This window comes from Rhizobium sp. BR 362, assembly GCF_036528765.1.
Classification (GTDB): domain Bacteria; phylum Pseudomonadota; class Alphaproteobacteria; order Rhizobiales; family Rhizobiaceae; genus Rhizobium.
The window spans coordinates 57156-113511 of sequence record NZ_JARWGH010000001.1 but is presented as its reverse complement, the minus strand read 5'-3'; the positions used below and the strand labels follow the sequence as shown (position 1 = coordinate 113511).

General features: G+C 60.1%; 53 protein-coding genes and 2 pseudogenes (2 of these 55 only partly in view). 31 read left to right on the top strand and 24 right to left on the bottom strand.

The features are described from left to right. Positions 1 to 624, bottom strand: partial view of an NUDIX hydrolase gene (locus tag QDY28_RS00550; protein WP_331379742.1) — the 5' portion only. 12 nt of this gene lie to the left of the window's left edge; only the first 624 of its 636 coding nucleotides appear in the window; it begins with the start codon at positions 622 to 624; the stop codon falls past the left edge of the window. After that, positions 621 to 1244, bottom strand: coding sequence for a DUF1285 domain-containing protein (locus tag QDY28_RS00545; RefSeq protein ID WP_331379741.1), 624 nt, complete (start codon positions 1242 to 1244; stop codon positions 621 to 623). The genes QDY28_RS00550 and QDY28_RS00545 overlap by 4 nt, the downstream gene beginning before the upstream one ends. Before the next feature lie 166 nt (positions 1245 to 1410). Here QDY28_RS00545 and QDY28_RS00540 point away from each other — a divergent pair, with 166 nt between their 5' ends. From QDY28_RS00540 to QDY28_RS00520, 5 genes are read left to right on the top strand one after another with little or no spacing between them, the layout of a single operon-like run. Continuing rightward, the gene (locus QDY28_RS00540; RefSeq protein WP_331379740.1) at positions 1411 to 2424 is read left to right on the top strand and encodes an AAA family ATPase; all 1014 of its coding nucleotides are present in this window, start codon (positions 1411 to 1413) and stop codon (positions 2422 to 2424) included. 27 nt (positions 2425 to 2451) lie between these two features. After that, a complete protein-coding gene (locus QDY28_RS00535; protein WP_331379739.1) occupies positions 2452 to 3372 on the top strand; it encodes a DUF58 domain-containing protein in 921 nt (306 codons plus the stop codon). Further along, complete coding sequence (locus QDY28_RS00530; protein ID WP_331379738.1) at positions 3369 to 6194, top strand: DUF4159 domain-containing protein; 2826 nt, start codon at positions 3369 to 3371, stop codon at positions 6192 to 6194. Before QDY28_RS00535 ends, QDY28_RS00530 begins: the two co-directional genes overlap by 4 nt. A 1-nt stretch (position 6195) precedes the next feature. Further along, the gene (locus QDY28_RS00525) at positions 6196 to 8268 is read left to right on the top strand and encodes a hypothetical protein (protein WP_331379737.1); all 2073 of its coding nucleotides are present in this window, start codon (positions 6196 to 6198) and stop codon (positions 8266 to 8268) included. A 5-nt stretch (positions 8269 to 8273) separates the two neighbouring features. Beyond that, complete coding sequence (locus tag QDY28_RS00520; RefSeq protein ID WP_331380057.1) at positions 8274 to 8699, top strand: GNAT family N-acetyltransferase; 426 nt, start codon at positions 8274 to 8276, stop codon at positions 8697 to 8699. A 31-nt stretch (positions 8700 to 8730) separates the two neighbouring features. Here the strand turns inward: QDY28_RS00520 and QDY28_RS00515 are convergent, their stop codons facing one another. After that, positions 8731 to 10722 (bottom strand): PhoX family protein, encoded by a 1992-nt coding sequence (locus QDY28_RS00515; RefSeq protein ID WP_331379736.1) that lies wholly within the window; start codon positions 10720 to 10722, stop codon positions 8731 to 8733. Positions 10723 to 10863: 141 nt separating this feature from the next. Then, positions 10864 to 11436 carry a GNAT family N-acetyltransferase gene (locus QDY28_RS00510; protein ID WP_331379735.1) on the bottom strand — a complete coding sequence of 191 codons (573 nt, stop codon included), beginning with the start codon at positions 11434 to 11436 and terminating at the stop codon, positions 10864 to 10866. A gap of 328 nt (positions 11437 to 11764) precedes the next feature. Here QDY28_RS00510 and QDY28_RS00505 point away from each other — a divergent pair, with 328 nt between their 5' ends. Then, positions 11765 to 12754 (top strand): glutathione S-transferase family protein, encoded by a 990-nt coding sequence (locus QDY28_RS00505; protein WP_331379734.1) that lies wholly within the window; start codon positions 11765 to 11767, stop codon positions 12752 to 12754. 14 nt (positions 12755 to 12768) lie between these two features. Here QDY28_RS00505 and QDY28_RS00500 read toward each other — a convergent pair whose 3' ends face one another. Further along, complete coding sequence (locus QDY28_RS00500; protein WP_331379732.1) at positions 12769 to 13260, bottom strand: NUDIX domain-containing protein; 492 nt, start codon at positions 13258 to 13260, stop codon at positions 12769 to 12771. Positions 13261 to 13340: 80 nt separating this feature from the next. On the opposite strand from QDY28_RS00500, the gene QDY28_RS00495 reads away from it, so the two are divergent. The 5 genes from QDY28_RS00495 to QDY28_RS00475 all read left to right on the top strand — a co-directional run bounded on the left by QDY28_RS00495 (position 13341) and on the right by QDY28_RS00475 (position 16792). Next, on the top strand, positions 13341 to 14249 hold the full coding sequence (locus tag QDY28_RS00495) for a metallophosphoesterase family protein (RefSeq protein ID WP_331379730.1): 909 nt from the start codon (positions 13341 to 13343) through the stop codon (positions 14247 to 14249). A gap of 111 nt (positions 14250 to 14360) precedes the next feature. After that, positions 14361 to 14909, top strand: coding sequence for a tetratricopeptide repeat protein (locus QDY28_RS00490; protein ID WP_442967466.1), 549 nt, complete (start codon positions 14361 to 14363; stop codon positions 14907 to 14909). A gap of 211 nt (positions 14910 to 15120) precedes the next feature. After that, on the top strand, positions 15121 to 15636 hold the full coding sequence (locus QDY28_RS00485) for an RNA polymerase sigma factor (RefSeq protein WP_331379728.1): 516 nt from the start codon (positions 15121 to 15123) through the stop codon (positions 15634 to 15636). A gap of 20 nt (positions 15637 to 15656) precedes the next feature. Further along, positions 15657 to 16475 carry an anti-sigma factor family protein gene (locus tag QDY28_RS00480; RefSeq protein WP_331379727.1) on the top strand — a complete coding sequence of 273 codons (819 nt, stop codon included), beginning with the start codon at positions 15657 to 15659 and terminating at the stop codon, positions 16473 to 16475. 113 nt (positions 16476 to 16588) lie between these two features. After that, positions 16589 to 16792, top strand: coding sequence for a hypothetical protein (locus tag QDY28_RS00475; RefSeq protein WP_331379726.1), 204 nt, complete (start codon positions 16589 to 16591; stop codon positions 16790 to 16792). 48 nt (positions 16793 to 16840) lie between these two features. Here the strand turns inward: QDY28_RS00475 and QDY28_RS00470 are convergent, their stop codons facing one another. Continuing rightward, on the bottom strand, positions 16841 to 17245 hold the full coding sequence (locus QDY28_RS00470) for a hypothetical protein (protein WP_331379725.1): 405 nt from the start codon (positions 17243 to 17245) through the stop codon (positions 16841 to 16843). A gap of 326 nt (positions 17246 to 17571) precedes the next feature. Between QDY28_RS00470 and QDY28_RS00465 the strand changes: the two genes are divergently transcribed. After that, the gene (locus tag QDY28_RS00465; protein WP_331379724.1) at positions 17572 to 19404 is read left to right on the top strand and encodes an ABC transporter ATP-binding protein; all 1833 of its coding nucleotides are present in this window, start codon (positions 17572 to 17574) and stop codon (positions 19402 to 19404) included. A gap of 142 nt (positions 19405 to 19546) precedes the next feature. Here the strand turns inward: QDY28_RS00465 and QDY28_RS00460 are convergent, their stop codons facing one another. The 4 genes from QDY28_RS00460 to QDY28_RS00445 all read right to left on the bottom strand — a co-directional run bounded on the left by QDY28_RS00460 (position 19547) and on the right by QDY28_RS00445 (position 24303). Continuing rightward, a complete protein-coding gene (locus tag QDY28_RS00460; protein ID WP_331379723.1) occupies positions 19547 to 19951 on the bottom strand; it encodes a cupin domain-containing protein in 405 nt (134 codons plus the stop codon). 103 nt (positions 19952 to 20054) lie between these two features. Continuing rightward, positions 20055 to 20771, bottom strand: a complete 717-nt coding sequence (locus tag QDY28_RS00455) for a nitroreductase (protein WP_331379722.1) — start codon at positions 20769 to 20771, stop codon at positions 20055 to 20057. A 305-nt stretch (positions 20772 to 21076) separates the two neighbouring features. Further along, on the bottom strand, positions 21077 to 22789 hold the full coding sequence (gene leuA / locus QDY28_RS00450) for a 2-isopropylmalate synthase (protein WP_331379721.1): 1713 nt from the start codon (positions 22787 to 22789) through the stop codon (positions 21077 to 21079). A gap of 329 nt (positions 22790 to 23118) precedes the next feature. After that, the gene (locus tag QDY28_RS00445; RefSeq protein WP_331379720.1) at positions 23119 to 24303 is read right to left on the bottom strand and encodes a benzoate/H(+) symporter BenE family transporter; all 1185 of its coding nucleotides are present in this window, start codon (positions 24301 to 24303) and stop codon (positions 23119 to 23121) included. Between the two features lie 325 nt (positions 24304 to 24628). On the opposite strand from QDY28_RS00445, the gene QDY28_RS00440 reads away from it, so the two are divergent. Next, the gene (locus QDY28_RS00440; protein ID WP_331379719.1) at positions 24629 to 25012 is read left to right on the top strand and encodes a YciI family protein; all 384 of its coding nucleotides are present in this window, start codon (positions 24629 to 24631) and stop codon (positions 25010 to 25012) included. A 118-nt stretch (positions 25013 to 25130) separates the two neighbouring features. On the opposite strand, the gene QDY28_RS00435 is transcribed toward QDY28_RS00440, so the two are convergent. Beyond that, positions 25131 to 25718, bottom strand: coding sequence for an ATP-dependent Clp protease proteolytic subunit (locus QDY28_RS00435; protein WP_107108697.1), 588 nt, complete (start codon positions 25716 to 25718; stop codon positions 25131 to 25133). 228 nt (positions 25719 to 25946) lie between these two features. Between QDY28_RS00435 and QDY28_RS00430 the strand changes: the two genes are divergently transcribed. Further along, positions 25947 to 26735: a DUF2076 domain-containing protein gene (locus QDY28_RS00430; RefSeq protein ID WP_331379718.1), complete on the top strand. Its 789-nt coding sequence runs from the start codon at positions 25947 to 25949 to the stop codon at positions 26733 to 26735. Positions 26736 to 26792: 57 nt separating this feature from the next. Here the strand turns inward: QDY28_RS00430 and queF are convergent, their stop codons facing one another. Together queF and emfA are read right to left on the bottom strand one after the other, a co-directional pair. Further along, the gene (queF, locus tag QDY28_RS00425) at positions 26793 to 27257 is read right to left on the bottom strand and encodes a preQ(1) synthase (protein WP_331379717.1); all 465 of its coding nucleotides are present in this window, start codon (positions 27255 to 27257) and stop codon (positions 26793 to 26795) included. A gap of 1 nt (position 27258) precedes the next feature. Next, the gene (gene emfA / locus QDY28_RS00420; protein WP_331379716.1) at positions 27259 to 28173 is read right to left on the bottom strand and encodes a CDF family cation efflux transporter EmfA; all 915 of its coding nucleotides are present in this window, start codon (positions 28171 to 28173) and stop codon (positions 27259 to 27261) included. Positions 28174 to 28538: 365 nt separating this feature from the next. On the opposite strand from emfA, the gene bluB reads away from it, so the two are divergent. Next, on the top strand, positions 28539 to 29297 hold the full coding sequence (gene bluB / locus QDY28_RS00415) for a 5,6-dimethylbenzimidazole synthase (protein WP_331379714.1): 759 nt from the start codon (positions 28539 to 28541) through the stop codon (positions 29295 to 29297). 16 nt (positions 29298 to 29313) lie between these two features. Here the strand turns inward: bluB and QDY28_RS00410 are convergent, their stop codons facing one another. The 4 genes from QDY28_RS00410 to QDY28_RS00395 all read right to left on the bottom strand — a co-directional run bounded on the left by QDY28_RS00410 (position 29314) and on the right by QDY28_RS00395 (position 35385). Further along, positions 29314 to 30114, bottom strand: a complete 801-nt coding sequence (locus QDY28_RS00410; protein WP_331379712.1) for a TIGR02117 family protein — start codon at positions 30112 to 30114, stop codon at positions 29314 to 29316. Between the two features lie 36 nt (positions 30115 to 30150). Further along, entirely contained in the window at positions 30151 to 32340 is a 2190-nt protein-coding gene (locus QDY28_RS00405; RefSeq protein WP_331379711.1) for an anthranilate synthase, read from the bottom strand. Positions 32341 to 32592: 252 nt separating this feature from the next. Next, positions 32593 to 34116, bottom strand: coding sequence for an ABC-F family ATP-binding cassette domain-containing protein (locus tag QDY28_RS00400; protein WP_331379710.1), 1524 nt, complete (start codon positions 34114 to 34116; stop codon positions 32593 to 32595). Positions 34117 to 34488: 372 nt separating this feature from the next. Next, entirely contained in the window at positions 34489 to 35385 is an 897-nt protein-coding gene (locus QDY28_RS00395; RefSeq protein WP_331379708.1) for an SDR family oxidoreductase, read from the bottom strand. Between the two features lie 98 nt (positions 35386 to 35483). Here QDY28_RS00395 and QDY28_RS00390 point away from each other — a divergent pair, with 98 nt between their 5' ends. Then, on the top strand, positions 35484 to 36311 hold the full coding sequence (locus QDY28_RS00390; RefSeq protein WP_331379706.1) for a helix-turn-helix transcriptional regulator: 828 nt from the start codon (positions 35484 to 35486) through the stop codon (positions 36309 to 36311). Between the two features lie 93 nt (positions 36312 to 36404). On the opposite strand, the gene QDY28_RS00385 is transcribed toward QDY28_RS00390, so the two are convergent. Then, the gene (locus tag QDY28_RS00385) at positions 36405 to 38627 is read right to left on the bottom strand and encodes a TonB-dependent hemoglobin/transferrin/lactoferrin family receptor (protein ID WP_331379704.1); all 2223 of its coding nucleotides are present in this window, start codon (positions 38625 to 38627) and stop codon (positions 36405 to 36407) included. Between the two features lie 318 nt (positions 38628 to 38945). On the opposite strand from QDY28_RS00385, the gene QDY28_RS00380 reads away from it, so the two are divergent. The 4 genes from QDY28_RS00380 to QDY28_RS00370 all read left to right on the top strand — a co-directional run bounded on the left by QDY28_RS00380 (position 38946) and on the right by QDY28_RS00370 (position 40623). Next, entirely contained in the window at positions 38946 to 39782 is an 837-nt protein-coding gene (locus tag QDY28_RS00380; protein WP_331380056.1) for an extensin-like domain-containing protein, read from the top strand. Positions 39783 to 39823: 41 nt separating this feature from the next. Beyond that, entirely contained in the window at positions 39824 to 39958 is a 135-nt protein-coding gene (locus QDY28_RS30965) for a phosphopantetheine-binding protein (protein ID WP_442967465.1), read from the top strand. Positions 39959 to 40087: 129 nt separating this feature from the next. Continuing rightward, positions 40088 to 40336: a CopG family ribbon-helix-helix protein gene (locus tag QDY28_RS00375; RefSeq protein ID WP_331380055.1), complete on the top strand. Its 249-nt coding sequence runs from the start codon at positions 40088 to 40090 to the stop codon at positions 40334 to 40336. Then, a complete protein-coding gene (locus QDY28_RS00370) occupies positions 40333 to 40623 on the top strand; it encodes a type II toxin-antitoxin system RelE/ParE family toxin (RefSeq protein WP_331379703.1) in 291 nt (96 codons plus the stop codon). The genes QDY28_RS00375 and QDY28_RS00370 overlap by 4 nt, the downstream gene beginning before the upstream one ends. A gap of 34 nt (positions 40624 to 40657) precedes the next feature. On the opposite strand, the gene QDY28_RS00365 is transcribed toward QDY28_RS00370, so the two are convergent. Continuing rightward, the gene (locus tag QDY28_RS00365; protein WP_331379702.1) at positions 40658 to 42337 is read right to left on the bottom strand and encodes a formate--tetrahydrofolate ligase; all 1680 of its coding nucleotides are present in this window, start codon (positions 42335 to 42337) and stop codon (positions 40658 to 40660) included. 176 nt (positions 42338 to 42513) lie between these two features. On the opposite strand from QDY28_RS00365, the gene QDY28_RS00360 reads away from it, so the two are divergent. Continuing rightward, on the top strand, positions 42514 to 43023 hold the full coding sequence (locus QDY28_RS00360) for a TIGR00645 family protein (RefSeq protein ID WP_283055447.1): 510 nt from the start codon (positions 42514 to 42516) through the stop codon (positions 43021 to 43023). A 13-nt stretch (positions 43024 to 43036) separates the two neighbouring features. Here the strand turns inward: QDY28_RS00360 and QDY28_RS00355 are convergent, their stop codons facing one another. Next, a complete protein-coding gene (locus QDY28_RS00355) occupies positions 43037 to 43984 on the bottom strand; it encodes a hypothetical protein (protein WP_331379701.1) in 948 nt (315 codons plus the stop codon). A gap of 357 nt (positions 43985 to 44341) precedes the next feature. Between QDY28_RS00355 and QDY28_RS00350 the strand changes: the two genes are divergently transcribed. Continuing rightward, on the top strand, positions 44342 to 45073 hold the full coding sequence (locus QDY28_RS00350; RefSeq protein ID WP_331379700.1) for a helix-turn-helix transcriptional regulator: 732 nt from the start codon (positions 44342 to 44344) through the stop codon (positions 45071 to 45073). 34 nt (positions 45074 to 45107) lie between these two features. Here QDY28_RS00350 and QDY28_RS00345 read toward each other — a convergent pair whose 3' ends face one another. The 4 genes from QDY28_RS00345 to QDY28_RS00330 all read right to left on the bottom strand — a co-directional run bounded on the left by QDY28_RS00345 (position 45108) and on the right by QDY28_RS00330 (position 48601). Beyond that, the gene (locus QDY28_RS00345) at positions 45108 to 46247 is read right to left on the bottom strand and encodes a DUF2333 family protein (RefSeq protein WP_331379698.1); all 1140 of its coding nucleotides are present in this window, start codon (positions 46245 to 46247) and stop codon (positions 45108 to 45110) included. Positions 46248 to 46432: 185 nt separating this feature from the next. Beyond that, positions 46433 to 47455: a hypothetical protein gene (locus QDY28_RS00340; RefSeq protein ID WP_331379697.1), complete on the bottom strand. Its 1023-nt coding sequence runs from the start codon at positions 47453 to 47455 to the stop codon at positions 46433 to 46435. An 80-nt stretch (positions 47456 to 47535) separates the two neighbouring features. Beyond that, entirely contained in the window at positions 47536 to 47922 is a 387-nt protein-coding gene (locus QDY28_RS00335; protein WP_331379695.1) for a c-type cytochrome, read from the bottom strand. A 97-nt stretch (positions 47923 to 48019) separates the two neighbouring features. Then, positions 48020 to 48601 (bottom strand): thymidine kinase, encoded by a 582-nt coding sequence (locus QDY28_RS00330; protein WP_331379694.1) that lies wholly within the window; start codon positions 48599 to 48601, stop codon positions 48020 to 48022. A 234-nt stretch (positions 48602 to 48835) separates the two neighbouring features. Between QDY28_RS00330 and QDY28_RS00325 the strand changes: the two genes are divergently transcribed. From QDY28_RS00325 to QDY28_RS00285, 9 genes and pseudogenes are all read left to right on the top strand, one after another. After that, entirely contained in the window at positions 48836 to 49792 is a 957-nt protein-coding gene (locus tag QDY28_RS00325; RefSeq protein WP_331379693.1) for a choline ABC transporter substrate-binding protein, read from the top strand. 172 nt (positions 49793 to 49964) lie between these two features. Next, a complete protein-coding gene (gene choW / locus QDY28_RS00320; protein WP_331380054.1) occupies positions 49965 to 50822 on the top strand; it encodes a choline ABC transporter permease subunit in 858 nt (285 codons plus the stop codon). Further along, the gene (choV, locus tag QDY28_RS00315; protein WP_331379691.1) at positions 50819 to 51868 is read left to right on the top strand and encodes a choline ABC transporter ATP-binding protein; all 1050 of its coding nucleotides are present in this window, start codon (positions 50819 to 50821) and stop codon (positions 51866 to 51868) included. Before choW ends, choV begins: the two co-directional genes overlap by 4 nt. 38 nt (positions 51869 to 51906) lie before the next feature. Further along, positions 51907 to 52656 (top strand): HugZ family pyridoxamine 5'-phosphate oxidase, encoded by a 750-nt coding sequence (locus tag QDY28_RS00310; RefSeq protein ID WP_331379690.1) that lies wholly within the window; start codon positions 51907 to 51909, stop codon positions 52654 to 52656. 114 nt (positions 52657 to 52770) lie between these two features. Next, complete coding sequence (locus QDY28_RS00305) at positions 52771 to 53088, top strand: ArsR/SmtB family transcription factor (protein ID WP_028751732.1); 318 nt, start codon at positions 52771 to 52773, stop codon at positions 53086 to 53088. Between the two features lie 358 nt (positions 53089 to 53446). Next, positions 53447 to 54775, top strand: a complete 1329-nt coding sequence (locus tag QDY28_RS00300; RefSeq protein ID WP_331379689.1) for an aspartate aminotransferase family protein — start codon at positions 53447 to 53449, stop codon at positions 54773 to 54775. Positions 54776 to 54881: 106 nt separating this feature from the next. Continuing rightward, a pseudogene (locus QDY28_RS00295) lies at positions 54882 to 55007 on the top strand (DUF559 domain-containing protein); the annotation flags it as partial. 172 nt (positions 55008 to 55179) lie between these two features. Next, entirely contained in the window at positions 55180 to 55974 is a 795-nt protein-coding gene (locus QDY28_RS00290; RefSeq protein ID WP_331379687.1) for a hypothetical protein, read from the top strand. Positions 55975 to 56102: 128 nt separating this feature from the next. Next, positions 56103 to 56356 (top strand): annotated as a pseudogene (locus QDY28_RS00285) (endonuclease domain-containing protein); its annotated part runs 37 nt beyond the window's last position; the annotation flags it as partial.

Below are 56356 nucleotides of genomic sequence, written 5' to 3'. Positions count from 1 at the left end.
CCTTTCGTAAAGCGTGCGGACGATGCCGGCTGTAATGCCCCAGATCATACGCGGGCCATAGGGCATTCGGTAGAAATGCCGCTCCATCCCCTGCCAGACCATGCTGTCGGTCACATGATGGCTGGGATCCATAAGAAAGGAGAGCGGCACTTCGAAAGCGTCCTCCACCTCGGTGGGATTGAGAGCCAGTTCGAAGCCGGGCTTGACCACGGCGAGGATCGGCGTGATGCGGAAACCGGTCGCAGCCAGATAATACGGCAAGCGGGCAACGGGCTCGATGAAAACATCCGCCAACCCGATTTCTTCACCGGCCTCGCGCACCGCTGCCATTTCCGGCGAAACGTCCTCCGGATCGATCGCGCCGCCCGGAAAGGCGATCTGGCCGGAATGCTTGCGCAAGGTCGAGGTGCGCAGCGTGAAGATGACATTGGCGTCGTCGCCGTCGTCCACTACGGGCACAAGCACCGCGGCGTCGCGCAGCTTAAGGCCTTCGACCTGCAAAATGGTGTCCGGATTGAGCGCATGGTCGCCGTGGTCGCGCCAGGCAAGGTCGATCGGGCTGCCGCTCTGATTGAGCGCACGACGCCGGAATTCGGCGGCCGAGTAAAGCGGAAACTCGCTCATCGCGTCAGAGCATCCAATTCGGCGACCGGCATGACTGGAAAGATCGTGCCGCCGGAGCACACGCAGAACATCTCGCGCCCGGCAATCACCACCGTCTCGCCGAGTTCGACGAGATCATACATCACGGCGCGCGTCACCAGCGCCTCCAGCCGGCCGCGGACATGCAGATAGGGTTTCAACTCGTCGTTCTCGCCGCGGATCACGAAACGGATCGGATGTTCCCTGCCCGCCTCGACGACATCGCCGACATTGGTGCGGAACATCAGTACCCGCTTGCCTTCGCGCTCGGTGACGCTCATTTCGACGGCGATGAAGGGCGCGTCGATGACACGGATGCCGATCTTTTCCACAGGCGTGACGAGATAGGTCTTCTCATCCGTATCCTTGCGCAGCACCGTTGAAAACAGCCGGACCAGCGGCGCACGGCCGATCGGCGTTCCCATATAGAACCAGGTGCCATCAGCGCGGATTTCCATATCGATATCGCCGCAAAACGGGGGATTCCAGCGATCGACGGGCGGCAGGCTCTTCTTGCGTCCACCGGCATCGCCAGCCGCGCGCGAAATCAGCGCAGCCAGACTTGCCGCATCGCTCGCCTCTCTGATTTCCTCGGTTGCCATTCTTCCGTCCCGGTTTGTGCTTAGTTACGAATACGGCCCTCTCTCACGAGATAGTCATTCGAAACGTGCTTGTCAGCTATCTTCATGGCGATAGGTTCTATTGATTATGGGGCAAATGTGTAAGGTCTGCGAATCGCGTACCGTTTTTCTGCCGTTGGAGACGCAAATGGGCATGATCAAATCGACCGAAACGAGCCTCGACGACCAGGCGATCATCGCATCCGCCGAACAGGCGTTGAAAGATATCGCCTCCATCCGCGCCGAAGTCTCAAAGGTCATCTTCGGCCAGGAAAGCGTCGTGGAGAATACGCTTCTTGCCGTGCTGGCCGGCGGCCACGCGTTGCTCGTTGGCGTGCCCGGCCTCGCCAAGACCAAGCTGGTGACCACGCTCGGCGCCGTTCTCGGCCTTGCCGCCAACCGCGTCCAATTTACGCCGGACCTGATGCCCTCTGATATTCTCGGCTCGGAAGTCATGGACCAGGACGAAACCGGCCGCCGCTCCTTCCGCTTCGTTAAGGGGCCGGTCTTCGCGCAATTGCTGATGGCCGACGAGATCAACCGCGCTTCGCCGCGCACGCAGTCGGCGCTGCTGCAGTCCATGCAGGAGTATCATGTCACCATCGCCGGCCAGCGCTACGATCTGCCCGCGCCGTTCCATGTTCTCGCGACCCAGAACCCGCTGGAACAGGAAGGCACTTATCCGCTGCCGGAGGCGCAGCTCGACCGTTTCCTGCTGCAGGTCGATGTCGATTATCCGGAACTTGCCGATGAGCGCAAGATCCTGCTTGAAACCACGGGCCTCGGAGAAGCAACGCCGCATGCCGTGATCGATGCGGCGCGATTGATGGAAATTCAGAAGCTGATCCGCCAGATGCCAGTCAGCGACGGCGTCGTCGACGCCATCTTGTCGCTGGTGCGTTCCGCGCGCCCCGGCCAAGGCAATGATGCGACCGACAAGCACGTCGCCTGGGGCCCCGGTCCGCGCGCCGGCCAGGCGATGATGCTCTGCGCCCGCGCCAGGGCGCTTTATGAAGGCCGCCTTGCGCCGTCGCTCGACGACGTGCATGCCCTGGCCGAGCCGGTGCTGGAACATCGCATGGCGCTGACCTTTGCGGCCCGTGCGGAAGGCATGTCGGTGCGGGACGTGATTGCAGGGCTGATCAAGCGGTCGAGATCGTAACCCAGGGTGTCGAGGAGAGTATAACGCGTGGCATCCATCGGACAGATCGTCAGCCCGACCCCAGGCAATGATGCCCTCTCCCGAGCCCGCAGCCGTGCTGCCCTCGTGCCGGATTGCCTTGTCGAAGCCAAGCGCATCGCCAATACTGTGATTGCCGGCTGGCACGGCCGGCGCAAGCGCGGCATCGGCGAAAACTTCTGGCAGTTCCGCCCCTATGCCGAGGGTGAGAGCCTGTCTCGCATCGACTGGCGCCGCTCGGCCCGCGACGATCATACCTATATCCGCGATCATGAATGGGAAGCGGCTCACACCATATGGCTCTGGGCCGACATGTCGCCCTCGATGATGTACAAATCGACCTACGGCCATGTCTCGAAGGAAGGCCGTGCGCTGGTGCTGATGCTGGCGCTCGCCGAAATCCTTGCCCGTTCCGGCGAACGGATCGGCTGCCCCGGCGTCATGGAACCGGTCTCCGCCCGCAACGCCGCCGAGCGGCTGGCAGCCGCCCTGATGCACACGCCGCTCGAAGGCGGCCTACCGCAGACCAACATGATCCGTGGCTGGAGCGATATCGTATTGATCGGCGATTTTCTGGACGACGCCGAAAGCATAATGGGCCGGATTGGACCACTGGCCCGCCGCGGATTGCGCGGTCACGTTGTCGAGGTCGCAGACCCCGCCGAAGAGATCTTCCCCTATGCCGGCCGCACCGAATTCACCGATCCGGAAAACGGCTCAAAGCTGTTGGCTGGCCGCGCGGAAAACCTGCGTGAAGATTACCAGCGCGCCTATCTTGCCCGCCGTGAAAGCCTCGGCCAATCGCTGCGGCATCTCGGCTGGACCTTTGTGAGCCACCGCACCGACCGGCTGACGTCGGAAGCGCTGGTCGCCGTGCATATGTATCTCTCCGGCATGCCCGCCAAAGCAACGCTCGGGGGGCAGCCATGAGCGCGCTCTCCTTCGCTTTCGCCTCTCCGGCCATCCTCGGCGCATTGATTCTGCTTCCGGCGATCTGGTGGCTGCTGCGCCTGACGCCGCCGCATCCGAGAGCGGAAGTGTTTCCGCCGCTTCGCATCCTGGCAATGATCCTGAAGCGAGAGGAAACGCCGGCGCGCAGCCCCTGGTGGTTGACGCTGCTGCGTATGGTGCTTGCCACTCTGGTCATCCTCGCCATCGCCAATCCTATGTTCAATCCGCGCACCAATACGCTGTCGAGCAGCGGACCGTTGGTGCTCGTCATCGACAATAGCTGGGCGAGCGCCGCCGATTGGGATCGTCGTGTGCAAACGGCCGATGCGTTGATCGACGACGCCGATGCTAAAGGCATCCCTGTCTCCATCGCCTTCACCGCGGATCGGAGCAACGACAGCACGCCCGGCGCCGCTGCCGCCGCGCGCGACAAGCTCCACGCGTCGACTGCAAGGCCGCTGGTGCCGGATCGCCAGCGCGCCTCCCAAGCCATCAAAGCCGCTTTGAATGGCACCAAGCCGGGCACGATCGCCTTCCTCTCCGACGGCGCCGAAAGCAGGGACAAGGACGATATTGTCAACCAGCTTGCCGCCCTTGGCCCCAGCGAATTGCGGCTGATCGAAAGCGATGGCAGCGAGGTGCTGGCAATCACCGGCGCCACCAACGCCGCCGACAACATGACCGTCACCGCGACGCGGCTGAACGGCAGCGATCCGCTCCGACTGGGGCTCAGCGCACTGGACAATCAGGGACGGCCGATCGCGGCTGGCTCGTTGAATTTCGCTGGCGGCCAGACGATCGCGACCGGCACCATCACCGCCCCCTTCGAAATGCGCAATGATTTCGCCCGTATCAGCATCGACCGCCATGCGAGCGCCGGCGCCGTGCATCTGCTCGACGACGGTTTCAAGCGTCGTCGCGTGGCGCTGCTATCCGGACAGGCGGCCGACGAATTCCAGCCGATCCTGTCGCCGCTTTATTACATTCAGCGCGCCCTGCAGCCCTATGCCGATCTGATCCAGCCGAATAGTGCCGATCTGGCGAAGTCGATCCCCGAGCTGCTCGCTGGCAACCCTTCCGTCATCATCATGGCCGATGTCGGCCGCCTGCCGCAGGAAAGCTACGCACCGCTGCAGCGATGGATCCAGAACGGCGGCACACTGGTGCGTTTCGCCGGACCGCGCCTCGCAGCAGCTCCGGCCGACGATCCGCTGGTGCCGGTGACGTTGCGCCAGGGCGAGCGCACCTTCGGCGGCGCACTTTCCTGGGCCGAGCCACAGCCGCTTGCCGACTTCCCCTCCTTCGGTCCCTTTGCCGGCATGCCGAGGCCGACCAACGTCCTCATCAAGCGGCAGGTGCTGGCCGAGCCGACGCCCGATCTTGCCGAACGCACCTGGGCAAGTCTTGCGGACGGAACACCGCTCGTGACCGAAAAGCAGATGCAGGCCGGTCGCATCGTCCTCTTCCATGTCAGTGCCGAACCCGAATGGTCCGACCTGCCGATCTCGGGCGACTTTGTGGAGATGCTGCGCCGTATCGTACAGCTTTCGCGCTCCGGCGGCGTCACCTCGACCGAAAGCGCCCCGAAGACCAGCGAGGCGCTGCCGCCATTCCGGCTGCTGACCGCCAAGGGTGTGCTGACCAGCGAGACCGGCAATGCCCGCCCCCTCGACCCGAACAGCAAAGGTGCAATCGCGGCCAATTTCGACAACCCGCCCGGCCTCTACGGCTCGGAAGAAGGCTTTACTGCGCTCAACGTGCTACCCGACGGCGCGGAACTCAGGCCGCTGGATATCTCCGGCTCCAGCGTATCCATCGGGCATGAGGGTCTGATCGGCGGTGAGGCCTGGTCGGCCAAGCCGATCCTCTTTACCATCGCCTTCCTCGTGCTTTTGGCAGACAGCCTCATCGTGCTCTTCATGAATGGCGCCTTCCCGCGTCTTCGCAGATCGACGAAGACGATCGCTGGCGGAGCTGCGGTGCTGCTGCTCGCCATATCGGTTGCCGCCTTCCTGCATCCGACGAACACCTGGGCCGACGATTCCAAACCCGGCAACGACACCGTCTATTCGCGGCTCGACAAAACGCATCTTGCCTATGTCGTCACCGGTGAATCCGACGTCGATCATACTTCCGAGCGTGGACTTGTTGGCCTCTCCGATTTTCTGACCTACCGCACGACTTTGGAGCCGGGACCGCCTGTGGGCGTGGACCCCGCCAAGGACGAGCTCGCCTTCTATCCGATCATTTATTGGCCGATTTCCGCTGCCGCGCCGATGCCGTCCAACGATGCCATCAACCGCATCGACGCCTATATGCGCAATGGCGGTACCGTGCTTTTCGACACGCGCGACGCGATCGACACGATGGGCGACAATACCACGCCCAGCCCGAACGGCCAGCGGCTGCAAACGATCCTCGCCAATCTCGAGATTCCGGCACTGGAGCCGGTGCCCGCCGGTCACGTGCTCACCAAATCCTTCTACCTGCTATCGAGCTTTCCCGGCCGCTACGCCGACAGCCCGCTCTGGATCGAGGCGCGACAGGATACGCGCGCAGATGGCCATGCCGTCTCCTCCTCGGATGGGGTGACGCCGATCATGATCACCGGTAACGACTTTGCCGGCGCCTGGGCAACGGACGACAATGGCTCTCCGCTGCTGCCGACCGTGCCGCCGGACGAGACACAGCGCGAATACGCCTACCGCACCGGCGTCAACATCATGATGTACATGCTGACCGGCAACTATAAGTCCGATCAGGTGCACATCCCGGACATTCTGGAACGGTTGGGGCAGTAAGATGAATATTGGTTTCGCCCCCTTCCTGCCCTGGCCCGTTCTGGCCGCGCTTGCGGTGCTGACGCTTGGTATTGTCACGCTCGGGATCTACCGGCGCATGCGCGGCAGTTGGATCCGCACACTGGCGGCATTCGCCCTGCTGGCGGCCCTTGCCAATCCCGTGCTAATGCAGGAGGACCGCGACCAGCTCTCTACGATCGTCCCCGTCATCGTGGACCGCAGTCCGAGCCAGGAGACGCCGGAGCGCGTCAAGATGACCGACGATGCTTTGGCGGCACTCAAGGACCGGTTGGCGCAATTCCCGCGGATCGAACCGCGGATCGTCGAAGTACGCGAACCCGCCGAATCCGAGTCGCCGTCGACACGGCTCTTCGCTGCGCTGTCCTCGGCGACCGCCGACGTGCCGCCCGCTCGTGTCGGCGGCGCGATCTTCCTGACCGACGGTCAGATCCACGATATTCCCAGCGTCAATCAGGCACTCGGCTTCGATGCGCCCATCCACGGGCTGATCACCGGCAAGCCGGACGAATTCGATCGTCGCATAGAGGTGGTGCGCGCGCCTCGCTTCGGCATCGTCAATGACGAGCAACAGCTCGTGCTGCGCGTCGTCGATGACGGCAAAAGCCCTGGCGGCACTGCGGCCGTTACCGTCAGGATGAATGGCGACGAGATCGCCACGCTGCAGGCGACGCCGGGCCAGGATACCCCCTTCAGCTTCAAGGTGCCGCGCGCCGGCAACAACGTGCTTGAATTCGCCGTCGCCGAAGTCCCCGGCGAAGTGACGCCCATCAACAACCGCACCGTCCAACTGATCGAAGGCATCCGCCAGAACATGCGTGTGCTGCTCGTCTCCGGCGAACCGCATGCCGGCGAGCGCGCCTGGCGCAATCTCCTGAAATCAGACGCTGCCGTCGACCTCGTGCATTTCACCATCTTGCGTCCGCCGGACAAGCAGGATGGCACGCCGATCAATGAGTTATCGCTGATTGCTTTCCCAACGCGTGAACTCTTCGTCGACAAGATCAGTTCTTTCGACCTGATCATTTTCGACCGTTATCAGGACCGCCCGAACGTCCTGCCGACGATCTATTATGATTACATGGCCCAATATGTCGAAAACGGCGGCGCTTTGCTGGTGGCTGCCGGCCCCGAACATGCGGCCGGCAATTCGATTGCACTGACGCCGCTGTCCTCCGTGCTTCCGGCCGAGCCGACCGGCCAGATGATTGAGAAGCCCTTCTATCCGCGCCTGTCGGAACAGGGCCGCAAGCATCCGGTCACGCGCGGTCTCGACGGATCGGACACCGAACCGCCGCATTGGGGACGCTGGTTCCGCAGCGTCGATGTCGAGAAACCGCAAGGCCAGACCGTGATGGTCGGCGCCGATAACCATCCCCTGCTGGTTCTGAACCGCGTCGGCCAGGGCCGCGTCGCCATGCTGCTCTCCGATGAAGGCTGGCTCTGGGCGCGCGGCTACGAAGGCGGCGGGCCGCATGTGTCGCTCTATCGCCGCATCGCGCATTGGCTCCTGAAAGAACCGGCTCTGGAGGAAGAGGCACTGACAGCACGCGCCGCCGGGCGTTCGCTGGAAGTCACTCGCCAGACCATCGGCGACGATCCCGGCCCTGCGACCGTCAAAGCACCTTCCGGCAGCACTGAGACGATACAGTTGAAGCAGACGCAGCCCGGCCTCTATCAGGCCCAGAAGCACATGAGCGAAATCGGCCTCTACCAGATCACCAGCGGCAATCTCTCGACTCTGGTGCATGTCGGCGCCGTCGACGCGCCGGAATTCAAGGCTATGATCTCGACCACGGAAACGCTGAAGCCTCTGGCGGAAAAGACCAAGGGACTTGTCACCCGGGTTGCCAGCTCCGGCGGCGGCGTCACCGTCCCGCCGATCTTGCCGGTGCGCGGCGCGGTTCGCATCGCCGACAACCAGCGCCTGACCATCCGCATGACTGACGAAACCGTCTTGAAGGGCGTCAACACCCTGCCCCTTTTTGCGGGCTTCGCCGGCCTTGCAGCCCTCCTCTTCGCCTTCTCCGCCATGTGGTGGCGTGAAGGACGGTGAATATGATGCCGCAACTTGAAGTGACCGATGCCCCGTCAGAAAGCGAACTCGCGGCGATCGGCGAAGGATTGACGGCCTTTAACGCCGCCGATGTCGGCCCGTCCAGGCGCCGCTCACTCGCCGTTCTGATCCGCGACGAAAGCGGCAAGACCATAGGCGGTATCTCGGGCTACACGGCCTGGGGCTGGCTATTCACGGCATGGCTGTTCGTACCGGAAACGCTGCGCGGTCAAGGCATGGCGGGAAAGCTTTTGGAAGCGGCGGAGAAGGAAGCGGTCGCGCGCGGTTGCCAAGGCGCCTGGATCGATACCTTCAATCCCCAGGCGCTCCGCGCCTATCAACGGCAGGGCTATGTCATCTTCGGCGAGCTGCCGGATTTTCCCATCGGCCGCAGCCGCTACTTTCTGCAGAAAAAACTATCGCCCCGCTGATGGAAACGGGGCGATAGCCTGCTGCTAAGCCCTACACCGCGATCTTGCCGCCACCGCTCTTCGTGATGACCACCACTGCCGGCCGGACCGGCATATCCGGCTCGAAGTCCGGCCAGCGGGTCGACAGGTCCTCATAATAGGACGGACGGCCGTGACCGGACCAGTCATCGCCGCCGTCGCCGGGATGCTGTACGGCGACGAAGGCCGTCTGGTCATCGGGAAGGAACAGCGGGCCGCAAAGCTCGGCGCCGACCGGCACGCGATAGAACAATTTCGATGTCGCCCGCGCCGCGCCTTCCGTATCGACGGCCCAGAGGCCATCGGTGCGGCCGGTCGCCTTGTTATTGTTGCCATCGGTTGCCACCCAGAGGCGGCCGGCAGCATCGATGGAACAGTTGTCCGGCATGCCGAACCAACCGTTCTTCGTGGTGTCCGTCGAAAAGGACGCGCCGACATCGGCGACGGAAGGATCGCCGCATTTCAGCAGCACTTCCCACTTGCCCGCCGTCGCTGAAAACACGCCGTCGTCCTCGCTGATCTCGATGATATGACCGAAGGCATTATCGGCGCGCGGATTGGCGCTGTCGATCTGCTCCGGCTTGCGCTTGGTGTTGTTGGTCAGCATGACATAGACCTTGCCGTTCACTGCATTGGGCTCGATGTCTTCCGGCCGATCCATCTTGGTTGCGCCGAGCAGGTCTGCGGCGCGACGTGTTTCGATCAGGACATCGGCCTGGCTGGCAAACCCGTTTTCCGCCGTCAGCGGACCTTGGCCGAAGGTCAGCGGCAGCCATTTCAGCGTACCATCCTCCGAAAACTTGGCGACATAAAGCGTGCCATTGTCGAGCAGATCGAGATTGGCGGCGCGGTCGGCCGCATTATAGGTACCCGCGGTCACGAACTTGTAGACATAGTCGAAGCGTTCGTCGTCGCCGAGATAGAGAACAACACGGCCATCCTTGGAGACGATATTGGCTGCACCCTCATGCTTGACGCGGCCGAGCGCGGTGCGTTTCTTCGGCACCGACTGCGGATTGAGGGCATCGACTTCCACGATCCAGCCATAACGGTTCGGCTCGTTCGGCTCCTTGGAAAGATCGAAGCGATCGTAGAAATTCGCCCACTCATAGGCGCCTTCCGGCACACCGTAACGCTTGTAGTTGGCCGCTTCCTTATGGCCTTCCGGCAGCTTGCCGGAGAAATAGCCATGGAAGTTTTCCTCAGCCATGATGTAGGTGCCCCATGGCGTGACGCCGCCGGCGCAATTGTTCATCGTGCCGATCACCTTCGTGCCCGTCGCGTCGGCCGACGTCTTCAGCCGGTCATGCCCGGCCGCCGGGCCGGTCAACTGCATCTCCGTCGCTGCCGTGATGCGGCGGTTATATTGGCCATCCGGCACGATCTGCCATTTGCCGTCGACCTTTCGGATCTCGACGATCGTACCGCCATGCGCCGCCATTTCGACGTCGACCTGCGCCTGGCTGAGCGGCGCCTGCTTGATCTTGCCATCAGCGATGGTCACCAAACCCGGAAACATCAGATGCGGGTTGGTATATTCGTGATTGACGACCAGCAGGCCGTGCTCGGACGAACCGTTCAGCGGGATATAGCCGACATAATCATTGTTGTAGCCGAACTGTCGGCGCTGGGCCTCGGCCGTCTGGTTCTTGGGATCGAAGGCAGGCGAATCGGCAAAGAGCGCGTCGCCCCAGCGCAGCAGCACGTTGGCGTCATAACCTTCGGCGACATGGTGATCGGCATCAACGCCGGCTTCGACCTCCTTGAACGCGAAAGCCGTACCGCCGGCGGCCCGTGCCTTTTCCGCACTCAGCAAAGCGAGCGGCCCCACCGTCGCAGTGATTGCGGAAACGGCGAGCGTCCCCTGCAGGAAGCCACGGCGGGAAAAGCGACGTCCGATTATTTCCCCCATCGTCGGATTGCCGGTGCCATTGTGCCCCTCGCCATCAGCCTCTTCCAGTTGGCTGGTCGGGAATATGTCTTTTTGCGTGAGATTTCCGGTCATTGCACTACCCCCAAGTTTAGCAACAGTCCTAATTTAGAACCGAGGAAACTCTAGGTTTGCCATATGACAGATAGATGAAAAAATGCCGCGCGTGGGTAGCGCGCGGGCACGGCGCTACCCTGCCTGTGGAAATCGTTGTGACTAGACCGCGATTGCCCTCAGCGGCAGATCTTCATCGTCATTCTCCTCATCGGAGACAACAACCGGAATATCTGCGTCACGCCAGACGATCGTGCCCTTCAGCCGCGCATGCGTATCAGCGGCGATCGGGACAACGAGCACCCTGTTGGGGTCGACCGGCCCGGGAAAGGCGAGCGCGTTGTAGGCGACCTTCTCGAAGCCGAGTGGGCCGTAATAGGGAGGATCGCCCACCAGGATCACTGCTTCCGAACCCCTGCGTTTGGCGGCTTCGACGGCGATCCGCACGAGCTCGCGGCCGATACCCTGGTTCTTGTGCGACGGCCGGACGGCGAGCGGTCCAAGCAGATGCCCTTTGACGGACCCGGCCAGCACTGGCGTCATCCGCACGGAAGCGATCGTCTCGCCGTCGTCGGTGCAGATGAAAGAGAGCGAGCGGTCATGCGGCCCCTGCTCGCGAATCCGCGCTGCGGCGCGGGTGAACCGGCCGGGACCAAATGCTTCTTCGTTGATGAGTTCAATGACGGCGTCATGCGACGCGTCCTCAGTGAGGTAGACCAGTTCGTGCTTGTGCATTAGACCAAAGAAACCAGATAGACATACAGGATTGTTCTCGAAAACGCTTCGCGAGCGTTCGGGATCATCGGCGTCGTCGCAGGCTTCTGATTGCTTCCATGGCAAGTGGTCCTCAAAGTGTGACAAGCCCGATAGCAGGAAATACCCTGCCCGTCCAATGCAAAATGCGAGCGGCCGATCATTGAGACATGATCTTCTTCGAAAACCGGTCGCTCTTCGCACAATCGTGCTGTGACGCACTGTTCATTGTTTGCCGTCTCGAAATTCTGCGGGCATGCCGTATTTTCCCGATCAAGTTCTTCGACAGAATCTCCGAAAGGAAAGAGCAATGGGCATGTTGGTTGACGGCGCCTGGCATGACATCTGGTACGACACCAAGGAAACCAAGGGTCACTTCAAGCGCGCAGCCTCACAGTTTCGCAACTGGGTCACCGCCGACGGCGCGCCGGGGCCGAGCGGTGTGGGTGGCTTCAAGGCCGAAGCGGGCCGCTATCATCTCTATGTCTCGCTGGCCTGCCCATGGGCGCACCGCACCTTGATTTTTCGCAAGCTGAAGAAGCTCGATAACCTGATCTCCGTATCCATCGTTGATCCGCTGATGCTGGAAAACGGCTGGGAGTTCAAAGGCAGGGATGGCGGTACCGTCGATCACCTTTTCGGCGCAAAGGCGCTCTGGGAAATCTACGTCAAAGCCGATCCGCATTATTCCGGCCGCGTCACCGTTCCCGTCCTTTGGGACAAACAGACCGGCACGATCGTCAACAACGAATCCGCCGAGATCATCCGTATGCTCAACAGCGCCTTCGACGGTCTGACGGGCTCGAAGGACGATTTTTACCCGATGGATCTGCGCGGCGATATCGATGCGCTGAACGAGATCGTCTATGACACGGTCAACAACGGCGTTTATAAATCCGGCTTCGCCACCACACAGGAAGCCTACGAGCAAAATGTCCGCCGCCTGTTCGAAACTCTCGACATGCTGGACAAGCGCCTGGAACAAAGCCGCTATCTCTTCGGCGACCGGCTGACCGAGGCTGACTGGCGGCTGTTCACCACGCTCGCCCGCTTCGACGCCGTCTATGTCGGCCACTTCAAATGCAATACCCGCCGCATCGAAGATTACCGCAATCTGCCCGGATATTTCCGAGACCTCTATCAGGTCCCAGGCGTTGCCGAGACGACCAACCTCGTGCACATCAAAAATCACTACTACCGCAGCCACAAGACGATCAATCCCACCGGCATCGTTCCGGTGGGTCCCGATCTTGATTTCGGCCGCCCGCATGGCCGAGAGCGGCTGGCAAAGGCTGCTTAAGGCGGCAGCCTAGCCTACCAGTAATTCGAGGGCGGCATGTCGCCCTCCAGCTCCTTCAGCCGCCGGTAGGTTGCCTTGGTCGTTCCAGGCGGCAGGGCATCGAGCGGAAAAAAGCCGCTTTCCACAATTTCGAGATCCGGTTTGCGCAGTGCGGTCTGCTCGACCTCGACACGGTAGAAGACGACGTGATCGCGCTTGCTGGTGCGGTTGTTGAAGTAGACATGGAAGAGTTGCGGCCGGCCCGAGATCGCCAGATTGCCCTCTTCCCGCAATTCCTTGGCCAACGCCTGCTCCACAGTCTCGTGCCGCTCGACACCGCCGCCCGGCATGTGCCAGCCGGCGACGTAGGAATGCCGTACCAGGAAAATCCGACCCTCCTTATCGAAACAGGCCGCCCGGACGCCCATGGTCATGCTGCGGGTGAGCACGAAATAGCTGTGCAGCATCCTGCCGAACAGCTTCGCCCGCCAACCGCGGGCTTCGTCGGGAGCGGTGCTGTCGTTCATGCCGCGGCTCCGGCGTTGCAATCCACCACTAGAAAACCGATGTATTTGTTTTGACAATAGACTGAGCTATCTCTCATCTCATGTTCAAGCTCGCGCATATTTCCGACGTTCACCTGGGCCCCTTGCCACGGCTTTCGATTAGAGAACTCGCCTCCAAACGCATTACCGGATTTGTGAACTGGCACCGAAACCGGCGCAAGCATCTTTTTGGCGGCACGCTCGATCTTCTGCTCAACGACATAAAATCGAAACAGGCCGATCATCTTGCCGTGACCGGCGATCTGGTCAATCTCGCCAGCGGCATCGAAATCCGCACCGCCGCGGAATGGCTGAAGACGCTCGGCGATCCCGCCTTCACCTCCGTCGTGCCCGGCAATCACGATGCCTATGTGCCCGGCTCGTACGAGAAGGCGATGCGCGCCTGGTATCCTTATGTCCAGGGCGACCATGCTCCGGCTGAATGGCAGGAAGATCGGCGCATTTTCCCCTACTTGCGCATTCGCGAGCGAGTCGCTTTGATCGGCTGCTCGACGGCGGTGGCAACGCCCCCTTTTGCCGCCAGCGGCTTCTATTCGGCCCGGCAGGCGCGTGAGACGGTGAACATGCTGCGCGCCGCCGGCGAGGCCGGTCTTTTTCGCGTGGTGATGATCCACCATCCGCCGATCCGCGGCGCCACCAGCTTCTATAAGCGCATGATCGGCATCCGTCGCTTCGCCGCCGTCGTCTCGACAGGCGGGGCCGAACTGGTTCTGCACGGCCATACGCATCTTAACACGCTGCATTGGCTGAGGGGGCAGACAGGCCCCGTGCCCGTCATCGGTATTGCATCCGCTTCCCAAGGTCCTGGCGGGCTGAAGCCCGCCGCCGCCTACAATCTCTTCACGATTGCTGGCCAACCCGGCGCCTGGGAGCTCAAGGCCGAGCGCTTCAGCGTCAACGCACGGGGCGACGATGTAGAGGATCAAGGCGTGGACATTCTGGCGTCATAATCTGTGGCATTTTGTGAAGGTGGTTCCGTCGTTTCGGTAGCGTTTTCGAATATCCCGAGCTACAATTCTTTCATCGAATTTCGGGAGGAAATGATGGGCTTTGGTGTAGCGATGAAGAATTCCGCAGTGACCGCGCTTGCCGTGGGATTTCTCGTTTGCGCCAGCCTGCAGGCGCTCGCCGCCGGCTCCGAGAGCGATGAGACGGCACCGCCGCCGAAGACCAAAACCACGACCAGATGCACGGATGGCAAGGTCTGGGACAAGGATAAAAAAGAATGCGTGAAACCGCAGAAAAGTGGTTTTAACGACGATCAGCTTTTCCAGGCGGCGCGCGAGTTCGCCTATGCCGGCCAATACGATAACGCCATCACCGTCCTGAAGCTTGCCAAGAACCAGGACGATCCCCGCATCCTCAATTATCTCGGCTATTCCAACCGCAAGGCCGGACGCATGCAGCTTGGCATGACTTATTATCGCAAGGCCCTCCAGCGCGACGAGAACTATATTCTCGCGCGCTCCTACATGGGCCAGGCGCTGCTCGAACAAGGCGATGTCCAGGGCGCGCGCGTGCAGCTCGTTGAAATCCGCGATCGCGGCGGCGAAAACACCTGGGCTTATCGCTCGCTGCTGCAATCGCTGAATGGTCAAATCAGGTATTGAAAGAGGCGCGTAGATCCCATTCCTCAAGATCGTGTGAGAAGTGGAGATGAAGCGCACAACCGCTTTTTGATGACTTGCGAAACGGCACAAAAATGGTTCATACCAGGACAGAAAGATCCTTCGGTTCAGTGAGCTTTTTCCGAAAGGAAAGCCGCCTTTTGCCGGAGGGCGACCGTAGCTCGACAACCCTCAACACCTCTCTGGAAAGACAATGCCTACGCCGGTAGCAGCCATCGACATCAGACGAGATCTGGTCGGCCTTCTTCCGAAGCTCCGGCGTTTTGCCTTGACCCTCGCGGGCGATGTGACTGACGCGGACGAGCTCGTGCAGAGCGTTTGCCAGCGCGGCATTGCGAAATTCCATCTGTGGAACAATGACGGCCGGCTCGAAAGCTGGCTCTACACCATGGCCCGTCATCACTGGGTGGATGATGCCAGGCGTCATCGACTGCGGCCTGCTGCCAAAGGCAGCGCCCTGGAACAGGGCGAACTGACAACGCCCGGCATGCGCGGCAATCCGGTCGAAGCAAGCGAAGCACATCAAATGGTCACATCTTTGCCCGAAGGACTTGCCAGTGTCTTCCTGCTCGTCGATGTCGAAGGGCACAGCTACAAGCAGACGGCCGATATTCTTGGCATTTCCTTGGCGACGGTGGCGTCCCGGCTTTCGGGCGCCCGCCTTCGCCTCGCCACCCAAGGTCACAGCCGCTCGCCGCGAAGGTTTTAGCATTGCAGGACATGAAGAAAATGCCGCTCGAAACTCGTCTGTCCGCCTTTATGGACGGCGAGACGAGCCGCGAGGAGAAAGAGGAGCTGGAGCGGCTCATCGCCTCCGATCCCGAAGCGCGGCGAATTTTCAATGAGCTGAAGCATGGCTCCGACGTCGGTCGCAAAGCCTTCGACGAAGTGCTGAAGGAGCCGGTACCGCTGGCGCTGGTGCGTTCCATCAAGAGCGCGCAGGCGCCGAAGGCGCGCGAGCCCGCCCCTCGCCTTTCCCGGCCATCCCTGAAGCTTGCTCCGACCGGCCGCCAGGCACTCGCGGCCGCTCTCATTCTCTTCGTGGTCGGCGGCGGCATCGGTTATCTCTTCGGCATGCAGCCCTCCGCCACACCGGCTGCTGCCCCGGTCTCACCGGCGCCGAACCGCACATGGCTGGACGATATTGTCGCCTATCACCGCATCTATGCGCATCAGCCTCGCCATATCGTCGAAATACAGGCGACGGAGACGGACGAGATCGTCAAATGGCTGACTGGCACCGTCGGTGTGAAATTCAACATACCGGATCTCGCCGCCGACGGGTTGGTCTTCCAAGGCGCACGCATGTTCATCGCCAACGGCAAACCGGCCGGCCAGTTGATCTACAAGGACATCGACGGCGATGTTGTCGCCATCTGTTTCATGAAGGACGAAGGCATCGCCGACGACGGCAATTTCAACGAGACGATCAGGGATGACGTAAGCATCGTATCCTGGCATCGCAGCGGCACCGCCTATGCCGTCGTTGGTCCCTCCTCCGACGCTATGCTCGACGAAATCGCCGACAGGGTATCGTCGGAAATTTGAGTTGGCCTGCTGGCCTGCTTGCGACTTCCATTCAGCCGAGGATATTATTCATCTGCCAATCCAATCGCACCCGGTGGCCTCAATCCGACGGGCGCATTTTCTGGAGATTGACCATGTCCGACATTCTGCTGACCATCCCGGAAATTGACGAGCGCATTGCGGCAATAAGAGAAAATCTTCGCGAGTTGATCGAACAGGCCGCCGCATACTCCGGCGCGGCAGACGAGGAACTTGCATCGGAGCGCATCGCCGAACAGGAAGAAGAGCTCGAACGCCTGTTGAAACGGCGCGAGGAACTTTCCGCGCAAAAATCCTGACGGCGGCAGATGGCGGTGTTGATGCCCCTGCCGTCTCTTGTTGCAAGATCAGCGAGACGGCGCCGGCGAAATTGTCGCGGTGGCCTGCTCACTTGAAAAGATGATGAAGGCGAACAGCAGAACGCCGATGAAGGTCACGATCGATGCTGCCGCAACGATCGGTTCCATCGCCATATTGCCGAGAAGCATCAGATATAATGCCGGCACCAGGACTGCGACGCCGGCGGTGTAGATGTAATACTGAATCATCGCCAGTCGCCTCTCCGCCTTTTGCGGGTTCAACGCATGGTAACCGCCGAAGAGCGCCATGGTCACCCAGCCGAGGAGATTGGCATGCGCGTGGGCGCCGATGACACTGTGATCTTCGGTGATTGCCATTTTCAGGCCTATTCCAATTCCGATGATCAGAAAGATGATTGCTGTCTTGAAATACAGATTGGCGATGCGTGGCATGACGTCCCCCCCAAAACAGGTTTGCCGCTGGCTTAATTTATCATGCCGATCAGCCGCCCGGGAATTCAGCTTATTGGACAATAGCTGGGTCGAATGGCGTCGCGAGTTTCGCGCTCGTCCGTAAACGCCCGCCGTTCGATAGATTTCTTTGCCATTTTTACTGACATCGGCGGCATCTTGCGTTATAGAACCGCCAAGCGACTTGAGAGGAGAGCGTTTGATGAGATCTCACGGCACAGGAAACCACCGCTGAAAAGCAGTGCCGTGAAGGGCTGCTTGTTCGGCCCGTCCATCAAATTGTCATGTCTCGCCCCTGGAGGGCACTCATGTTTCGTCGCTTTGAAAAGCTCGTCGATCCATTCCAACATTATGCTGATCTGAACCCGCCGTCCGACCCATGGCGGTATCTTAAGAGCAACTTGCATCCGTTCCGCTTCGTCATGGCAATGAGCCTTGCCCTGACCGCCATCGGTGCGGCGATCGAGATCTGGCTCATCGGCTATACCAGCCAGCTCGTGGACATTCTGGCAGCCGCCCGGCCGGATCAGCTTTGGGCATCCCACGGCCCTGAATTGCTGGCTGCCGCCGCCCTTGTGCTGATTGGGCGGCCGCTCGCCGGCTACATCCGGGAAAGCCTCGACGACATCGCCTTTCGGCCGAATGCCGAGACCCTGTTCCGCTGGCGCGCCCATCGCCATGTCCTGCGGCAATCCGTTGGCTGGTTCCGCCGGGACTTTTCCGGACGTATCGCCAGTCAGGTGCGCGATATCGGCAATTCCGCGACTGGAGCGGCCTACTCGGTGCTGCATACGCTATCGTTCGTCACGATCTATGTCGCCGGCTCCTTATGGCTCATGGCTTCGATCGATCTACGTCTCATCTGGCCCCTGCTCCTCTGGCTTGGCTGTTATCTGGGTCTGATGGCATTTGTCATACCGCGGCTCCGCGAGGCGTCGGAGGAGTTTCAGGGCGCCTATGCCGCCTTGACGGGCATGCTGGTCGACACCTACGCCAACATCGACATCATCAAGCTCTTTGCCAACACGGCGGAAGAGGATCGTGAAGGACGGGAACGCTTTGCCGCCGCCCGCAGGACGTTCGTGCGCGTGCAGAAGCTCGAAGTCACCGTCAATTCGAGCATGCTGTTCCTGGGCAGCTTTCTGATCGTCGGCCTCGTTGGCTATGCCGTGATCCTCTGGCAGGCCGGCAGCGCGCCGCTCTGCCTGATCGCTGCCTCGCTCGCCCTGAGCTTCCGCATCACCGGCATGGCGGAATGGATGCTCGACGCCGTCTCGTCGCTGTTCGGCCATCTCGGCGCAATGCGGCAATCGCTGCTGACCGTGGCGCAACCGCTCGCCGTTACGGACGCACCCGGCGCACGCCCGCTCGCGATCGACGGCGGTGCCATCGCCTTCAGAGATGTGACGCACCACTACGGCAAGGGCAATGGCGGTCTCGACGGCGTTTCGCTGCGGATCGCACCCGGCGAAAAGGTCGGCCTTGTCGGCCGTTCCGGTACCGGCAAGTCGACGCTTGTCAAGCTGCTGTTGCGGTTCTTCGATCCGGAAGCAGGCTCCATCGAAATTGACGGACAGAATATCCGCGGGGTCACGCAGGAGAGCCTGCGCAGGCAGATCGGCATGGTGACCCAGGATGCCGCCCTGCTCCACCGCTCGGTTCGCGACAACATCGCCCATGGCGACCCTCGGTTCTCCGAAAGCGTGATGATGGCGGCGGCGGATAAGGCGGCGGCAAGCGGATTTATCGCGACCCTCCGGGATCACGAAGGCCGTACCGGCTATCACGCCCATGTCGGCGAGCGCGGTGTCCAGCTATCGGGCGGACAAAGGCAACGCATCGCCCTTGCCCGCGCCATCCTGAAGAACGCGCCGATCCTCGTGCTCGACGAGGCGACGTCGGCGCTCGATTCGGAGGTGGAGGCTGTCATCCAGGATACGCTCTACGGCGTCATGGAAGGCAAAACCGTCATCGCGATCGCCCACCGCCTGTCGACCATCGCCCGCATGGATCGCATCGTCGTCCTTGATGAAGGGAGGATCGTCGAGGATGGTCCCCACAATGATCTGCTCGCGCAAAACGGCATCTACGCCGCATTATGGGCGCGCCAATCCGGCGGCTTCATCGGCGACGATGTCTAATCGACGATCGTGCCGGGCAGCCAGTCGACCGACCGCAGCATCCGACCCGCACGCCAAAATGCGAAGGCGACCATCACAATGGTCGCCTCAGGCTATCCTTGCTGAATAAGGCAGCATTGAGCCTTTGCCATAATACCCGAGATCACTTTACGGGTATGACAACCGGAGCATCCTTGTTCTTGAGAAGCACAACGATGAATTTTGCCGGTTTGGTCTTGCTTGCGTTGCGGCTGACCAAGTGAATGTCGGAAGGACCTTCATAGAAGGTTTCTCCCGGCGACAAGGTGACTTCTTTTTGTCCCTTGACCTGCATAACGATCGAGCCTTCCAGAACATAGACGAATGCATTTGCATCATGTTTGTGAATAGGATCGGAACCTCCTGGCCCATACTCGACCGATATCATCAACCCTTCCTTGCCAGGATAGTTTGGAAGGTCCTTTTTCATGAGCGGTGTGACTTGAGCATTGTTTTCCGCGGCAACCGGCAAAGTGCCCATGAAGCAAACAGCAGCCGTCACAAATAGCCTTAGAAAAATTGAATTCATTGTCGTAATCCCCTTGGTTGTTGACCCGTAGGTGTGCGTTGACAGAATTTCGTTTCGCGTCCGAATGCTTCCGGTAAAGGCTTTCGCGACGTGGGGTATCGTTTCATACACCCAGCAACGCATCGTCGGGCGCTGTTTGCCTTGAAGGTTGCGAAATCGAGTCGACGAAGGTGACGGTCTCATTGAGCGGCGCCCGGCCGGTGCGAATGTACGGCTCAGTGACATCCTCGTATCCGATCGACATGCCACAGAAGAGGATGAGCCCTTCGCGTGGCGACAGGAGTTCCGCGACGGTCTTGCGATACACCGACCATGCCATTTGGGTGCAACTGTGCAACCCTTCGCCGCGCAGCAGCAGCATGACGGTCTGAAGATACATGCCCAGATCGGCCCATTGGGGTGTACCCAGGTTGCGGTCGATATAGCAGAACATGGCGGCGGGCGCGCCGAAACAATTCCAATTCGCGGAAGCAGCTCTCTGAGCTGCCTCCCAGTCGCCATCCGCAATACCGAGTGCGCTGTAGCGCTCATGCCCGAAGGCGGAGCGACGCTCGCGGTAGGGGGTCTTCAGTTCGCGCGGATACATTTCATACTCCCGCTCGTCCCAGGCGTCGTGTGCAACCACGCGTTTGCCGGCACGTCTCTTCAGCTCGGCAAGGGGCTCGCCGGTCATTACGAAGATGTTCCACGGCTGGATGTTCGATCCCGAGGGCGACCAGGCCGCGGCAAGCAGCACGCGCTCCAACACTTCCTTCGGAATAGCCTGATCGGTGAACTTGCGCACCGCCCGTCGACTCTTGACCGCCTCATACACGTCCATGATCGTTCACCTTCTAGTTGCCAGCCCCCCAACAGCCAACAGGTACCAATTCGAGATAGGCCGGCCAATTCTGCGCATGTTTGTCTGCGCACTACATTGGGTTTGACGACGTCATACTGATGGATAGACGAAGCCATACTGACGCTGTGCCCACTTCGTATTTCAGTGGCTAGATTGGGGCGTGCGGGGTTGGATGGCGGACCGCCCGGCACTTGCGACAGTCAGGTCGCTGAACCATAAAAACAAAAAATCCCCTCGAAGGCATCGAGGGGATTTTATCTTCGTTAGGCCATGACGGCTGAAATTCAGCCCTTTTGGGCGTGGATATCGAGCACCCGGTTCGCCGCCGAGACGATCGCCTCGAGAGAGGCGGCGACGATGTTGGTGTTAATCCCGGCCCCGAAGAGCTTGCCGCCGGGATAGGAGGTCTCGACATAGGAAATCGCCGAAGCATTCGAGCCGTGCTGCAACGAATGCTCGGAATAATCCTCGACCGACATCGGAATGCCGAGATAGATCGAAAGAGCATTGATGAAGCCGTCGATCGGGCCATTGCCGCGGCCTTCGATGCGCTTCACCTCGCCATTGTCGGTGATCTCGGCCGCGACGATGCGCTGCCCCTTGTTCTCGGGATCGGCGAAGGTGTGGTGATCGACGAAGCGGATGCGCCCGCCGGACTGGGTCACGTAACGCTCGATGAAGTGCTCGTAGATCCGCTTCGACGGCAGCTCCTTGCCCTCTTCGTCGGTGATGCGCTGGATCTCCTCGCGATATTCCACCTGGAGATTGCGCGGCAGGTTGAGGCCGTAGTCCTGCTGCATGATATAGGCGATGCCGCCCTTGCCCGACTGCGAGTTGATGCGAATGATTGCCTCGTAGGTACGGCCGACATCCTGCGGATCGATCGGCAGATACGGCACTTCCCAAACCGGATGGTTGGCAACCTTCGCCGCCTTCATGCCCTTGTTGATCGCATCCTGATGCGAGCCGGAAAAGGCGGTGTAGACCAATTCGCCAACGTAAGGATGGCGTTCGCCGATCGCCATCTGGTTGGAATATTCGAAGACTTCCTTCATGCGCTCGATATTGGAGCAATCCAGCTCGGGGTCGACGCCTTGCGTGAACATGTTCAACGCCATGGTGACGACATCGACATTGCCGGTGCGCTCGCCATTGCCGAACAGCGTGCCTTCGACACGGTCGGCGCCTGCCATCAGGGCCAGTTCGGCAGCCGCGATACCGGTGCCGCGGTCATTGTGCGGATGCAGCGAGATGATCAGGTTTTCTCTGTTGTCGAGATTGCGGCACATCCATTCGATCTGGTCGGCATAGATGTTCGGCGTCGCCATTTCGACGGTGGACGGCAGGTTGATGATCAGCTTGTTGTCCGGCGTCGGCTTCACCACATCGATGACGGCGTTGCAGATTTCCAGCGCCACTTCCAGTTCGGTGCCGGTAAAGCTCTCAGGCGAATATTCGAAGCGATAACCGCCGCCCGCCTTGGCCGCCATGTCGGTGATCATCTTGGCGGCATCGACCGCGATCTCCTTGATGCCCTTCACATCCTTGGCAAAAACCACGCGGCGTTGCAATTCGCTGGTGGAATTATAAAAATGCACGATCGGCCTGTTGGCGCCTTCCAGAGCCTCGAAGGTGCGCGTGATCAGCTCTGGGCGGCACTGCACCAGAACCTGCAGGGAAACATCGTCAGGCACATTGCCGTGCTCGATACACCAGCGGGCGAAATCGAAGTCGGTCTGCGATGCCGAGGGGAAACCGATCTCGATTTCCTTGAACCCCATTTCCAGCAGCAAATGAAACATCCGTGCCTTGCGATCATGGCCCATGGGATCGATGAGCGCCTGATTGCCGTCGCGCAGATCGACGGAGCACCAGATCGGCGCCTTGGTGATGGTTTTCGAAGGCCAGGTTCGGTCGGGAATATTGATCTGCGGGTAAGCGCGGTATTTCACCGCTGCCTCGGGCATGCCTTTGGGGGAATGGCTGTTCGCGTCCATGTTTCGTCTCTTCCTTTCCCGTCATTTGCCCCGCGTCTTAACCGATCGTGTGCGGCTTGGCGATGACAAATACGGACCCGCTGCGGGGTATCCTATCGATTTTGGGGATATGTCGCGAGGAGCAATGGCCGGGCGGGCTCTACGGCCGCCGAGCGCTCCTCAAAGGACCCGGCAACCGCGCGTAAGGCCGAGAAGAAGAAGCGAAGTCAGGGCGCGCGTATTGTCACGCAGGGCAACGCGCCCACGTGCAATCTGTTCGGAAATCTTCGCGCCAGTCGTCTTCATGGTCGCGCTTATAGCCGTGGGACAAAAAAGAAGCAACCCCCGGCTCAGTTCTTAAGCAGTTGCACCATGCGCGACAGTCCCATCATCAATCCACCGGCGATCAGCCCCCAGAAAGCGCCTGAGATGCCGCCGAAGGAGACACCCGATGCCGTAACGAGGAAGGTGATGGCGGCCGCCTCGCGCGATTCTGGCTTTTGAAAAGCGTTCATGGCCGAGTTGGACAATGCGCCGACCAGCGCAAGGCCGGCCACGGCCTCGATCAGGATCGGCGGCGCCAGCGCCACGAAGGCAGTGACGGCACCGGCGAGCAATCCGAGGACAATGTAAACGACACCGGCAATGATCGCCGCCCAATAGCGCCGCTGCGGGTCTGCATGGGCGTCCTGTCCCGCACACATGGCAGCGGTGATCGCGGCAAGATTGACGGCATGGCCGCCGAAGGGCGCACTGAACAGCGAAAACACGCCTGTGATCGCAAAGAGCGGGCCGGGCTTCGGATCATAGTGGTGGACCTTCAGCACCGCGATGCCCGGAATGTTCTGCGACGCCATGGTGACGATGAAGAGCGGCAGCGCGATGGAAACGAGGCCGGCGACGGTGAATGCCGGCCTGACCAGTTCGAGGCTCGGCAGCAGCGAATGTTCCAGCGATGCCAGCGCTCCATTGGGCACCTTCACGCCGAAAGCCAGTACCAGTACAAAGGCGGCAAGCGCCGCCGGCACGGCCCAGAGCCGCTTGAATGCGCCGACGACGATCCAGGCGATGATGATCGGCAGGCCAAGCAGCGGATCGAATGCGATGGCCTTCACGGGCGCAAAGCAAAGCCCGAGCAGCACACCGGCAAGCATGGCATTTGCCAGCGCCGGCGGAATAGCCGCGACTGCCCGCCCGAGCGGCCGGAACAGGCCGGCAACCACGATCAGCACCGCACAGACGAGAAAAGCACCGACCGCCGCCGGAAAGCCGCCCTCGATGGCGCCCGCACTGGCGAGAAGTGCCGCGCCCGGTGTCGACCAGGCAATGCTGATGGGCAGCTTCGTTGCTATGCTGAGGATGATGGCGCAAAGCCCCATCGCGATCGACAGGGCCGTCAAACCGGATGCGGCCTGCGCGTCCGTCGCACCGACCGCCTGCAATCCATGCAGCACGACCGCGAAGGAACTGGCAAAGCCGACAAACGCGGTAAGGCAACCCATGAAGAGGCTTTGAATGGAGAAATCTTTGAGCATAGCGGCGGCTGGAGACTCGTGGATGCGATGGAAAGCGCATGGAGCATCACAAGCGGTGGTCGTGCAAGTGCAGTTTCGCGAAAGAATGCAGCACTCTCAAGCGAAGCCGGCGGTCAGCCGCGCTTTTGGAGGCGAACGGCGGCGATTTTCGCCGAAATCGGGCAATCTGCAGCAGCGCGCGCCATCCGACTGGTAAAAGAGCTCTGACGGGGATTGCGCTCGGACCATCAAATCTGTGTAGTCAAATGCAACTAAGGGATTTCTGAATTCCAGTCGATAAGCTCGATCGGCTGATATCGATAGATGCATCAGGGAGGAACGATTTATGTATTACGCCATACTGGCCTATCACGAAGAGGGAGTGGTCGAATCCTGGACCAAGGAGGAGGATGCGGCGTTGATGACCGAACTTCTCCAGGTGAATGATCGCCTCGTTCAGGAAAAGTCTTTGGGGCCGGCCGCCCGGCTTGGCTCGACGCAAAGCGCCGTGACACTGCGAGGCAAGGGTGCCGGCATCGTCACGGATGGACCCTTTGCCGAAACCAAGGAGCAATTGCTGGGCTTCTATGTTGTGGATTTTCCGACGCTTGAGGCGGCAGTTGCAGCAACGCGCGACCTCCGCCGCGTCAATCCGACGGCAGTCTACGAAATCAGGCCGATCTCACTTTACGTTCCCGGTGCGCCATTGGCATCCCGGGACGAGGAATAGCAAGTGCGGCACTAGCGGCCACTCGTCGCGATCTAAGCCTTCGCTACCCAACAACACAAAGCGCCCTCGCCTGCCTTTCGGCAAACGAGGGCGCTTCAGCTCAGCAAAAGCCGCTCTCTTAAATATCGGCCTGCGACGTCACGATCCGCGAAACCAGGCCGTAAGCCTTGGCTTCCTCGGCCGATAGCCAGTAGTCGCGATCCGTATCCTTTGCGATGCGCTCGACGGGCTGGCCGGTTGCTTCCGAGAAAATCTTGTTCAGGCGCTCGTTCATCTTGATGATCTCGCGAGCCTGAATTTCGATGTCGGAGGCCATGCCGCGCGTGCCGCCGGACGGTTGATGCAGCAGGAAGCGCGTATTCGGCAGGCAGATGCGGCGTTCCTTGGGAGCTGCAACGTAGATCAACGCGCCCGCGGACGCGACCCAGCCGGAACCGATCATCCAGACCTTCGGCTTGATGAACTTGATCATGTCGTGAATGGAATCGCCGGATTCGACATGGCCGCCGGGCGAATTCACATAGATGCGGATGTCCTCATCGCTGGCCGCGGCGAGTGCCACGAGCTGCGAGCAGACCTTCTGCGCCAGTTCCTGCGTAATGCCGCCATAGATGAAGATCGAGCGCGATTTGAAAAGATTCGCCTCCGCGTCCTTGCCCAAGGGCAGCTCTTTCGTCTTTTCTTCCTGTTCGTCTTCGTCGTTCATTCGCAAGTCTCCAGCAGATGTGTCCTACCGCACATAGTGCGAGTCAATGCGTAAAACAATGCCGGAAAAAGGCAAGGCGCGAATAGCCCGGGAAAGCATGGCGTTATGGTTGCGGATTACCGAATTGTAACTTGAAGAGGCTTTGAAAAGCCGGAATTCCATCCTACGTCAGGTGAGCGCGAGAATCGCGCCCCGAATTTGCAGCAACAGATCGCCAAGGAGGCCATCATGTCGCCTGAAGAACGTCAAATGCTCGGTTCTCTCTTCGATCGCGTCCGCGCTACGGCGAGCACCCAGCGCGACGCCGATGCGGAAGCCTTCATCAATCAATCGGTTCGCGATCAGCCCTATGCGCCCTATTTCCTCGCGCAAGCCGTGCTCATACAGGAACAGGGCATGAAGGCTGCGGCCGATCGCATCCAGCAGCTCGAAGCGCGCGTGCACGAACTGGAACAGCAAGGGGCCGACACTCACCCGCAGCCGCAAAGCGGCGGCTTCCTCGGCGGTCTCGGCTCGCTGTTCGGCGGCGGCCAGCAGCAGCCGCAGCGTGGCCCGGGGCCGCAGGCAGGCAATTCTCAACAGCAGGGCCGTCTCTATGACGATTATGCCCGCAATGCTCCGCAGCCCGGACCATGGGGTGGCCAGCAGCAGCCGACCGGACCCTGGAACCCGCAGGCCGGCGCGCCTTCGGCCGGCGGCAGCTTCCTGCGCGGCGCTCTCGGCACGGCGGCCGGCGTCGCCGGCGGCGTCATGCTGGCGGAATCGCTTTCCAGCCTGTTCAGCCCCCATCTCGGCGGTACCGCCGCCAGTGGTCTCGGCGGCCTTTTTGGAGGCACCGCCAATGCAGCCGAGCAGCCGGTTCAGGAAACGATCATCAACAACAACTATTTCGGCAACGACGACAGCAACGATCAGAATGATGATAATCGGACCAATGTCGACTACGTGTCAGACGATCAGGACGACGACTATGACGACTCGTCCGACAATGGCGGCGACGATAGTTCGTTTGCCTGAAGCCAATCGTCTGTGATGGCAAAAGCCGCCTTCCTTGGGAGGCGGCTTTTTTCAATTTCAGCCACGTCCGCGATAAGGCTGCACGCCCTGATCCGGCAGCCACACGCCCTCAGGCGGCTTGCCCGTCTGCCAGAACACATCGATCGGAATACCGCCTCGGGGATACCAATAGGCACCGATCCTAAGCCATTTCGGCTCCAGCAGTTCGACCAGCCGCTTGGCGATGTAGATCGAGCAATCCTCATGGAAAGCGCCGTGGTTGCGGAAGGAATGCAGGAAGAGTTTCAGCGACTTCGATTCCACCAGCCATTCGTTCGGCACATAATCGATGACGATATGGGCAAAATCCGGCTGCCCGGTCATCGGGCAGAGCGAGGTGAATTCAGGGGCGGTGAAGCGTACGACATAATCCGTGCCGGCGTGGCCGGACGGCACCTTTTCGAGAACCGCGGCTTCGGGGTCGGCAGCCGTTTCGGTCTGGCTGCCGAGCATCGACAGACCGGATACATCGGTGGTGGGCATCTTAGGTCTCCTTGATCACTTTGACGCGGATGCCATGGGCCTTCTCGCCCTCGGGCTCCACGTGAATTGTTATTTCCGCGCCCGCATGGATCGCCCGTATGGCGTCTTCAAGGCGGTCGCAGATGCGATGCGCCTCGCGGACCGGCATTGCCGCTGGCACGACGAGGTGGAAATCGACGAAAGTCACCGCGCCTGCCCGGCGCGTCTTCAGATCGTGCACGCCGAGCGAGCCATTGGCATGTGTGGCGATCGCCTCCTTGATCGCCGTCTCCTCTTCCGGCAACACGGCCTTGTCCATCAACCCGTCGATGGAATTGGAGATCACTTTCCAACCTTGATAGAGAATGTTGATGGCGACGAGAATGGCAAGGACCGGGTCGAATATCGGATAGCCGGTGCCGAGCGCCAGCAGCAGTCCGACCAACACGCCAATCGAGGTATAGACATCGGACATGATGTGCTGCCCATCTGCCGTCAGGGCCGGCGAGCGGTGTTCGTGCCCCGCGCGGATCAAGGTCAGCGCCCACAGGGCATTGATGATACCGGCGGCAAAGTTGATGGCGAGGCCAAGGACAGGCGCCTGCAACGGTTGCGGATTGCTGAGGTGCCCAATCGCCTCCTGCACGATCATCAGCGCCGCAACGATGATCATCGCACCTTCGGTAACGGCCGAAAGATACTCTGCCTTGTGATGGCCGAAGGGATGATCGTGATCGGCCGGCTTTTGCGCATAGCGGATGACGAAGAAAGCGATGAAAGCGGCCACGACATTGACGAAGGATTCAAGGCCGTCCGACAAGAGCGCAACGGAGCCCGTCACCCACCAGGCAACCATTTTCAGCCCCATGACGCCGAGCGATAGCGGAATGCCCCAGAGGGCCAGCCGCCGTATCGTCTGGTTGCCCTGTCCGTTCATGTGTTTCTCCATGCGGGTGCGCGCGGCATGCATATGCGAACGAATTGCAAAAACCGCGCCATTCAAATGCAAAACCGCCCGCGCGAAATTCGCGCAGGCGGCTCATTGCGGTTCATATGATGCAGGATGCACCGTTTGTCAAAGGCGGCTGGGGCTTCGCGCATCACAATTTATCCCAAATGGCCCGGTTAAACAAAGTCGAGCCGCAAAAGCGATGGCCGCCCGCAGATCGTATGCTAGCTGTGAAAATCATGATGGCACCTTCCCGCGCGAGCGTGCACTAAGCTATACGTCTCTCGATGACGCCCCAGCGAACGGCATTCCGCCATGAAACGTCGCCGCTCACTCCAAATCCACGGTGGAACATGCCCTCTTTTGATGATCCCTCTCCTTCGCACGACGCAGCCTCGGTCGCCGATGTCTCGGCAAAAGAAACGGATCATCTGATAGCGGCATGCGCGTTTTCCGAAGCCGAGCGGGCTGCCGTCTACCGCGCCATCGAAACCCGCCGCGACGTGCGCGATCAGTTCCGGTCCGATCCCCTGCCCGAAGACCTTGTGAGACGGTTGCTCGAAGCAGCCCATCGCGCGCCATCTGTCGGCTTCATGCAGCCATGGAACTTCCTGCTGATCCGCCAGCAGGAGACGCGCGAACGCGTCTGGAAGGCATTTCACCAGGCCAATGAGGAAGCCTGCCTCATGTTCGAAGGCGATCGCCGCGCGCAATATCAGCGGCTGAAACTCGAAGGCATCCGCAAGGCGCCGCTCAGCATCTGCATCACCTGCGATACCAAGCGCGGCGGGCCTGTCGTGCTCGGGCGGACGCACAATCCGGCAACGGATGTCTATTCGACCGTCTGCGCGGTTCAAAATCTCTGGCTTGCGGCCCGCGCCGAGGGTGTCGGCGTCGGTTGGGTGAGCATTTTTCACGAGGACGCCATCAAGAGTATCCTGAACATCCCCGCGCACGTCAAAATCGTCGCATGGCTCTGCGTCGGCTATGTCGACGAACTCTATGACATGCCCGAGCTTGCGGTGAAGGGTTGGCGCGATCGCCTGCCGCTCGATGAGCTGATTTTCGAGGAGTCATGGCGGGATGATCCGGACGCTCCGGGCGCTCTCTGAACGATCTTGATCGGCACTAATTCATCTGAGTGGAAGCAAAACGATCGCGGTCGTTATGCAGGCTGAGCGATAGCCGCAGCATCCACGGCAACGGCGTCCATAAGCCCGAGGTCAATCCCGCCTGCCTTAAACCGGCGGCCGTCCAGGTATTGCATCCCATCAGCGCGTTGAAATAGCCCGGCGCCTCGAAGAAGGCGTCATTCGGTCCGTAATTGCTGCCGATCAGCGGGCTCGGCCGGTTATCCGTTTGCTCGAAACTGCCGAGAATGAACCGTTTGAGCCGCTCCAGCCCCTCGGCATCGATATTGATCGCCGTGACATCAGGCGCATTTGCCGGAATCTCGCCCGCCAGCTCGGCATGAATGACGGCCCGGTCGAGAGTGAAGCTTTTCAGGAGAGGGCCAGCCTTCAAATCAGCCCATGTCCGCGTCTGCGTATAGAAGCTCCGTCCGCCCCAGCCGAAAACGATATAGCGCAGGTTGGGATTGTCGAGATCGACCCCGGCTGTTCGCAGGAATGCGAAACGGCTTATGAGATCGCTGTCCACGGGTATGGCGATGTCCGTATGAATGGGATTGCTGAGCACGAGGATTTGCTGCGATCGCTCGGCCGTGACCGCCTGCCCATCATGCCAGAGCAGTCGCGGCGCGACGATGCCGAGAGCGGCGATCGCCACGATCGCAAGTACGACGAAGAAAGCGCCCTTGAATATTCTTGAAATCACCGACTGAAAGCCCCCGCCAACAGCAGGTGTCTTCAGCGGCTTACTGGCACTTTCAAGGCAAAAAACATCCCCATGCACTTTTTTCTTGTGCATGGGGATTATTCAAGCAGCAGTGGCTATGACTTTGCCTCACGCGGCCTTCGTTTTCGCCCGCCGCGCCAGATGCGCCACCACATTCTCGATCATCCGCATACCGGCGTCGCCACCGAGCGTCATGATCGATTCCGGATGGAACTGCACGGCCGCGATCGGCTCCTTCACATGCTCGATGCCCATGATCGTGCCGTCCTCGCTTTCGGCCGTGATCATGAAATCGCGCGGCAGGCTTGACGGATCGGCGAAGATCGAATGATAGCGGCCGACCGTAACTTCGCGGCCAAGTCCGGAGAAGACAAGACCAGGCTCCAGCACGCGGATGCGCGAGGGCTTGCCATGCATCGGGATCGCCAGATGGCGCAGCTCGCCGCCATAGGCTTCGGCCAGCGCCTGCAAGCCGAGGCAGACGCCGAAGATCGGCAGGTTGCGCGCCCTCGCCTTCTTGATCGTCGCCTTGCAATCGAAATCCTTCGGATTGCCGGGACCGGGCGACAGCACCACGAGATCCGGATCGAGCCGGTCGAAGACTTCTTCCGGCACCGGCGTACGAACGGTCGAGACCGTCGCGCCGGTCTGGCGGAAGTAGTTGGCAAGCGTATGGACGAAGCTGTCTTCATGGTCGACGAGCAGGATTTTCACGCCCTTGCCTACGGAAGCGACGTCACGTTGGTGTTTGGCGGCATTGCCGGTCTTGGCATCACGAATGGCGGAAAGCATGGCAGAGGCCTTCAGTTCGGTTTCGGCTTCTTCTTCCTCGGGGATCGAGTCGTTCAGCAATGTCGCACCGGCGCGCACCTCGGCAATGCCGTCCTTGATGCGGACGGTGCGCAACGTCAGGCCGGTATTCATGTCGCCGTTGAAGCCGACCATGCCGATCGCGCCGCCATACCAGGCGCGCGGGCTCTTCTCGTGGTTCTCGATGAAGCGCATGGCCCAGAGCTTCGGCGCGCCGGTGACGGTAACGGCCCAGGCGTGGCTTAGGAATCCGTCGAAAGCATCCATATCGTCGCGCAGGCGGCCTTCGATATGGTCGACGGTATGGATCAGGCGCGAATACATCTCGATCTGCCGGCGGCCGATGACCTTGACCGACCCCGGCTCGCAGACGCGGCTCTTGTCATTGCGGTCGACGTCGGAGCACATGGTGAGCTCGGATTCGTCCTTTTTGGAGTTCAAGAGCTTCAGGATCTGTTCGCTATCGGCGATCGGATCGTCGCCGCGCTTAATCGTGCCTGAGATCGGGCAGGTCTCGATGCGGCGACCCGAGACGCGGACGAACATTTCCGGCGAAGCGCCGACGAGATATTCCTGATTGCCGAGATTGATGAAGAAAGAATAGGGCGACGGATTGATCGCCTTCAGGCGCTTGGAGATATCGGAAGGCTTGCTCTCGCAGCGCTCCATGAACTTCTGGCCGGGCACGACTTCAAAGAGATCGCCCTTGCGGAAGCTCTCCTTCGCCTTGACGACCAGCTCGGCATATTCGCCGGGGCGATGATCGCTCTTCGGCGGAATGGCATCGGTGTGGCGGAACGGCTCAGCAGCGATCTCGCCGGATTTGCCTTCCGTGGAGACGCCGCCCTTGGCAAAATCGTAACGGTCGATCCAGGCCTTGGCAGAGTAGTTGTCGACCACCAAAATTTCGTCCGGCAGGTAAAGCACCATGTCGCGCTGGTCGTCCGGGCGCTCGAGCTTCAGGCTGATCGCATCGAACTGGAAGGCGAGATCGTAGCCGAAGGCACCGTAGAAGCCGATGCTGGCGTCTGCCTGCGAATAGAAAAGATCGGTGACGGCGCGCAGCACCGTGAACACTGTCGGAGTCTTCGAGCGCTCTTCCTCGGTAAAGACGCGATCCGGCGTTTTCACCGTCAGGTCGAGCCGTCGGGCCGTGGAAGCGCCAAGAACCAGTTCGGAAACTGACTTCAGCTTTTCAGCGATGAAACCAAGAACGACCTCGCCGCGCTCGTTATAGGCCTCGATCCAGACATTGCGCCCATTGCAGGAAAGACCGAGCGGCGGATCGACGATGGCGGTATCCCAACGGGTGTAGCGGCCGGGATATTCGTAGTTCGACGAGAAGACCGCGCCGCGGCGCTCGTCGAGCTTGTCGATATAAGACGAAACCGCATCCGCGTAAGGCGTCGGCCGACGCTGCCGGGTGACGGTGATGCCGCCCTTCGTTTCATAGATTTCCGCACCATCATCCCGAAGGATCGTTACCATTGTTCCTCACTCCGTTGTCGGGCCCGGATGACAGGCGGCCAATATAACAAAAAAGCCGCCTCGAAATCTCGGGCGGCTCACTCGTCGTCTTTGAACACGATTGGTCGAGGCCGCCTCAGCGTGCCCACCACCAAACAGCAATGTTGTTCAAGGACGTGTTCATGGCGGGAATTGTTAGCGTGAGATGAGGTGATGCGCAAGCCGCAATCTCAGCGAACGGGCAGAAACGACGTTCGCCTCTGCCCTCGCCTTTCAGGGCTGCCGTCCGCCCTCCGCGAAAAACGCCTCCGGTCCATCCACCTCGACCAGCCGCTTCTTCTCGATCAGCCAGAAGCGATTGCCCACCGCACGCACGAAGCTGCGGTCGTGGGAGACCAGCAAGCAACTTGCCTCCCGCGTCATCAACTCACCCTCCAAGGCCTCCTGTCCATCGATATCCAGATGGTTGGTCGGTTCGTCGAGGAGGTAAAAGTTCGGATTGGTGAGCCTGAGCACCAGCATGGATAATCGCGCTTTCTGGCCTCCCGAAAGCCTGCCGATGGCGCGGCCCTGCATGTCGACGCCCATGCCGGCGCCGGCGAGCAACGTGCGCGCCCGCTGTTCCCCGAGTTCGAAGAGCCGCGTGACCACGCCGAGCGGCGTATCGTGCGGATCGAGATGGGAGAGAGCCTGATCGCTATAGCCCAGTGCCATCGACGGCGTTGCCCGTATCGCCCCCGATGCGCTCTGATCGGCAATGGCCTCGCGGATCATCTCGATGAGCCGGGTCTTGCCCGCGCCATTGTGGCCAAGCAGCACGATGCGGTCGCCTTGGCAGATCCAGCGTTTGCCTGTCTTGAACAGCAATGTGCCATCCGGCGTCTCGACGCAGGCATCATCGAGCGTCACCAATATCTTCGCCTGAATGCTGCGATTGGCGAGCTTGATTGCTCCGGCCGAGCGCTCCTGATGGCCCGGCCGAGCCGCATCCTCCAGGCGCTCGGCGCGCGCCTTGAGCTGCTTCGTCTTCACCGTCAGCAGGTCGCTGCCGGAGTTGATACCGAGATTATTGAGCTTGGCCGCTTGCTTGCGCAGCTGCTGCGCCGTCTTCATATCCTTCTGATAACGCCGCTCGTCCGAAGCGTCAGCCTCGTCCAGTGCCGCCCGTGCCCGGGCATACGGAAGCGAGTAAGCGACCGATTGCTCCTGACGCAGAAACAGGGTGCGGTTGGTAACGGCATCGAGAAAAGCGCGGTCATGGCTCGCAATCAGCACCGGCACATCGCGCGGCAAAGCATTCAGCCAATCTTCGAGCAGCGATATCTTGGCGAGATCGAGATGGTTGGTCGGCTCGTCCAGCAGCAGGACATCCGGCTCGGTCACCCAAATACGGGCGAGCATGGCAAGCCGCTGCCAGCCGCCACTGAGATTAGGAAGCGCCCGCTCCCGCATCGCCTGCGGCACGCCGAGCGAATCCAGCGTGACATCCACGCGCCAGCCTTCGCTCTCGGCTTGTTCGGCCGGCAGAGCACGGATAACCGCGTCGTAGAAGGACATGGCAGCCAGATACGCGGGTACATTCTGTTCGACATATCCGACCCGAAGGCCACGTGCGCGGGTGATGTCGCCCACCGTCGGCTCCAGCCTGCCGGCGATGCAATTAAGCAGGGTGGATTTCCCTCGCCCATTTGCGGCAACGATGCCGATGCGCTCGCCGGCGCCCACGGTGAAATTGAGATTGGAGATAAGCGGCACACCCAGGGTGATGCCAAAATTGCGGAGATTGATCAGAGTCATGGTCTTCTTCCGGTCTGACCCGAGCAAGCCGCGACGCTCCATTGGCGCGTTTATCGGCGGGAACTCGGTCGTGTGTCATCACGCAGCCGCGCGAACACGAACGTTCGGCGCTGCATTACCCACAGGGGCAGACCAGAAAGACGGTGAGTGAGAAGCGGTCTCTGATCAGCCCTGCAAACGCATTTGCAGGGCTTGGTTCGGGCCGAACTGGCGATTGCGCCAGACAAACGTGATCATCTTCGGACCTCCTTTCTCAATAGGTTGCACAGCCTCGATAGCATTGAACGCTGCGGTAAACAATCGAGAGGCCTTCGCAGGCCGCCGACGCTCAGAGGCGAAGCTCGTCGATGCGCCCGGCTTCACCAAGGATTCTCAGGCCGCGAAATATTCGTCGCGATCGATATCCTGAATGAGACCAGGCTGCTTCGGGTGCCATCCCAAGGACTCCCGTGTCCGCTGGCTTGAGGCCGGGCAATCCAGCCCGGCAAAATGCGCGAACCAGCCGAAATGCTCTGCCGCCTCCTCCGGCGTCTTGCTGACGACCGCAAGGTTCAGACGGCGGCCGATCACGCCGGCTATATCGCGGAACGGCACGCCCTCTTCGGCGATGGCGTGGTATCGGGCTGCCGCGGCATCCGTCTCGAGCGCCAACCGATAGAGACGAGCGGCGTCGAGGCGGTGCACAGCCGGCCAGAGATTGCGTCCATCGCCGACATAAGCAGAAACGCCCTTCTCCCGGGCGATGCGGATGAGGATCGGAACGAAACCATGATCGCCGGTGCCATGGACCGATGGAGGAAGCCGCATCACCGACGCGCGCACGCCTTTGGCGGCAATCGACGACACCGCCTGTTCGGAGGCGACGCGCGGAAATGAAGCAGGACCGAAATCCGGAACAAGATCTTCGGTTGCGAGACGCCCCGGCGAAAGAAGCCCTGTCCCGGAGGTGACGATCAACGGGCGATCGGAACCGGCCAGCGCCGGACCGAGTGCCTCGATGACCCGCCTGTCCATCTCGCAGTTTTCGGCAAATTTCGAGAAGTCATGGTTGAACGCCGTGTGGATCACACCATCCGATGCGGCCGCGCCGTTGCGCAGGCTTTCCAGATCCTGAAGATCGCCTCGATGCACGCCGGCGCCTGCGGCGGCAAGAGATTTGGCGCCCGCCTCCGAGCGAGCGAGACCGAGGACCCGATGGCCGGCGGCGATCAATTCAGCAACGACGGCGGACCCTACGAAACTGGTCGCGCCGGTAACAAAAACACGCATGAGAAATTCTCCAGTTCAAGACCGGGATCACTATCGACGCGCCAATTATCAGGGTAAAGTAGTGACCTTATACGGGTATAAACACTAACAGGACGAACATGCCGGCGACGGATAACAACCCGCTTGGAACCTACCTCCGGGATCGCCGCACCAAGCTCGATCCGGCGGCATTTGGCCTTCCGCCGGGGCGCAGGCGAACGGCCGGACTGCGGCGCGAGGAAGTGGCGCAGCGCGCCAATATCAGCGCGACCTGGTACACATGGCTCGAACAGGGCCGCGGCGGCGCGCCCTCGGCCGATGTTCTCGACCGGATCACTCACGCTTTGATGTTGACGGACGTCGAACGTGAGCACCTCTTTCTGCTTGCCTTGGGCCGGCCGCCCGAAGTCCGCTATCAGGCCGCCGAGGGTGCAACGCCGCGGCTGCAACGGGTGCTCGATTCGCTGGAACTCAGCCCGGCGCTTGTGAAGAATTCAGCATGGGACATCATCGCCTGGAACCACGCCGCGTCGGTCGTGCTTGCCAACTATGGCGATATTCCGCCGGAAGAACGCAACATCCTGCGTCTCGTCTTTTCCAGTACCCGCGTGCGCAACGCCATGCCGGAATGGGAAGCCGATGCCCGCTTCGTGGTGGCGGCATTCCGCACCGAAGTTGCCAGGGCCGGAGCCGCCGAAAACGTCAAGGGATTGGTCGAATATCTCAGCCGCCGAAGCCCGGAATTCGAGGCAATGTGGCGCAGCAACGACGTGCGCAGCTATGGCGAGGGCACCAAGCACCTGCAGCATCCGACCGTTGGCCTGATCGCCCTCGAATATTCAAGCTTTTCCGTCGATGGCAGGCCCGATCTTGGTATGATCGTCTATAATCCCGCAACTTCGGCTGATGCGGATAAGGTAAGATCGCTGCTTGTGGCTCCGGCCTGACCATCGGGAAATGCAGACGGCGCGAAAGGCCTGGAAACGGGAAAAGGGCGATGCCTCGAAGCACCGCCCCCTCCGTCTTCACGATGACATCGCTTAGAACTTCTGCGTCAGCGTCAGCTTGAAGGTCCGGCCCGGCTCCGAGTAGAACTCGTGCGGTTGGGTCAGGCTGGTCGAGGCGACGTTGAGTGCGTCGTAATAGGTCTTGTTGAAGATGTTGTAGACCCCTGCCCGCAGTGTCAGGCCCTTGACCTGCTCCGGCTCCCACCACCCCGTCAAATCGAAGATGCCGTAGCCTGGCGTGCGGAAGCTATCGCCATCCTTCTTCGGCTCGCTCGTCGCCGTGATGAAGGTCAGGTCGGTTCCCCAGATCTCGGTGGCATAGCCGATGGTGAAGGCCGCCTTTGCCGGAGCGACGGAGTCGAGCCATTCGCCGGTGTCGGAATCCTTGCCATTGGCATAGGCAAGCACGCCTTTGATATGCATGCCATTGTCGAACTTCTTGTGCGCATTGACCTCGACACCGAAGATTCGGACATTGGCGCGGTTGAAGTATTCCGTAATCCCGAGCGGATAAGTCCGCGTCGGATCAACGGACGTCTCGCTGTCGATGAAGTTCTTGTACTTGTTGTAGAAGCCGCCGATATGCCCGCCGAAGTCATCGTCGCCGAGGTTCGCGCCGATTTCGACGCCATTGCTGGTTTCCGGCTTCAGATCGGGATTGCCGTAGCTGACATAACCGCCGGGCACACCGTAGTTCAGGTAAAGCTCGCTGACGTTCGGCGCGCGGAAGCCCATGGCCCATTGCGCATAAAGCTCGACATTGTTCTGCGGCTGATACGCCGCACGCAGCTTCGGCGAGAACCGAGTATCGGATTGTCCGGACGGCAGGCCGGTATAGTTGGCGCTGTCGCGATAGGCGTCGGTATTCTTTGGCGAATAGTCGTACCAGTCAAAGCGCAGGCCCGGCGTCAGCGAGAGGCCACTGGAGCCGATCTCGATCTTGTCGTCGATGAAGCCGCCGACGCGCTTGCCGTCGACATCGGGCATATCGGACTGGTTGGTGTGCAGGAATGCGCAAGTCGCGCGCCAACGGGGAAGATTGCAGCTATCGCTGCCGGCCGAATATTGATGCGTCTTGGTGAAGGCAACGTCGAGGCCGAAGGTGACGTTGTGATGCAGGTTGCCGGTGTCGAAGGACTTCGACGCATTGCCGTTGAAGCCAATGCTGCGATCCTCGACCTGGTTGCGGCGCCAATAATCGCCGATCACAGAGGTATAGCGATAGCCTTCGTTGCCATTTTCGCGCAGCAGATTCTGCCAATAGAAGACGGCATTGGCAGTATCGATTAGCGAGTCTGAACTGTCGGCCTCATATTTGTAGTCGAGGGATAGACGATTGCGCTCGATACCGTCTGTCTCATCGTAGTTGCCCGGCCGGAAATTGCCGGTCGGGCTCTGCTTGCTGCGCCAATCGGTATCCGTATCCTTGTTGAAGTGCTCCGCCGTGACGCCGAAGGTGCCGACATCGGTATATTGGCGAATCTTGAAAAGGCCGTTGCGCTGGTTGTAGTCGGCCGGATCAGCTTCGGTGCGCTTGGTGGAATAGCCGCCGACATCGCCATTGTTTTCCAGCTCACACCCATGCGTATAGCCCGCCTCGAACAGCACCGCAGTATTGTCGATGCGCTTGGCAACGGCGGCCGAGCCGCCGAGGCTGCGGTCGTCGCCATTATAGCCGAGTTTGAAGACACCGCCCCAGGTGGCATTGGGGCCGATCAGGTCCTCCGGCTCCAGCGTGCGCAGCACGAAGGCGCCGCCGAGAGCACCGGAACCGGCGCGGCTGGAATCGGAGCCGCGCACGATGTCGACCGTCGAAAGCGTATTGAAATCAAAGCTGTTGACGCCGCCATCCGCATCGCGAGCGCCGTCGAGCAGGAACGGCACCTCGATGCCGTCGATCGTCGTCAGCACGCGGTCGTCTTCGAGGCCGCGAATATTGACGCTGCCGCTGGTGCGGTCGAAGCCAACGCCGACTTCGGTGCTGCGGCCAAGGTCCTCGATACGGGTGATCTGATTATCGTCGATTTCCTTGGCCGTCGTCTCGCTGGTCGTCGGCGAGTCGGCAAGCACATCCTTCGATGCTTTCCCTTTGACGACGATTGGCTTCAGATCCGTTACGCGGTCGCTCTTCGGCGCCGCTCCATCTGCGGTCGCATCATTCTGATTTGCCGTCTGCGCATAAGAGGCCGTGCCAAGTCCGAGGGCCAGAAACGCCGTGCACGCCAAGAGAACCGAGCGGGATCGCCGGACAACCATAACCATTCCTTTCGAATTGCTTCACCGGGCTGGCTGGTTGGTGCCTTCTGACGCACGCAAGGGGCTGGCTGGGTTCATTTCGTTGAACGAAGCGGAGCAATTTCCGCCTTCTTTCTGCCGCATAAAAAACATGACTATTATTGTCAATATATCGAGTCGAGATAAATATGAATAAAATTATCATGTTTAAAAGCAGCCCGATAAAGTTGCTGAATTGCAACGAAATCGCTGCATCGAGCGTTCTCCCCGCATTGCTATTAGAGAGGGGTGAAATACTTGAAGCTGTTCCGGATCATCTCCGTCACAACGGTCGTCGCCATGTTGACGGCGGCCTCCCTTCCCGAAACGGGCCCGATGCCGCAGCCCAAACCGGACGGCGAACAAACGCAATCGCCCAATGAACTGCCGATACCGGCACAAAAACCGGAGAAAACCGAGACCGCTCCGCTACCACAGCCCAAGCCAGATAGCGGACAAACCGAGGAGCCTAGTGGGACGCCGATACCCGCACAGAAACCCGAGACTTCCGAGACCGAACCGACTGAGGGGGAAATGCAGGGGCCGCCCAAACCGCCGCCGACAGTCGCGGCGGAGTCTGATGATGAGCATCAAGCCTGTCTTAAAGAATTGAGCGCCATGGGTGCGGTGTTTAAGGACATTCCCCGCATCGATGACGGCAACGGTTGCGGCATCGATAAGCCGATCGCCCTCACCGAACCATTGCCGGATATCAAGATGAAACCGGAAGGCACGATGCGCTGCGAGGCGGCCCTGGCGCTCGCCCACTGGATGAAGGAGAGCGTGATCCCCGCCGCCGCAACCGCTCTGAAGGGCAAAGGCCGGATTACAGCGATCAACCAGGCTTCGACCTATGTCTGTCGTCTGCGCAACAACGCGACCACCGGCAAGATCTCGGAACATGCCCGCGGCAATGCCATCGACATCGCCAGCTTCACCTTCGAAAACGGCGAGACCGTCGGCATTGAGCCCCGGCAGGAAGATCCGACACTGACGGGCGCATTCCAGCGCAGCGCCAGCGCCTCCGCCTGCCTCTATTTCACAACCGTCCTCGACCCGAACAGCGACGCTGCGCATGAAACGCATTTCCACCTGGATGTGCTGAAGAGAAACGGCGAGTTCAGATACTGCCACTAAACCTCAAGCTTTAGGCCACTCCCTTTCATGGTGATCGGCAAATTGCGCGCCGCCTCCATTCTCTCGCCGCAACGGAACTCCTCGTTGCGCTGGAACAGAACTACGGCCTCGACTTCGCGACCGCCGATTTCGATATTTCGCGCTCTATACGCTACGCGGTCTCTCGAAGTGGCTAACGGCCGCGGATTCGCAGATTCCTATCAGTCATCGCGGATGAAAATATTTCCCTTTCAAATGGTTACGTTTCTTGCTTGAATCAAATCACAAGACCTCTAGACTTATCTGTGAGCGGGGGTCAGGGTTCTCTGATGACGGTATTTAGCTTTCAAATGCAGGAATCGACGGCATCCCGTTTGGACCGGTTGGCCAAACGACGCCAATTATCGTCCGCCGAAATGGCCACTTTGGCGATTGAAGAATTCGTGGAACGCGAAGAGTGGCAACTCGCCGAAATCGAAGCCGCCATCTTCGAAGCTGATCGCGAAGACTTTGCGAGCGAGGAAGAAGTTGCGGCCGTGTTGTCCAAATACGCTGGTTCCCGCTCTTCAAAATGAAGTTACGACTGGTTTGGAGCAGAAGAGCGCTTTCGCGTCTCGACCATATCGGCCGTTATATCGCCGAAAAAAATCCTGATGCTGCCAACCGGGTTGTGCAGCGAATTGTCAGTGCCGTGAACTCTCTTTGCGACTTTCCAGCCCAAGGGAAAGTCGGACGCATTGCCAGCACAAGAGAGCTGGTACTCGCCGACTTCCCTTATATCATTGTCTACCGCGCGACAGATGAAACGCTCCAAGTTCTGACCGTCATGCACACATCTCAACGCTGGCCAGCAAGGTTCTGACCCCCGGCCGAGATGGCTGCACTAGAATCAGAACTTAAAACAATCCCTCGATATATCCATGATCATTGAGGGAAATCCGTTCTGCCGCCGGCGATTTCGGCAGGCCCGGCATGGTCATGATCTCGCCGGTGATGACGACGACGAATCCGGCGCCGGCGGAAAGACGCACTTCGCGGACCGACACAATATGACCCTCCGGCGCGCCGCGGACGTTGGGATCGGTCGAGAAGGAGTATTGCGTCTTCGCCATGCAGACCGGCAAATGGCCGTAGCCCTGATCCTCCCAGGACCGCAACTGGTCGCGCACCGCCTTATCGGCTGTCACCTCGCCGGCGTGATAGATCTTCGAAGCGACGATTTCTATCTTTTCGAGTAGCGAGAGATTGTCGGGATAAAGCGGCTGGAATTTCGCCTGACCGGATTCGGCAAGCTCGACCACCTTGTAGGCAAGCTCTTCGATCCCAGCCGATCCCTCGGCCCAATGGCGGCAAAGGATTGCCTCGGCACCGAGACGCGCCACGTAATTCTTCAGCGCCTCGACCTCCGCATCCGTATCCGAGATGAAGTGATTGATGGCAACGACGACCGGCACGCCGAATTTGCGGACGTTGGCGACGTGCCGGCCGAGATTGGCGCAGCCTTTTAAGAGAGCGCCAACATTCTCCTGGCCGAGATCTTCTCTTTTGACGCCGCCATTCATCTTGAGGGCCCGCACGGTCGCGACGATGACGGCCGCATCCGGTGAAAGACCGGCCTTCCGGCACTTGATGTCGAAGAATTTTTCCGCGCCAAGATCGGCGCCGAAGCCCGCTTCCGTCACGACATAGTCGCCTAGCTTCAGCGCGGTGCGCGTGGCGATCACCGAATTGCAGCCATGGGCGATGTTGGCGAAGGGGCCGCCATGCACCAAAGCCGGATTGTTCTCCAGCGTCTGCACCAGGTTCGGCTGCATCGCGTCCTTGAGCAGCACCGCCATTGCCCCATCCGCCTTGAGATCACGGGCATAGACCGGCGTGCGGTCGCGGCGGTAGCCGATGATAATGTTACCGAGCCGCTTTTCCAGGTCATTGAGATCGGCAGCCAAGCAGAGGATGGCCATGACCTCCGAGGCGACAGTGATATCGAAACCGCCCTCGCGTGGGAAACCATTGGCAACGCCGCCGAGCGAGGTGACGATGTCGCGCAGAGCCCGGTCGTTCATGTCCATGGCGCGCCGCCAGGTGATACGGCGGACATCGATATTCTGCTCGTTGCCCCAGTAGATATGATTGTCGATCAGCGCCGCCAGAAGATTGTGGGCGGAGGTGACCGCATGGAAGTCTCCGGTGAAATGCAGGTTGATGTCTTCCATCGGGATGACCTGCGCATAACCGCCGCCCGCCGCGCCGCCCTTGACGCCGAAGCAAGGTCCGAGCGAGGCCTCCCGCACGCAGACGATCGCCTTTTTGCCGATACGGTTCAGTCCGTCGCCAAGGCCGACGGTCGTCGTCGTCTTCCCCTCGCCGGCCGGCGTCGGATTGATGGCGGTGACGAGGATCAGCTTGCCGTCCTTGTTGCCCGTTTTCGAAGCGATGAACTTCGCCCCGATCTTCGCCTTGTCATGCCCGTAGGGCGCAAGGTCTTCCGCAGGAATGCCGAGCTTGGCGCCGATCTCGGCGATCGGCAATTTCTTCGCGGCGCGCGCGATTTCTATATCGGATTTTACCGCTGTCATCGAACCTGTTCCCGCCCTGAACATGGAGGCATTCACCCTGCCGGGATAGCCCAATAAATATCCACTGTGAATAGCTGCAGGTTGCGGTCCTTCCTGAAACCATGCTGCCTTGCAGCAAAGCTCAGACGACCCTATTTTCCCGGGCGAACTGCAGGACGAACGGAAAAGGATAAGGCATGAAGTCCCTGGAACTACTGGTCGAGCGCATCATCCTCTCCAGCCGTTGGATTCTGGTGGTCTTCTATCTCGGTCTTGCGGCCGCCCTTGCGATCTATGCCGTCTCGTTCGGCTACAAGTTCCTGAAGGTCGCCGCCGGCGTCTTTGATTATGACGAGGCGGACATGATCCTTGCCATTCTCGGCCTTATCGATGCCGCGCTGGTGGCAAGCCTCATCGTCATGGTGATGATTTCCGGTTACGAAAATTTCGTCAGCCGCTTCGATGAGGCCGATGACGAAGTCTCCTTCCTTGGCAAGCTCGATTCCGGCAGCCTCAAGATCAAGGTTGCTTCGTCCATCGTCGCCATTTCGTCGATCCACCTGCTGCAGATCTTTCTCAACGCCACCCAATACGAGAACGGCAAGCTGATGTGGCTCACCATCATGCATCTCGCGTTCGTCGTCTCGGCGCTTCTGCTCGGCTATCTGGAAAAGATCATGGCGAAGGCCAAAGCCAAGGACGCCTGAACCGAAAGCGTCGTTATTCGCCGACAGCCACTGGCGCCGCATTGGCAGGCGTCGGTGCGGCGCACTCCGCAATCGATTGGTTGCTCTTGCAATCCCTGGCGGCAACAAGCTGATCGGCAGCGGCGAGCTCGGTTGTCAACCGCAGCTTCAGCGCATCCATCTGCGCGATGAGATGGATCGAACTCGGCGCAGTGCCCAGCATCAGACCGACAAGCGATTTGTCGATGCCCATCTCCTTCAGGAAACCGACGAGCCTCGCGGTCTGCCGCTTGTCGAGCTTGGTCGTATCGTGCTTGCCGACGAATTTCCGCCCCACCTCCCGTTTGGAGAGGATCTTTCGCTTGCCATTCACCATTTCGTATTCGGTGCGGTATTGGACGCGCACTTCGCTGTAGGTCGTGGTGATCTGATGGACGCCGAGGAGCGCGAAGGGGCTTGAGACGCGCTCGACACCGCCGGCAAAAAACAGCGGGCAGGCCGAAAAACAGATGGCGCCGAGAGAAAATGTCTCGCCCTTGATGGAGCCATCCTTGGCGCGGGCAGCCGAACAGATCGGCTCGGCATAGGCGCAATTGCGCGAGCGCGTCCTTCCGACCGCGATCGCCAGTTTCTGCTTGCGGATGGCATAGGCCATCTCCATGGCCGCCCGGACGTCGCCGCCCGGCGAACTGACGATGATCGGCAGTTTCCGGCCGCCGAGGCGTTTCAGCAGCCTTTGCAACTTCCTCGGCGAATCCGCCATGATCTGCCCTTCGGCGGAGATCCAATCCGGGCAGTTATTTTCGGCGCGGCACCAGGCCATGTCACCATGCACCAGTACGAATTCCATTGGTTGACCGGCGGCAGAGCCGGCAGCCTCGGCGGAGGTGAAGGAAAGCAACAGAAGGAAAACAGTTGTCAGGAACCACAAGGCCCTTTGGCAACACCGAGCAAGACGCTGCGGGAACAAACGGAAGATCATGAAATAGAAGCCTGGAAGCGATTGCTGTGAAAGACGGATAGCAATCGCTTTTGACCTTCGCAAGGCAAGCCTCGATAGTCTTCCATCAACCCTCGCCAAGGCGATCGGCTTGACATTTCCGCCGGCCATCGCATGGTCTCGCGAGCCCCGCGCATGTGTCTTCACGGTGAAAACGATTACGCAAAATTCTTGGCCAAAAAAACCGGTTTTCGGAAAAGTAATACAAATCAGAACTTTACCATATTAAGACATATGAAAATGGGATTATTTCTGATTGGTGTCGCAAATTTGTCTCTAGCATTCGCCCGGAAATCCGGTATTTGATACCGATAACACGCTGTGGGCGCCTACATCAAAATGTCCTATTTCATAACCGCCGAGAGACAATTATTGCTTTCCGCCGAGTTGGCCGCAGCCCGGAATCAGACGGCTTTTGCGCACGCTTTGGAGCGCACGAGTTCCGCTTTCGGCTTCAGCCACGCAGCGCTCATGAACGCTCCGGTTTCCGAAGATTCCATGCTCACACCGCTGGTCATCGAAGGCTCTGTACCGCCGCAATTCCTGCGGGATTTCGATCGCCATCAGTTGCTCCGCCGCTGCTCCATGCTGATGCGTGTGCGGGATTCGGTGATGCCGCGTCCGTGGCACCTGCTGGAAAAAAGCGCTGCCCGCGACATGGATCTGCCGCGCGAGCTGCGCACGCTCTTCACCAACCACAATTGCACGATGGGCGTCGTCATTCCCGTCAATTCCTCTGACGGACAGCGCCTCGTCTTCTGGTTCATGGGCAATCGCAGCAGTCTCGGACAAAGCGAGCTCAACGAGCTCACCATGATCATGCTGCAGGGATTAGACACCTACAACTGCATCAGGCGCAACGACGGTTCCGTGCCGCATATGCTTTCCGCCCGCGAGCTGGAAGTGGTTCGCTGGACGGCGCAGGGCAAAACGTCCGTCGAAATCGGCCAGATTCTTTCTCTCTCCGATCATACGGTCAACGCCTATATGACCAACGCGATCAAGAAGCTCGATTGCGTCAATCGCACGCAGTTGGTCGCCAAGGCCATCCGTCTGAAACTGATCAGTTAATCGTTTCAGCACTTCCCTGACATCCGCTTTGCCTTTAACGGCCGCCGAGAACGGTGCGCATTTCGACCAGATTCGAGCGCACACGCAGGATGTAGAATCCCATTGTCGCGAGATGACTCGGCATGATCCAGCCGTCTTCGCGCCCGTTCGAAATGATGGCGGGCTGGATGCGCAAGGCGGCCTGCAACTGTTTCATGGTGCCGGTCCAGAGCGTACCAAGATTACGCTCGGCGATGACCTGCTGGAAATCGGCGCCAACGGCGCTGAGGATGCCGTAGTAGCCATAGAGCTGACCATAGGCGAACCAGAAACGGTCGTCGGCGCGCATGTCGAACCAGCCATAATTGTGGTTCTCCGAGCGCTCCGCCAGAATATCAGACGTACTCCCGAGGTCGTTGGCGACACGATCGATGAATTGCAGGAGATTGTCGGCGCGGCCGTCGAAAACGGCATTACAGGTGCCGAGATCGGTATTGAACTTGCGCAGGCTGCCGATTGCGGCACGATAATAGCTCGGCGTCGGCGTCTTCGGACCAAAGGGACGCATGCCGAAATACCAGCTTGTTTCGTCGAACTGCAGATTGCCGCGGGCGCTCTGCAGATCGCTGTTGATGCCGGATGTGCCGCGCACGCGGCCGAGCGTATCGACCAATTCCACCGCCGTGCGCCGCACGGCCTGGTTCACGCCGCGCTGAAAAGCCGCCTTGTTGTCGAGGAAAGGCGTGTCATCCCAGCTCATGCCGAAAAACCCGAGCTTGAAGAGCAGCATCGAAGAGATCCAGGCATTCTGATTGACGTTGAAATCGGTGAGGTCTGCGGTGACGTCGACGATCGCGGAAGTCTGGCAGGTCTTCGGCGCGTTCGCGACCGCCTGTTGTCCGTTCACTGCCGGCAGTTCCTGCCCTGCCCCGACCTTGCGGTCTGAAAACTTGTAGACATCGGGATAGTTGGCATCGAAGCCGCTCCAGACCTGCGTCTGCCAGATGAAATAGATGTAGAGCGATCCGATCAGCGCCAGGAAAGCGGCAATCGGCAGCTTGATCAACCAATTGCGCTGCCTGTACCAGCCGTGGGCGGCAAGCAAGGGCCAGAATATCCAAACGACGAGAAGCCTGAGGCTGCGTGCAATGGCGCTGCCGATCCGTTTGAAGAACGCAGCGAACGAATCAAGCATGAACTTCTCCTTTGCTGCGCCGCGTCCTTTGGACGGGCAATGAACGCGCGCACATCGAGCCTGCACATGACCCGAAAATCACTGCGGATTTTCGCGCATGCGGCGGCATACAGCTATTCTCGTTCAAGCAGATATGTGCTCCCACAGAAGACAGCAACCGGCTGTTGTCGTTTTTCAATCAAAGATCAGGTCTCCGGCTCGGTTTCTGCCGACGGCTCGACGGCCGTCGCCGGCGCAGTCAGCAGGTGCGGCTCGAGCCGTCGCGTAAAGACCTCATCGGCACGAGCCTTGCGCGCTGCGAGATCATGACCCGCAAGCACGTTCGCCTCGAAAGCCGCAATCAGAGCAGCAACGGCGGTTGGCCTTTCGGTAGCCGGCAGCGGTGGCACCGCTTCCGATATCACCGCCCTCAGCAGGGCAATCCGCTGCTCGATGTCGACGGCAAGCTTGCCCGCCATCGCGTTGACGGCGGCAATTTGTACGTTCAGAACGTTCGCCAACTCCTCATAGATATCGATCAGCCGCTGCAGCGCCGCCCGGTCCGGCTGCAATGCCCGCTCTTGCTCTTGGAGGTCATCCCGCTCGGCGACCAGCCTGCTATACTCCGCCTCCAATTCGGATCGCGAACCTGCATCGCGAGCGAAGGAAATGCTGCTGCGCCGGTCGAAAATTCCGGGAATTAACGCATCTGCCTTGCGCTGCACTTCCTCTATCTCGAACTCGATGTGTTGCCGCCGATCGATGACCCGCACCAGATGCGCCTCGCAATCGCGAAAGGTGCGAACAAGCACCTGTCGGGCAGTCTTGAACTGCGCATCGAGCGAAGCAGAAGCTGCCAGGGCCGCGCCGAGATCGGCCGCGATCGACGCCGGCTTGGCATGGCCCTGCCCGATCCCGCGCCCGAGCAGCCCCGACGTGTCGATCCCGGCCTTCTCGTCGAACAGCCGCCGGTGCTGCAGATCCGCAGTCGCCGTAAGCAGATCGAGTTGCTTTACCAGCGACAGCGCCAGGAGTTTCCAGCGGTCGAGCAGTTCGACCGTTTCACGTACCAACGCCTCTTCCACCGGGAAATTGATGGCGTCGAGACGGCCATTGCTTTTGGCGTTACCGCCGAGTGCGGCATTCGCCGCATCCATGCCCTTGATCGCGTCGTCGAGCATCGCGCGGGCCTTGTCGATCTCCCCGTCGAAAGCGTGGACCTTGACCATGAAAGCGTCTCTCAATTGCCGTTGTCGGCGAGACTAACCGCTTCAATGCGCAAAGAAAATGCCTTAGCGTCCAACTTGCCTCAATGTGCGACAGCCGGGCTCTTCAGATAGGCGATCAGATTGTCCAGATCCTTGTCGCTCCTCAAACCGGGAAAAGTCATTTTCGTGCCTTTCACCAGGAATTGCGGGCTGGGCAGGTATTTTCGCAGCAGCGCCTCGTCCCAGACCTTGCCGTCGGCACCGAATGCTTTCATCGCTGGTGAGTAGTTGTAGTCCGGTACGGTGGCGACGGGACGACCGACCACGCCCATCAGCGACGGCCCGACATGATTCTCATGTTCGGTCGCTGTGTGACAGACGGCGCACTTCTTGAAGACAGCCGCACCAGCAACCGCGTCTCCGTCGGCAAGCGCCGTCGAAGCGGAAAAAAGAATGGCGGCTACCGCCATTAGACAGCGCAATTTCATGTTTCCTCCACCATCAAATGCTGGACATGGGTCCCGATCGCCACGACCATAGAGAAGTTCGCCACCGCCTGCCGGATGACGCAATGCCGCGGGCGCTTCATTCGCCGGCCATGGCCTCTTCCCAGTGACGGCGGCAGAGGGAAACATATTTGTCGCTGCCGCCGATTTCGATCTGCGCCCCCTCGTGCACCACCCTGCCCTGCCCGTCCAGCCGCACCAGCATCGTCGCCTTACGGCCGCAATGGCAGATCGTCCGCACCTCGCGCATCTCGTCGGCAATCGTCAAAAGTTCCTGCGAGCCCGGAAACAGCTTGCCTTGGAAATCGGTGCGCAGCCCATAGGCCATGACCGGGACGCCGAGCCGATCGACGATGTGAGCAAGCTGCCAGACCTGCTCGCGCGACAGAAACTGCGCCTCGTCGACGAAGACGCAGGCCAGCGCTTCCTCGGCGTGCAAAATGTCCACCATCGCGAAGAGATCGTCCGTTTCACCAAAGGGTGTGGCGGCCATCTCCAGACCGATGCGCGAGGCGATCTTGCCACGACCGGCGCGATCGTCGAGCGCGGCGATAAAGGCCACCGTCCGCATGCCGCGCTCCTGGTAGTTGTAGGCCGCCTGCAGCAGCATGGTCGATTTGCCGGCATTCATCGTGGAATAGTGGAAGTAGAGCTTGGCCATGATATTCTCCTTGAGCGCTTCATGGGTTCTCCATCACGGGAAGGAAAGACGTCTTCGGCGAAAACCACAGGAATTACGGGCCCCAGACGGAGCAAGATCGACCCGGCGGCGCATGGGTGAAAAAACATCGAGGAGTCGCAATCAGCCCCTGCAAACCGACGCAAATACAATGAGGTCGCTTGAAAATGTCAGTTATTGGTGGTTGCTTGGGAACGTTACACTGGGAGTCACACAATGATAAAAATGACTTTTACCGCATTTACCTTCGCCTCAGCTCTCTCAGCGTTGACGCTGGGAGCAACCACCGCATCTGCCGCTGAGCCGGCAAGCTGTGGCACCGTGCATTTCGCCGATGTCGGCTGGACCGACATCACCTCCACCACGGCGACGGCCTCCGTCCTCCTGAAGGCTCTCGGCTACGACACCGACGTCAAGGTGCTCGCCGTGCCGGTGACCTATCAGTCGCTGAAGAACAAGGACATCGACGTCTTCCTCGGCAACTGGATGCCCTCAATGGCCGAGAACATCAAACCCTTTGCCGCCGACAAGTCTGTCGAAACCGTTCGTCCCAATCTCGAGGGCGCGAAATATACGCTGGCGACGAATGCAAAGGGCGCCGAGCTCGGTATCAAGGATTTCAAGGATATCGCCACGCACAAGGATGATCTCGACGACAAGATCTACGGCATCGAGCCCGGCAATGACGGCAACCGCCTTGTCATCGACATGGTCGACAAGAACACCTTCGGCCTCAAGGGCTTTGAAGTGGTCGAGTCCTCCGAGCAGGGCATGCTGGCCCAGGTTTCGCGGGCCGACAAGGAAGGCAAGCCGATCGTCTTCCTCGGCTGGGCTCCCCATCCGATGAACACCACCTACAAGATGACCTATCTCACCGGCGGTGACGACGTCTTCGGACCGAACTTCGGCGGCGCGACCGTCTATACCAACGTCCGCGCAGGCTACCTGCAGGAATGCCCGAATGTCGGCAGCTTTGTCAAAAACCTCGTCTTTTCTCTGCCGATGGAAAACGAGATCATGGGTAAAATCCTGAACGACGGCAAGGAGCCGGAGGCGGCTGCCACGGAATGGCTGAAAGCGAATCCGACCGCGGTCACCCCCTGGCTCGCTGGCGTCACCACCAAGGACGGCGGCGACGGGCTTGCAGCGGTCAAGTCCAAACTCGGCCTTTAACATCCGGGGATAAGGGGCGGCTCAACCGCCCCTTTCTCTTCCGGTGGACGGAAGACTGTTTCCCTCCTATTGCGCCATAGATCGGGCAGCGACCCGCGCGGCGCCATAGGCCGTTATTCTCCGGCGGCCATATCCGGAACCACTTGAGACATCCGGAATCGCCGCCCCAATGGTGGGCAAAGACGTGAACTGGTTAACCGATTATCGCATCCCCATCGGTCCATGGGCCAAGGCCGTCGTGGATTGGCTGACGAGCAACGTCACGTGGTTTTTCGACGGGCTTTCCTATGTCGTCGCCCATGTGATCAATGCGCTGCTGTTTGTCCTGCAGGCGCCGCATCCGCTGGTCGTCGTCGCCGTTTTCACGGCCATTGCCTACTGGCTGCGCCGGAGCGTTCCGGTCACGGCCCTGACCCTGATCGGTCTGCTGATCACCATCAATCAGGGCTATTGGAAGGAAACGACGGAGACGCTGGCGCTGGTGCTGGCCTCGACTTTCGTCAGCATGCTCGTCGGTGTTCCGCTCGGCATCGCCGCGGCCCGTCGCCCCTGGCTCTATGCCTTCATGCGGCCGGTTCTCGACCTGATGCAGACCATCCCGACCTTCGTCTATCTGGTGCCGGCGATGATCCTGCTCGGCCTCGGCATGGTCCCGGGCCTGGTCGCGACCGTCGTCTTCGCTATCCCGGCGCCGATCCGCATGACCCGCCTCGGCATCATCTCGACGCCGCCGACTCTCGTCGAAGCTGCCGAGTCCTTCGGCGCAACGCAGCGGCAGGTGCTGCGCAAGGTCGAGCTTCCCTTCGCGACACCGCAGATCATGGCCGGCTTGACCCAGACCATCATGCTTTCGCTCTCCATGGTGTCCATCGCCGCCCTCGTCGGCGCGCCTGGCCTCGGCGTGCCGGTGTTGCGCGCCTTGAATAGCGTCAATGTCGCCAAGAGCTTCGATTCCGGCGCCTGCATCGTCATCCTGGCGATCATTCTCGACCGCATGTTCCGTGCCCCCGGCGAAGGAGAACAGTCATGACCACCGCCGTCGGCTTCAAAAACGTCAGCATCATCTTCGGCGATCGCCCGGAGGCCGCGCTCAAGCTTGCCGATGCTGGCAAAACGCGCGACGAGATCGGCAAGGCGACCGGCCTGGTGCTCGGCGTCGCCAACGCCACGCTCGAGATCGAAGAAGGCGAAATCCTCGTCCTCATGGGCCTTTCCGGCTCCGGCAAGTCGACGCTGCTTCGTGCCGTCAACGGCCTGGCGCCGGTCGTGCGCGGCGATGTCGTCGTCAACAGCAAGAGCGGACCGGTCAACCCCTATAGCTGCAATCCCAAGGCGCTGCGCGATCTTCGCATGCATACCGTCTCCATGGTGTTCCAGCAGTTCGCGCTGCTGCCCTGGCGCACCGTCGCCGACAATGTCGGCTTCGGATTGGAGCTCGCCGGCGTGCCCGAGGCCGAGCGCAAGAAACGTGTCGACGAACAGTTGCAGCTCGTCAACCTGACGCAATGGGCAAACCGTAAGGTCAACGAGCTTTCCGGCGGTATGCAGCAGCGCGTCGGCCTCGCCCGTGCTTTTGCGACCGGCGCGCCGATCCTGCTGATGGACGAGCCGTTCTCGGCCCTCGATCCGCTGATCCGCACCCGCCTGCAGGACGAGCTTTTGGAATTCCAGCGCCGCCTGAAGCGGACGATCCTCTTCGTCAGCCACGACCTCGACGAGGCCTTCCGCATCGGCAACCGCATCGCCATCATGGAGAGCGGCCGGATCATCCAGTGCGGCACGCCGCAGGAAATCGTCAAGAACCCCGCCGACCAGTATGTCGCCGACTTCGTGCAGCACATGAACCCGATCAGCATGTTGACCGCCCGCGATGTCATGCAACAGGGCCTCGGCCACTCCGCGGCAGGCGGCTCGGTCACCGCGACGGCAACGGCCACGACCCCGCTCGTCGATATCCTCGACGCGCTGACACATCAGCCCGGCAATATCGGCGTCGTTGACAACGGCGTGATTATCGGGACGATTTCCGCCCAGGATGTCGTGGCTGGCCTCACCAGCCACCGGCGGAGAGAGTAGTCTATCTAGGCTCTCTCCCGCCCTGCGAGAGAGAGCCTATGAACGACAAACCATCCGTGCTCCGGGAAACCGATGATGAGGCGCGCAAGCAGGCACGTGTCCTGCTGCGCTCTGCCCGCTATGCGTCTCTGGCGGTCATCGATCCGCAAACGGGCTTCCCTTCCGTGAGCCGCGTGCTGACGGGCACGGATATTGACGGCGTGCCTGTCATTCTTGTCTCGGCCCTATCAGCCCATACCAAGGCGCTGTCGAAAGACCCGCGCGCCTCGATGCTCTTCGGCGAACCTGGCAAAGGCGACCCGCTCGCCTATCCGCGCCTCAGCGTTCAGTGCCGAGCCGAGCGTGTCGATCGCGAAAACCGTCTATATGGACGCATTCGTACGCGCTTTCTTGCCCGGCATCCGAAGGCAAAACTTTATGCCGACTTTGCCGATTTCTGCTTCTTCCGCCTCATACCGCTTGCCGCTAGCCTCAATGGCGGTTTCGGAAAAGCATACAGTATGCCGGGCAACGATCTGATGATTCTTTCGGCGGCTAACGAGATGCTTGCTGAACAGGCAGATGCGGTAGTGCGAGAATTACTAGCCTCCTATCCTTGTATCATTACAATTATAGTGAGTAGCCTAAGAGGGTCGTCTGGTAAAAATTGGCGTATTTATGGCTTAGATATGGCAGGAATCGACCTAATTCGGGGAGATGAGGCGCTAAGATGGGAATTTGACCCACCCTTGGGGGAGTTGCATGACACTCATACATACATATCTAAAATAGCATACTCGATACCTTAAATTTAGGTATATACAATCTTTGGCCTATATTGGTATTGTTACTTATCGGATTAATTCCCCGATTAAAAATATCCGCAATTTCTGATGTACGCTCCGCATTAGGAAGATTAAAAGATGAAGACAAGAAATTTGGCCGAACACTCCAACGTGGCGGCAGCATTATTATCTGCTATGGCGAACCCGAAGCGCCTTATGATTCTCTGCAGCCTGGTCAAGGGTGAAGTTCCGGTTGGCGTGTTGGCCAATCAGGTGGGGCTCAGCCAATCTGCACTCTCTCAGCATCTTTCGAAGCTCCGCGCCCAGAAGCTGGTGAAAACCCGCCGCGATGCTCAAACGATTTACTACTCCAGCACTTCAGACTCGGTCATCCGTGTTCTGGAAACGCTGGAAGACATTTATTGTGAACCGGAAAAAAGTAGATCGGCTGCTTAATAGCCAAAACTGGCTCTAAGTATGTCGGGGCGAGATCTACGAGGAAGCGATTGCTTCCAACCTTAAGATCAGGCCTCTTTCATCACCATCTATATAAATGATTTGGCTGGCAAATTTCTAATTTGCCAGCCTTTTCGCGTCTTGTCCGTGGACAAGCGCCTTGCGGTCCGCGGCTGCCAGCCAAGCCCGGCGACACAGGACCGAAACAGGCTCGACCCTTGGATCCGCACATTGTCCCACAGCCCACCTTTGTCTTGACGCCAAAGGGGCGGCTGATAATTTGACCGGGCAGTAAAATAATCACGCGGCCCCATGGCCGCGATCGGGAAATGGCCCCCGAATGGCCATGGAGAACAGCATGTCCGACCGTCTGAATGCCACCCCCAACGATCTGCGCGCCTTTTGGATGCCGTTTACCGCCAATCGCCAGTTCAAGAAGGAACCACGTCTCTTCGTCGGCGCCAAGGATATGCACTATACCACCCATGATGGGCGACAGGTGCTGGACGGAACGGCCGGCCTTTGGTGCGTCAATGCCGGTCACTGCCGGCCGAAGATCACCGAAGCCATTCGCGAGCAGGCGGGCGAACTCGACTACGCACCGGCCTTCCAACTCGGCCATCCCAAGGCGTTCGAGCTGGCGAACCGGCTGGTGGACATCGCGCCCGAGGGCATGAACCACGTTCTCTACACCAATTCAGGCTCCGAATCCGTCGAAACCGCGCTCAAACTGGCGCTCGCCTACCATCGCGTGAAGGGCAACGGCTCGCGTTTCCGCCTGATCGGCCGCGAGCGCGGCTATCACGGCGTCAACTTCGGCGGTATCTCCGTCGGCGGCATCGTTTCCAACCGCAAAATGTTCGGCACCCTGCTGACCGGCGTCGACCACATGCCCCACACGCATCTTCCCGGCAAGAATGCCTTTACGCGCGGCGAGCCCGAACATGGCGGCGACATCGCCAGCGAGCTGGAGCGTATCGTCACCCTGCATGACGCCTCCACCATCGCTGCCGTCATCGTCGAGCCGGTTGCCGGTTCCACGGGCGTACTGATCCCGCCGAAGGGCTATCTGCAGAAGCTGCGCGAAATCTGCACCAAGCACGGCATCCTGCTGATCTTCGACGAAGTCATCACGGGTTTTGGCCGCCTCGGCACCCCCTTCGCCGCGCAATATTACGATGTCGTCCCGGACATGATCACCACGGCGAAGGGCCTGACCAACGGCGTCATTCCGATGGGCGCGGTCTTCGTCACCTCGGAAATCCATGATGCCTTCATGCAGGGACCCGAGCACATGATCGAGTTCTTCCACGGCTATACCTATTCCGGCAACCCGATTGCCTCTGCCGCGGCTCTCGCGACGCTCGATACCTACAAGGAAGAAGGCTTGCTCACACGCGCAGCCGAACTTTCGGATTATTGGGCCGATGCGCTGCACTCCCTGAAGGATTGCCCGAACGTCATCGACATCAGAAACACCGGCCTGATCGGCGCCATCGAACTCGACCCCATCGCCGGCGAACCCACCAAACGCGCTTTCACCGCCTTCCTGAAGGCCTATGAAAAGGGCCTGCTGATCCGCACCACCGGCGACATCATCGCGCTGTCCCCGCCGCTGATCATCGAAAAGCACCATATCGACGAACTCTTCGGCAAGCTGAGAGAGATCTTGCAGAATAATATCTAACTCAGCGCTTTTAAGGCACTAGACGATCCACGAACTCGGAAAAGTTCCCTCTCCCCGTTTTAACGGGGAGGGCTAGGGTGAGGGACTGTTCACGAGGGACGATGATATGCGCCGCTCGGAACCTAAAACCACACAACGCGCACGCAGACTTCGACAATCGGACAACGATGCAGAAGCGAAATTATGGGCCGAACTCCGAGCCCGTCGCCTGAACGGCTTCAAATTCGCGCAATCCGGTAGCAGGGACAGCTCCGAGTGAACCTGCCGCCATTCGTGGTCAGAAGCCTGCATCGGCAGGTTCGTCGCCCTTTCGGATGATACCTGGTGCTCGACTAATGGTGTAAATTCCTTCCTAATCGCGCTCAGGATGCCAGGCGTGGCAGCGCTGTTCCATGGGAAGGAAAATGCACAAGGCAACTCCGATGATCGCCGCAGTCGCTCTGGCATGCTCGATCGACGCATCGGCGCAATCACTCCCACAGCCCGTTCAGGCGGCAGTCGATGATGCGACGAAAGATTGCAAAGTCGAGAAGGGTTTCGTCACTATCAAGGATGTCAATGGCGACAAGGTTCCTGACTACATTCTCGATACCGGGCGTGTCGTATGTGGCGGCGCGCGCTCCTGCGGTTCGGCTGGATGCGTGACACAGATTTTCGCGTCCGAACCCGACAAAAGCTACAAATCCGTCTTTAACGACTATGTCCAGGGTATGAAGTTCGTGCAGATCGCAGGGCGGTCGGCGATCAGGCTCACCGAGCATGGAAGCGCCTGTGGTCGTGCCGGATCCGACACCTGCTATTTAACGCTGTACTGGAACGGCAGCGATTTCAAGCCGGAACAGGCGAAAGGGGATCAGCACGCGGCGGCAACGCCGCCCCCCGCGGGCGGCCTTGACGTACTAATCGTGGAACAGGGTGGAGACGGTCAGGCAGCAAACTGCGGGAGCAGCGTCGTCGCCGGGCTGAAGGCCAATGGAGACGGCTTCCTTGCAGTGAGGTCAGGGCCTGGAGGCCAGTACCGTCAGCTCGACGCGCTCCACAACGGGGATATGGTCTTCGTTTTCGACCAGCGCGGAAAATGGGCCGGCATCGTCTACGGGACATCGAACGTGAAGTGCTCTTCAACTCAGAATCGGCCCGTGCCATATGCAAACAAAGGTTGGGTCAGCACCAACTGGCTGAAACCCGTCGCCGACTGACAGCCCTTTTCCCGTCTGGAGCAGAGCTCGCAGCCAGTGAGAACCGCGGGGATTTCACTGAGACAACAGCTCCCTCATGACGACGTTCCGCTTCCCAAAGTCTGGCGGTATTTGCTACCGAACTGTGCAAATTCGTGCGGCAATTTCCGATCGGCCCCTATTTCGCAGACTTTGCATGCCGCGGAAAACAGCTAGTCATAAAAGTCGATGGAAGCCAGCACGCTGATAGCGCACGGGATGCTGCGCGTAACAAGTTCATGCTCGACAATGGCTGGTCGGTCTCGCGCTTCTGGAACATCGATGTTCTGACAGCCATGCCATCCGTTCTCGAAACCGTCATTGCTATTTGTGACGGCAGACTAACCGAAGCTACATCGGCTCG

What these genes read in the sequence shown, in the direction of transcription:
- QDY28_RS00445 (WP_331379720.1), bottom strand. Translation starts at nt 24,303, where the DNA reads ATGCTCAAAGATTTCTCCATTCAAAGCCTCTTCATGGGTTGCCTTACC.
- bluB (WP_331379714.1), top strand. Translation starts at nt 28,539, where the DNA reads ATGCCCTCTTTTGATGATCCCTCTCCTTCGCACGACGCAGCCTCGGTC.
- QDY28_RS00380 (WP_331380056.1), top strand. Translation starts at nt 38,946, where the DNA reads ATGTTGACGGCGGCCTCCCTTCCCGAAACGGGCCCGATGCCGCAGCCC.
- QDY28_RS00345 (WP_331379698.1), bottom strand. Translation starts at nt 46,247, where the DNA reads ATGCTTGATTCGTTCGCTGCGTTCTTCAAACGGATCGGCAGCGCCATT.
- QDY28_RS00385 (WP_331379704.1), bottom strand. Translation starts at nt 38,627, where the DNA reads ATGGTTGTCCGGCGATCCCGCTCGGTTCTCTTGGCGTGCACGGCGTTT.
- QDY28_RS00510 (WP_331379735.1), bottom strand. Translation starts at nt 11,436, where the DNA reads ATGCACAAGCACGAACTGGTCTACCTCACTGAGGACGCGTCGCATGAC.
- QDY28_RS00340 (WP_331379697.1), bottom strand. Translation starts at nt 47,455, where the DNA reads ATGGTCAAGGTCCACGCTTTCGACGGGGAGATCGACAAGGCCCGCGCG.
- QDY28_RS00310 (WP_331379690.1), top strand. Translation starts at nt 51,907, where the DNA reads ATGAACGACAAACCATCCGTGCTCCGGGAAACCGATGATGAGGCGCGC.
- QDY28_RS00545 (WP_331379741.1), bottom strand. Translation starts at nt 1,244, where the DNA reads ATGGCAACCGAGGAAATCAGAGAGGCGAGCGATGCGGCAAGTCTGGCT.
- emfA (WP_331379716.1), bottom strand. Translation starts at nt 28,173, where the DNA reads ATGAACGGACAGGGCAACCAGACGATACGGCGGCTGGCCCTCTGGGGC.
- QDY28_RS00360 (WP_283055447.1), top strand. Translation starts at nt 42,514, where the DNA reads ATGAAGTCCCTGGAACTACTGGTCGAGCGCATCATCCTCTCCAGCCGT.
- QDY28_RS00355 (WP_331379701.1), bottom strand. Translation starts at nt 43,984, where the DNA reads ATGATCTTCCGTTTGTTCCCGCAGCGTCTTGCTCGGTGTTGCCAAAGG.
- queF (WP_331379717.1), bottom strand. Translation starts at nt 27,257, where the DNA reads ATGCCCACCACCGATGTATCCGGTCTGTCGATGCTCGGCAGCCAGACC.
- QDY28_RS00430 (WP_331379718.1), top strand. Translation starts at nt 25,947, where the DNA reads ATGTCGCCTGAAGAACGTCAAATGCTCGGTTCTCTCTTCGATCGCGTC.
- QDY28_RS00305 (WP_028751732.1), top strand. Translation starts at nt 52,771, where the DNA reads ATGAAGACAAGAAATTTGGCCGAACACTCCAACGTGGCGGCAGCATTA.
- QDY28_RS00470 (WP_331379725.1), bottom strand. Translation starts at nt 17,245, where the DNA reads ATGCCACGCATCGCCAATCTGTATTTCAAGACAGCAATCATCTTTCTG.
- QDY28_RS00490 (WP_442967466.1), top strand. Translation starts at nt 14,361, where the DNA reads ATGAAGAATTCCGCAGTGACCGCGCTTGCCGTGGGATTTCTCGTTTGC.
- QDY28_RS00440 (WP_331379719.1), top strand. Translation starts at nt 24,629, where the DNA reads ATGTATTACGCCATACTGGCCTATCACGAAGAGGGAGTGGTCGAATCC.
- QDY28_RS00465 (WP_331379724.1), top strand. Translation starts at nt 17,572, where the DNA reads ATGTTTCGTCGCTTTGAAAAGCTCGTCGATCCATTCCAACATTATGCT.
- QDY28_RS00530 (WP_331379738.1), top strand. Translation starts at nt 3,369, where the DNA reads ATGAGCGCGCTCTCCTTCGCTTTCGCCTCTCCGGCCATCCTCGGCGCA.
- QDY28_RS00395 (WP_331379708.1), bottom strand. Translation starts at nt 35,385, where the DNA reads ATGCGTGTTTTTGTTACCGGCGCGACCAGTTTCGTAGGGTCCGCCGTC.
- QDY28_RS00475 (WP_331379726.1), top strand. Translation starts at nt 16,589, where the DNA reads ATGTCCGACATTCTGCTGACCATCCCGGAAATTGACGAGCGCATTGCG.
- QDY28_RS00495 (WP_331379730.1), top strand. Translation starts at nt 13,341, where the DNA reads ATGTTCAAGCTCGCGCATATTTCCGACGTTCACCTGGGCCCCTTGCCA.
- QDY28_RS00400 (WP_331379710.1), bottom strand. Translation starts at nt 34,116, where the DNA reads ATGACTCTGATCAATCTCCGCAATTTTGGCATCACCCTGGGTGTGCCG.
- QDY28_RS00290 (WP_331379687.1), top strand. Translation starts at nt 55,180, where the DNA reads ATGCACAAGGCAACTCCGATGATCGCCGCAGTCGCTCTGGCATGCTCG.
- QDY28_RS00300 (WP_331379689.1), top strand. Translation starts at nt 53,447, where the DNA reads ATGTCCGACCGTCTGAATGCCACCCCCAACGATCTGCGCGCCTTTTGG.
- choV (WP_331379691.1), top strand. Translation starts at nt 50,819, where the DNA reads ATGACCACCGCCGTCGGCTTCAAAAACGTCAGCATCATCTTCGGCGAT.
- QDY28_RS00525 (WP_331379737.1), top strand. Translation starts at nt 6,196, where the DNA reads ATGAATATTGGTTTCGCCCCCTTCCTGCCCTGGCCCGTTCTGGCCGCG.
- leuA (WP_331379721.1), bottom strand. Translation starts at nt 22,789, where the DNA reads ATGGACGCGAACAGCCATTCCCCCAAAGGCATGCCCGAGGCAGCGGTG.
- QDY28_RS00515 (WP_331379736.1), bottom strand. Translation starts at nt 10,722, where the DNA reads ATGACCGGAAATCTCACGCAAAAAGACATATTCCCGACCAGCCAACTG.
- QDY28_RS00365 (WP_331379702.1), bottom strand. Translation starts at nt 42,337, where the DNA reads ATGACAGCGGTAAAATCCGATATAGAAATCGCGCGCGCCGCGAAGAAA.
- QDY28_RS00410 (WP_331379712.1), bottom strand. Translation starts at nt 30,114, where the DNA reads ATGCACAAGAAAAAAGTGCATGGGGATGTTTTTTGCCTTGAAAGTGCC.
- QDY28_RS00350 (WP_331379700.1), top strand. Translation starts at nt 44,342, where the DNA reads ATGTCCTATTTCATAACCGCCGAGAGACAATTATTGCTTTCCGCCGAG.
- QDY28_RS00390 (WP_331379706.1), top strand. Translation starts at nt 35,484, where the DNA reads ATGCCGGCGACGGATAACAACCCGCTTGGAACCTACCTCCGGGATCGC.
- QDY28_RS00505 (WP_331379734.1), top strand. Translation starts at nt 11,765, where the DNA reads ATGGGCATGTTGGTTGACGGCGCCTGGCATGACATCTGGTACGACACC.
- QDY28_RS00480 (WP_331379727.1), top strand. Translation starts at nt 15,657, where the DNA reads ATGCCGCTCGAAACTCGTCTGTCCGCCTTTATGGACGGCGAGACGAGC.
- QDY28_RS00485 (WP_331379728.1), top strand. Translation starts at nt 15,121, where the DNA reads ATGCCTACGCCGGTAGCAGCCATCGACATCAGACGAGATCTGGTCGGC.
- QDY28_RS00435 (WP_107108697.1), bottom strand. Translation starts at nt 25,718, where the DNA reads ATGAACGACGAAGACGAACAGGAAGAAAAGACGAAAGAGCTGCCCTTG.
- QDY28_RS00335 (WP_331379695.1), bottom strand. Translation starts at nt 47,922, where the DNA reads ATGAAATTGCGCTGTCTAATGGCGGTAGCCGCCATTCTTTTTTCCGCT.
- QDY28_RS00330 (WP_331379694.1), bottom strand. Translation starts at nt 48,601, where the DNA reads ATGGCCAAGCTCTACTTCCACTATTCCACGATGAATGCCGGCAAATCG.
- QDY28_RS00325 (WP_331379693.1), top strand. Translation starts at nt 48,836, where the DNA reads ATGATAAAAATGACTTTTACCGCATTTACCTTCGCCTCAGCTCTCTCA.
- QDY28_RS00405 (WP_331379711.1), bottom strand. Translation starts at nt 32,340, where the DNA reads ATGGTAACGATCCTTCGGGATGATGGTGCGGAAATCTATGAAACGAAG.
- QDY28_RS00520 (WP_331380057.1), top strand. Translation starts at nt 8,274, where the DNA reads ATGCCGCAACTTGAAGTGACCGATGCCCCGTCAGAAAGCGAACTCGCG.
- QDY28_RS00540 (WP_331379740.1), top strand. Translation starts at nt 1,411, where the DNA reads ATGGGCATGATCAAATCGACCGAAACGAGCCTCGACGACCAGGCGATC.
- QDY28_RS00460 (WP_331379723.1), bottom strand. Translation starts at nt 19,951, where the DNA reads ATGAATTCAATTTTTCTAAGGCTATTTGTGACGGCTGCTGTTTGCTTC.
- QDY28_RS00370 (WP_331379703.1), top strand. Translation starts at nt 40,333, where the DNA reads ATGAAGTTACGACTGGTTTGGAGCAGAAGAGCGCTTTCGCGTCTCGAC.
- QDY28_RS00455 (WP_331379722.1), bottom strand. Translation starts at nt 20,771, where the DNA reads ATGGACGTGTATGAGGCGGTCAAGAGTCGACGGGCGGTGCGCAAGTTC.
- QDY28_RS00500 (WP_331379732.1), bottom strand. Translation starts at nt 13,260, where the DNA reads ATGAACGACAGCACCGCTCCCGACGAAGCCCGCGGTTGGCGGGCGAAG.